We start from the raw sequence: 57,671 nt of genomic DNA on the forward strand, positions 1-57,671 counted from the left end.
TTGTTAGCAAATGAAGTCTTAGAACTTTTAAGTCAAGAAATTTCAAAAAATGAGATGGAAAACTATATATCTCAAATCAAATTCAATGAAAAACTATCAAATAACGAAACTGCTATTTTTACAGCACCAAACGAACTTATGGCTAAATTTATACAAACTAGATATGCTTCTAAGATCGCTCATCTTTTTGAGATAAAAACAGGAAATAAACCAAATATAAGCATCACTACTCAAAAAAATAAACTATCTATCAAAACAAAAGACGTAGATGTAAAACAGATCAGAACTCAAAGTTCGCTTTTAAATCCAAGCTATACTTTTGAAAGCTTCGTCGTAGGCGACTCAAATCAATTCGCATATATTAGTTCAAAACAAGTAGCAGCAAATCCAGGCCTTGTTTATAATCCACTTTTTATATATGGCTCAACTGGACTTGGCAAAACTCACCTTTTACAATCCATCGGAAATTACTGTTTAGAACACGGAAAAACAGTTATATGTGTAACTAGCGAACAATTTATGAGCGATTTTATGAGAAACGTTGAAAATAGAACTATGAATAAATTTAAAGAAAAATATCGTAGTTGTGATGTTTTACTTATAGACGATATCCAATTTTTTCATAAATCAGAAAAAACACAAGAAGAGTTTTTTCATACTTTCAACGAAATTCACGCCAAAAACGGTCAGATCGTTATGACTTCAGATAAACCACCAAAAATGCTAAAAGGTTTTGAAGAAAGATTAAAAAGTCGTTTTGAATGGGGACTTATGGCTGATATCACACCGCCTGAGCTTGATACTAAAATACGCATTATAAAAGCAAAATGTGAGTTTGATGGTATAAATTTAAGCAGTGATATAACAGAATACATAGCTACAAATATGGGTGACAATATCCGCGAGATAGAAAGCGCTATCATAAACATAAACGCATTTGCAAATATTATGCGTCAAGAAATAACTCTTGAATTTGCTAAAAACGTTATTAAAGATCAGATAAAAGAGAAAAAAGAAAATATAAGCCTTGAAAATATCATAGATTGTGTAAGCAAAGAAATGAATATAAAACCAAGCGATATAAAAAGTAAAAGTCGTACAAAAGGCATAGTAGAAGCTAGAAGAATTTGTATATATTTAGCAAAATCTCTTACTCCAAACTCAATGCCTCAACTAGCAACACATTTTGGATTAAAAGATCATAGTGCAGTTAGTCATAACATAAAAAAAATAAATGAGATAATCAATAACGATGAATATTTTAAAGCAAGAGTCGAAGAGCTAAAAAATAAGATAACATCAAAGGAATAATGTGAAAATCTGTGAAAATATCAAAAAAGTTTTTCAACCGTAAAATATCAAATTTAAAGGCGTTTGATGTTGGTTTTCACAAAATCAACATACCAACTAAATAAAAAAATATAATTTAAATTTAAAAGGCAAAAAAATGAAAGTTCTAATCAAAAAAAATGTCCTTGAATCAATAGTAACAAACACAAATCCTTACCTAGAAAAAAAAGACCTTAGTTCCATAACTTCACATATTTTTATATCTGCAAAAGATGGAATTTTAAGTATAAAAGCAACAGATCATGAAATAGGTCTAGCATACAACGTAAAAAATGCTGTAATAAATGATGAAGGAAAAGCTACTGCAAACGGAAAAAAACTTCTTGATATAATCAAAAGCCTAAAAGACGGTGATATAATGCTAGAAACTATACAAAATCACCTTTATATAAAACAAAATAATTCAAAATATAGACTACCTATGCAAAAAGCAGAAGATTTTCCATCATTTCCAAATTTAGAAAATAAAAAGAAATTTGATATAAACGCAGGACTCTTAAGTAAAAGCTTAAGAAAAATATCAAATTCAATTGAAGCAGTAAATTCAAAAATAGAACTAACTGGAGCTTTAATAGATGTAAAAAAAGAATATATAAATTTAGTCGGAACAGATACTAAAAGACTTAGTATATATAAGCTAGAAACAAACTCTGATAATGAAAACTCAAATATAATAATACCAAAAAAAGCTATAACTGAAATTCAAAAACTATTTTTTGAAAATATAGAAATTTACTATGATGAAAATATTCTTATAGCCGTTTCACAAAACTTTGAGTTTTTCACAAAACTCATAAATGGAAAATATCCTGACTATAACAGAGTTATTCCTAATGAAACAAAACAAAATTTAGTCCTAAATAGAGAAAAAATGATAGAAGGTATAAAAACTATATCTATGCTATCAGAATACATAAAAATAACTTTTAACGCTGAAAATATAAGCTTTGAAAGTATAAATGAAGACAATAGTGAAGCAAAAACTCTGATAGAATACAAAAACAATATATCTGAAGAGATAGTAATTGGTATGAAAAATAAATTTATATTAGACTTTTTAACAAGTATAGAAGATAGCGAATTTTCTCTTGGATACAATGATTCAGCACTACCTTTTATACTAAGCTCAGGTGATTTAAAAACTGTGATAATGCCGGTAAATATATAAGGAACAAAATGGAAAATTTAGAAAAAAAAGATTATGGCGCTGGAAATATCAAGGTTTTAAAAGGTCTTGAAGCTGTTAGAAAACGCCCTGGAATGTATATAGGCGATACTAATATAAATGGCCTTCATCATATGATCTATGAAGTAGTAGATAACTCCATAGATGAAGCAATGGCTGGATATTGCGATACTATCGATATTGAGCTTACAAATGAAGGCTCAGCTATAATCACAGATAATGGTAGGGGAATTCCAGTAGATATTCATCCAACTGAGAAAATCTCAGCTGCGACTGTGGTTTTAACCGTTCTTCACGCTGGGGGTAAATTTGATAAAGATACATATAAAGTATCAGGCGGACTTCATGGAGTTGGTGTATCAGTTGTCAATGCTCTATCTAAAAAATTAGTTTTAAACATAAAAAGAGATGGGAAACTTCATCGCCAAGAATTCGCCGAAGGCATACCTCAAAGCGATTTAGAAGTTATCAAAACCACAAATAGAACTGGAACTAGCGTGGAGTTTTGGCCTGATGATACTATCTTTGAAATAACTAAATTTGATAGAGAAATTTTAGCCAAAAGATTTAAAGAATTAGCATATTTAAATCCAAAAATTACTATAAATTTCAAAGACCAAAGAGATGGATTTAAAGAGAGTTATCACTTTGATGGCGGACTTGAGAGCTTTGTCACTGATATGAATAAGAGCAATCCAGTAAGCAAAGCTGTGAGCTTTAGCGGTGGGGAAGATGATGTTATAGTTGATTTTGCTCTTTTATATAATGATACATATAGCGAAAATTTATTAAGCTTTGTAAATAATATTAAAACCCCCGATGGTGGAACTCACGAAGCTGGATTTAGAGCTGGACTTACTAGAGCTATCACAAATTACATAGCAGCAAACGCCGCTGCTCGTGAAAAAGATACCAAAATCACTGGAGATGATATAAGAGAAGGTCTTATAGCAGTAATCAGCGTAAAAGTTCCAGAACCTCAGTTTGAAGGACAAACTAAAGGAAAACTAGGCTCAAGTTATGTAAAACCTATCGTTCAAAAGATGACTTTTGAAGTACTTTGCAAATATTTTGAAGAAAATCCAAACGAAGCAAAAGCCATTATGAATAAAGCTCTAATGGCAGCTCGTGGCAGGGAAGCAGCTAAAAAAGCAAGAGATTTAACACGTAAAAAAGATAGTTTAAATAGCGTCGGAACGCTTCCTGGCAAGTTAGCAGACTGTCAAAGTAAAGATCCAAGCGAGAGTGAAATTTACCTTGTAGAGGGAGATTCTGCTGGAGGTTCTGCAAAACAAGGTCGTGATAGAGCATTTCAAGCGATACTTCCACTTCGCGGTAAGATTTTAAATGTAGAAAAAAGTAGGCTTGATAAAATTCTTAAATCAGAAGAGATAAAAAATATGATAACCGCGTTTGGTTGTGGTATAGGAGAAGAATTTGATCTGGCTAGACTTAGATATCATAAGATCATCATTATGACCGATGCTGATGTCGATGGAAGCCATATCCAGACTCTGCTTCTTACGTTTTTCTTTAGATTTCTTACGCCAATTATCGAAAATGGATATGTTTATCTAGCTCAACCACCACTTTATAGATATAAAAAAGGTAAAAAAGAAATTTATTTAAAAGATGAAAAAGCTTTAAATGAATTCCTTATAGAAACAGGTATCGAGGGAGAGAGTTTTGAAGGTGTCGGAAATAAAGATTTGATCGATTATCTAAAGATAATAGCGGCTTATAGAAGCATACTTATTGAACTTAAAAAACGTTTTAATATCTTAGTTGCTATAAGATATATGATAGAAAATCCAGATATTATAGCAAGAGATTACAACGAACTTTTTGGAGTTATCAAGAAAAAGCTTGAAGATGAAGGATTTAATATCTTAAATTCATACGTCAATGAAGATGAGATAAGGGTTTATGTACAGACTGAAAACGGACTTGAAGAACTTGTTATAAATGATAATCTTTTTGCAAATCCTCTTTATGAAGAAGCCGTTCATATCTTTACAAAAATGAAAGAGCGTGAGATAGATCTAAAAAGAGATCCAGTAGAAGTGCTTGAAGAGATAGAAAAAAATGCTAAAAAAGGTGCTTATATACAACGCTATAAAGGTCTTGGAGAGATGAATCCAAGCCAACTTTGGGATACGACTATGAATCCAGAAAATAGACGTTTGTTAAAAATCGACGTAAAAGATATGGAAGCTGCAAGTGGAGTTTTTGAACTATTTATGGGTGATGAAGTCGAACCTAGACGCGAATATATCCAAGCACACGCAAAAGATGTAAAACATCTGGACGTTTGATGCTTTATAGCCAAACAAAGGAGCGAAGCAACCGCTTTGCTCTTGCACTTCGTATAGCTATTCCATTTATTTTCGTATTGTTTTTTTGGGGTTATACTTTTTTAAAGATTGATCTATTTGCCAAACAAGATCTTGTACTGTTTTTAGCACTTACTTTAGCTTATGTTTATTACACTTTTTTTATGATATATCACGGTTTTAACTCAAGTTTTATAGACCAAAACACTAAAACATTCACAAAAGAAAAGATAAGCGATATCATTAAAAAAAGTATAAAAAAACAAGAAAACAGAAATATCGTGATGATAGGCATAAAAAATTTAAATGAGATAAATCAAAGATATGGTTTTGAGAATTTAGATCAAATTTTAAGGCTTTTTGTCATTGAATTAGAGTATTTTTTAAAGAAAAAAAATCTATATAATATTCCTATAGGAAAGTATTTTGATGGTTATTTTTTGATGCTTTTAGATTCTAAAGAGAGCGCTCTTAGTCATATATTAAAAGAATTTGAGCTTTATATATCTAAAAGAGGCATAAACAATATAGAGATAAACACTGTTTTTAGTATGTTGCCAAATAGTTATGACGTAAATTTAAACAGTACGATTTCAGCACTTTTTTATAAGATATTAGATGATGAAAATAGCAAAAAAATTGATATAAATGATTATGAAAAGATGATTTATGATGCCATACAAAACAGAAATTTCATTTTAAAGTTTCAAACTATAAAAGATAACAAATTTGATAAAGATATGATATATCTCATACAAAAACTTAAATTTAATTCTCAAAATATACCAAAATACAAACTCACAAAAATTATAAATCAAATGGGTTATGAGATAAAATATGATCTTGAAATTATAAAATTATTGTTTGAAGATCTAAATTTCAATAAGATAAAGCATAAACTTTTTATAGAAATTTCGCCCGTTAGTATAAGAAATCACGAGTTTATGACTAAATTCTTTAAATTAGTAAGAGATAAAAATATAGATCCAAAAAAGATTGTATTTGAGTTTTTTGAAGAGAGTTATTTTAAGCAGATAAATAAATTTAAAGAGATAATGAACGAATACAAAAAACAGGGCTTTTGCTTTGCTTTATCTCATTTTGGTGGTCAAAATTCCAGCTTAGAATATCTAAAATATTTAGAAGTTGATTATATAATCTACGATATGGAATTTAGTAAAAATCTAAATGATTCTAAATTTGAAAAGATATTACAAAGCATAGAAATATTATCAAAAAATCTTGGTATAAAAACTATAATAAGATTTATCGATAAAGATGAAATTTACGATAAAGTAAAAAAGAGCGGTATAGATTTTTTACAAGGATTTTGTATAGATAAACCAAAAAATACTTTAGGAGAAATTCAGTGAAATATGGTGAAAAAATAATAAATAAATTTGATATAGAAAAAGATCTTGAAATTTGGTCAAACTCTAGTAAAAACGACTATGCTATACGCATAACTTTACCTGAGTTCGCGTGCTTTTGTCCGCGCTCAGGATATCCTGATTTTGCGACTATATACTTAACTTACGTGCCGCGTGACTTTGTAGTCGAACTAAAAGCGATAAAACTCTATATAAATAGCTTTTTAAACCGCCATATAAGTCACGAAGCAAGTATAAACGAGATCTATGATACTTTAGATAAAAAGTTAAATCCAAAGTATTTACGCGTTGTGGGTGACTTCAACCCACGCGGAAACGTGCATACGGTTATAGAACTAGACTCAAATTTAGTTCGTAAAGAAAAATTTGACGTGAGTTCTATCACTTTAGAAACTACTCGCAAATTTTAAGGCTCAAAAATGATAAACGCTAAACTCATCGATCACATCTTTAAAGCTGCTTCGATTTCACGTTGGAATGACTATCCAAAAATGGTAAATTTAGTCGAGCTTGACAAACAAGCACATAAATTTATAATAGCTTATTTTATCGCAAAGCAAGAATTTGACGTGGATATGAACTATATCATAGAAGGCGGTGTTTTTGAGTTTTTAAGTCGTGTAGTAGTGACTGACATACGCCCTGATGTGTTTCATCAGATCCAAAAATCCAAAAATCAAGAAATACAGAGCTGGATACTGGGCAAACTTGAAAATATGGTTGAAGACATCGACGATGGTAATTTTTTTGAAAGGTTTAAAGCTTATCAAGACGATAAAACTCATAAAAAAGAGCGTCTTATCTTAAAAGCGGCTAGCTATATAGCGACAAAATGGGAGTTTAGCATAGTTTATCAAACTAGCAAGTTTTTAAGTGATATAGAAGAGTTAAAACAAAAAGTAGATGAGGAACTAGAAGATTACTATGAACTTATAGGAGTTCGTAAGATCGCTATGAATCAAAAACTAGCTCGCATCATAGATCTAAGTGGACGTCTTCGCTTCCAAAAGCGTTGGGCACAAACTCAACGAATACCAGAGACTGCGGTATTAGGACATATGCTAGTCGTGGCGATATTTGCTTATTTTTATAGCTTAAAAGTAGGGGCTTGCCCAAAACGACTTGAAAATAACTTTTATTGCGCTTTGTTTCACGACTTACCAGAAAGCCTTACGCGTGACATCATAAGTCCCGTAAAATATGGTATAAGCGGACTAAATGAGATAATAAGCGAATATGAGATGAGGCTTATAGATGAGCGAATTTTACCTTTTGTTCCTGAGAGTTTTAGAGACGAGTTTAGCTACATTTTAGGTGTTAGAAAAGAAGAGGGCATTTTAAAAAAAGATGAGTTTGAAAATCGTATAAAAAAAACAATTCCAGTACATTTTGAAGGCAGTATGAGTAGCGTAAATGATAATGAGTTCAACGCTATAGACGGTAAAGCTCTAAAATGCTGCGACAATCTAGCCGCTTACGTAGAAGCGGGAATTTCCATAAGTTATGGTGTAAAAAGCAAGGATTTAGTCAGCGGATTTAGCAACATACAAGCTAAATTTGATAAAAACCCAAAGATAGAAGGCGTCGATTTTAGTAAAATTTGTGCTGAGATCATAGAGTATTTTGATATAAAACTTTAGAAACCCTTCCCCAGATGACTGCGGCACACACTAAGAAAAAGTGCTCTGCTATGTTCCCATCCTGAAGCGGTTCTTTTTAAAAGCATTGCACAGGTCTAAGGAAAGGCGAAAAAAATTATATCTAAATCATACTTAAATTAGGATTATTTTATGAACGTTAAATTTCATTTGCTATCGGTTTTTAGGGAACTTTTTATCCCACATCATAGATCTTTAGAGTTTCGCGCGAAGATATTTGCCGCGATGATATGTGCCAAAAAAAATATATCTGATAGCGATTTTGAAGACATAAAAGATATCGCGGACGAAATTTATCCAAATGATGTTAAAAGGATAGGCGTCTTGATACAAACTGTAAAAGAGTATGTAAATAAAGTAAAAGTTCTTAACTTTTTAAATTTAGACAACCTTTTACTCGACATAGACGATGAACTAAAAAACATAAAACGCTACGCTAAAAAGATAGATTTTGCTCATCTTAGACGTCTTATGGTTGATAGTGACGAAGAAGACGCACTCATCCAACAAAGAGTTTATGAGTATTTTTTAGAAGAAGTTAAAAGATATAGTTGATAAAATTTAGCTTTATGTTTTTATTTTACACTTTTATATGCAGATCAAATTTATTACCAAACTACCAACTATATCTTATAAAATAGTATAAATTTAGTTATTTTGTATATTTAAATAGACATTTCGTAAAAATTATCCTATACTAAAACATATTTGCATCAAGGATCTACTATGAATACTCATAAATATATCGGAAAAAAAAAAGGGGGGGGGTTAAGCTTTTTTAAATTTTTAAAAGACTATTTACTCTATTTGTTATGTTAGTATTAATCCATACTAACATAACAATTTATTTTTTCATATTTATCGCTTTTTGTATCATCTGATCACTTGTCGTGATAGACTTCGCGCTTGCATCGTACGCTTTTTGCATAATGATAAGATCAGTCAAAGACGTGCCTAGATCGACGTTTGACATCTCAAGTGAGCTATTTTGTATCTTTGCTCCGTATATCACTTCACCGTTTGCATCCGTATAAAATATCGGTCTACCAGAATTTGAAGTCGCAGAGTAAGCATTTTCGCTGACTTTGCTTAGTCCTTGGTCATTTTGGAAATGATAAAGCGCCACTTTAGCTACGGAACTCATCTTTCCGTTGTCAAATATAGCCACTATTTCGCCGTTATCATTCATACTATATTCTTTTAGGAGTCCTTCAGCAGAGCCGTCTTTTGTGATATTTGTCATCACAGACGTATTTGCACTCGTTACTATACCATCATAACCAGAGTTTGGCGTACCTTCAGTATAAAAACTACCGAAGTTTAATTTGACACCGCCTACTTCGGTAATGGTACTTGAAACTAGAGCGCCTTTGCTATTGTACGTAAGTGCGCCTGCAGATGTACTTAAAACTTCGTTTGTAGGTGATGTCATTGTAGCAGTTACGTTCCAGATAGTTTGATCGCCGGTTTGTGGAACTTGTTTTTTATACTCTAGTTTTATAGTATTTTTTGTGCCATCTGCGTTATATACGTCTGTAGTCGAGCTAAATGTATTTGCGGCTTCTTGTTTTACTGTAGCTTCTGCAGTGATAGTTAACTCTCCGTCTAAATTCAGCTTACTGACGTCATAGTTTTTTATCTCAAATTTACCGTCTTTGTCGGCTGTAGCTTTTGCTGTGACTTGTTTCCCATCAATGTCTGTTATCTTTATATAAACTTCTTGATTTTCATTTATGCTTAACACTTCTGGAGTATCTTTTAGATCGCCTTTAAGTGAGATAGTTTTTGCATCTTTATTTAACTGGTCTGTTGTAGAACTCGCACTTATGCTTAGATCTCCGTCTAAATTTAGGTCTTTTACATCGATATTATTTAAACTAAATTTGCCATCAAAATCTGTCTTAGCGCTCACTTCTAAAGTCTTGCCGTCTTTATCTGTGATCTTTAAATTTACGGTTTGATTTTCACCGATGTCTAGTTTGTGTTCAGCTACGTTTAGATCCCCGTTTATGTTTAGTTTTTTAGCTACTTTATCTAAAGTTTGATTTATCTGATCGTTGGTTAAATTTAACTCTTCTTTGGTCGCTGGATTTATGTTTAAATTTAATTTTACGTTGTCTTGGATCAAGCTAGAGTCTAAATTTCCTTTAAATTTAACCTCTGTTGTAGCAGTAGCTGGTATAAAAAGTATGTTTGGTAGATGTATTTTTGTCTGTGCATCGACTGCTCCAAGCTTGATAGAGTTTCCAGTCTCAACCGTAAATGCTTCGCCGTTTGTTCCTGCTCCTAGTTTATCTTGTGCGTTTTGACTAAGACCTATGGGAGATAAATTTGCCATTGTACCTTGCAAGTATCTACCGCTAGCATCTACCATATCTCCATTTGCGTCTCTTATGAAATCGCCGTTTCTAGTAAAATACAGCTCATTGCCTACACTTACGCCGAAAAATCCATCTCCTTCGATAGCCATATCAAACACTTTATCGGTGCTAGTTATGCTACCTTGAGAGAATTTCAAAGAAGTCGCCATACTAGTCGAGCCAAGTCCTATTTGAGAGGTTACTGGAGTAGAGCCTTGCGCAAGAGTCTGATAAAATATGCTTTTAAACTCAGGTGTGCTTGACTTAAAGCCGACATTATTTACGTTTGATATGTTATTTGCAACTACATCGATACCAAATCCTTGAGATTTTACTCCACTGATACCGTTGTAAAAACCTATCATCATGAGTTTGTACCCTCGCTACTACTTTCGCCACTATTTGATACTGTAGTTTTTTTAACAGGTTCGGTAAATTCAGTTACTTTGTCTATAGCAACGTACTCACCTGCTATTTTTACTTGAGCTACGCCATTTACGAATTTAACTGCTTCAACCGGATATGAGCCTATGACTGACTCTTGTTTTTGGTCTGAAGTATCTGTATAGTTTGCTTTTATGAGATATTCACCTGGTAGTGTTTGTAAGCCATTATTATCCGTACCGTCCCAAGTAAATTTATTTATACCTTTATTTAGCTCTTTAAATGGTATGGTTTTTACTACTTTTCCAGTAGAATCATAGATCTCAACGTTACCAAATTTAGCGCTATTATCAAAATACAATTTAAAATCCACGCTACTAGTAGCCGTATCTTTTGAGATAGCATTTGAGAAATTTGCTATCTTTCCAAGTGCACTCATAGCAGTCATTGAAAGACTACCTTGCATCTGGTTGGTGAGTTGTTTCATAACTTTATTTGTATTTTCTTGCATTTCAAGAGTTGCTAACTGACTGGTTTGTTCAAGCATCTTTGCACTATCCATAGGCTCGGTTGGATCTTGATATTGAAGTTCTGTAAGAAGAAGTTTCATAAAGGCATCTTTATTAAGGGTTGCTTTTGGGTTTGTTCCTGTACCTGCTACGTTTTTTTCTTTTTCAGCAGTTTCGGCTGCTGCCCACCGATCTGTCGTAAATGTCGGAGTTGTAGTGTTATTTACTGAACTGATTGCCATTTGAAATCCTTTTAATGCTTTATTGATTTTATTTAAGCAAATTTTATTCCACTTAAATATAACGTGGTAAGACAAGCTCTAAAACGACTTTTTGTTCATCGCTATCTTGCTCATCAAAGTTTTGTTTGTAATTTTTAAATTTGCCACGATCGTTTTGATTTCCGCTTTGTCTTTGGTCGCTAAAATTCATAGAAAGTTCGGTAAAACCCATATTTACAAGGCTATTTTTAAACTCTGCTTGGTTTTGTATAAAAAGCTGCATAGTTTGGTTGTTTGAGTTGAAATTTATATGAAGGTTGTTTCCGCGGTTTATCATAGTGACTTCGACTTCGCCAAGATTTCCGGGGTTTAAAGTCATATGAAATCTTGTAACTGGCGGCTTGTATTCATTGATCTTTTCTTGCAAATCACTAGCAAATGTCTCAAAAGTCTGTTTTATCTGAGTATTTTTAGCTTGTATTTTTGCATTTGCGATGATGTCTTTGACAAGGCTATTTTGGTTGGAATTCGTATTTGACTCACCTGAATTGCTCTCATTTGCGCTGGTTTCTAAGCTCTTGTCTTTTAGCAAATCTTGCAAAGAGATGCTATTTTTATTATCAAATTTACTATTTTGCGTCTCATTTACTTGCTCTTTTATGGCTCTTTTTGTTAAATTTGCAAGGTACTCATCTATGCTAGGATCGGTTTTATGTTTTGTAGTAAGCTCTTTTATATTAGTTGCATTTGTAGTTTGTATTTTTACCTCATTTTTTATATCGTTATTAGATTCAGCTATTTTGTTAGTTAGCTTGTTATCTTTATCTATAGCGGTAGATACGGCTTTTGAAAGTGTTTTATCACCCTCTATTTTTGCTAACGTTACATCGCTTTGTTTGTTTGTTTGTTTTAAATTTAAAGATTTTTCATCTTTTAAAACAGTTTCTTTAGGGGTAACGCTTTGAAGCAGTTTATTTAAATTTATAGTTTCATCTTTTTTTGTAGTTTGTTCCAAAACGTTTTGTACTTTTTTCTTTGTTACCTGGTCTAAAACAACTTCTTTAAAGTCAAAAAAACCGTTTTGTGCAAGTCCTTTAAACTGTTCTTTTAGTGTTGCTATGTCTTCTTTTGTGATTTTTATATTGCTAAGATTTAGGCCAAATTTTTTACTTAAATTTATAAGGTCTTGTAAATTTTTTGCACTTTTTATCTCATTTACGTTTTTTTCTGTTGATAAAAGTTTGGCTAGGTTATTTGAAAGTGTTGGAAAACTACCCAATTTTTCGCCACCATTCAAAGACTCTAAAAGCCCTAAAAGTTGGATAAAATCGGCATTTTCTAAAAGAGTTCCAGTGTCGCCTACGTCTAGCTTTGTGCTATTTGTATCAGATGTTTTTTGGCTTGCTTTTTGGATTATCTCTTTTGCGTCTTTTTCGCTGATGTTTTTATTTTTATTTACGCTATCTAAAACAAATGATAGAAAATCTCCACCTTCGTCGCTTCCTCCACTTAGAGTATCTGTTTTTTTAACTTGTGTCGTAGGCTGAGATACGTTATTTAATAATGAATTTAGACCTTCCATAAAGTATCCTAAAAATATTTTTGAGATATATATGCAAAAAGCATTCCAAAATCTATATTTTTAAATTTATTAAGTGGTTTTTAAATTTATTAAGTTAAGTTTTTCAGATATTTTTTATTGTAAATATTTAGATTAAGTAAAATTTGGATATAATCAGCCACTAAAATTTAAAACGCATGAGGAAAACATTTGGAAAAGATAAGAAATATTGCAGTTATCGCCCACGTTGACCACGGTAAAACCACTATGGTCGATGAGCTCCTAAAACAATCAGGAACTTTTACCGAACATCAAGCAGTAGGTGAAAGGGTGATGGATAGCAATGATATTGAGCGTGAGCGTGGAATCACTATCCTTAGTAAAAATACAGCGATTCGTTATAAAGATCATAAAATAAACATTATAGATACTCCAGGGCACGCCGATTTTGGTGGTGAAGTTGAGCGTGTTTTAAAGATGGTAGATGGTGTTTTGCTTCTTGTAGATGCACAAGAAGGCGTTATGCCACAAACTAAATTCGTCGTAAAAAAAGCTCTTAGCTTAGGTCTTCGTCCGATAGTCGTTATAAACAAAATCGATAAACTAGCAGCAGATCCAGATAGGGTTATAAATGAAATTTTCGATCTATTCGTCGCACTTGACGCTACTGATGAGCAGCTGGAATTTCCTGTAGTTTATGCCGCTGCTAAAAATGGTTATGCAAAGCTTAAGCTTGATGATGAAAACGTAGATATGAAACCGCTTTTTGAGACTATTTTAGCTCACGTTCCAGAGCCGAGCGGAAAAGACGACAATCCTCTTCAACTCCAAGTTTTCACTCTAGATTATGATAATTACGTTGGCAAGATCGGTATAGCTCGTATATTTAACGGTAAAATCAGTAAAAATCAAAACGTTATGCTAGCTAAAGCTGATGGTACAAAAACCACCGGACGTATAAGCAAACTTATCGGATTTTTCGGACTTGATAGAATGGATATAAACGAAGCTGGAACCGGTGATATCGTGGCTATCGCAGGATTTGAGACGCTTGATGTTGGCGATAGTGTTGTTGATCCAAATAATCCTATGCCACTTGACCCACTCCATATTGAAGAGCCGACACTTAGCGTCGTATTTAGTGTAAATGACTCACCACTTGCAGGAACAGAGGGTAAATTTGTCACTTCAAATAAGATAGATGAACGCTTAGAGAGCGAAATGAAGACAAACATTGCTATGAAATATGAAAATATAGGTGAGGGTAAATTTAAAGTAAGCGGTCGTGGCGAATTACAGATCACTATTTTAGCTGAAAATATGCGTAGAGAGGGCTTTGAGTTCTGTCTTGGCAGACCTGAAGTTATCATAAAAGTTATAGACGGCGTAAGATGTGAGCCTTATGAGCTTCTTGTTATCGACTCTCCAGATGATTGTACCGGAACTGTTATCGAAAAACTAGGCAAAAGAAAAGCCGAAATGGTAAGTATGAATCCAACAGGTGATGGACAAACTAGAATCGAGTTTGAGATACCAGCGCGCGGACTTATCGGCTTTAGAAGTCAGTTTTTAACTGATACCAAAGGCGAGGGCGTTATGAACCATAGCTTTTTGGAATTTCGTCCATTAAGCGGTTCAGTCGAGCATAGAAGTAATGGCGCTTTAGTCAGTATGGAAAGTGGCGTGGCTTTGGCATACTCACTATTTAACTTACAAGATCGTGGTGTCCTTTTTTGCGATCCGCAAACTAAAGTTTATGTCGGTATGATTATTGGAGAACATAGCCGTCCAAACGATCTTGACGTAAATCCTATAAAAGGTAAAAATTTGACAAACGTACGTGCAAGTGGAAGTGATGACGCTATAAAACTAGTTCCGCCACGCAAACATAGCTTGGAGCGCGCTCTTGAATGGATAGAAGAAGACGAGCTTGTAGAAGTAACTCCTATAAATATTCGTATTCGCAAACGCTACCTTGATCCAACTATGAGAAAAAGAATGGCAAAATCTAAAGAATAATGAGCCTAAAAGAGCTAGAACTCACTAGAAAAAGGTTGAAAGCTAAGCTTTTGGCCTTGATTTTCACTTCTGCATTTGCAGGTTTTATTCTTGCTGTTTTGCTATTTGCTTTTGATGTTTTTTTAGCTTTGATAGCTGGAGTTTTTACTACTTTATATATTTATTATCACTATAAATTTAAGATCACAAGCGACTTTGAAGCAGGACTAAAAGAGAGAGTTTTAGCAGAATTATTTGACTTTGATAAGCTAACATTACCGCTTGATAAAGTAGAGTTTTTACAAAATGAAAATGACGAAAACGCCATTATAAACTATTATCCACTTTTTGCGGCCAAATTTGATGAGTTTGAAGCTCTGTTTTATGATGTTTGCTTAGAAGATAAGATCACTAAAAATAGGCTATTTTACGGACTTTTTGTTAGTTCTAAATTTAAAAAACATATCCAAAACGAACTCGATATATCAAATTTAAAAGAGACCTTCGGTTTTGATGTCACAGTCAAAATATCAGACGATAAAGTTTTAGTATATATAAATCAAGGCCATGATAGCTTAGCTCTAAATTTAAAAACTCCGTTAGATGAAACTGGACTTGATATCACTAAATTTAAAAAAGAGATAAATGCGATTTTAGAGTTATTTAAAAGGTTATAAAACAAATTTTATGTATAGTTCATCGTTAAAACTGGTTTAAAAATGGCTATAGATTTTTATGTTTTGATCAAAGTGTAACTGCCCATTTCCAAAACGGTACGATCACGCATCTTACGCCTTCAAATGCGCTGTCTGCTTCATTTGCATTACTGATGATGTAAATTTTTTTAATACCTAAATTTTTAAAATGATCTATTTGCTTTTTAAATTTAAGAAAGATGAGTTCTGGTGGTAAAAATGGTTCTATTTTTATGGCTATGTTTTTTTGAGGCAAATAAAAGTCTATTTTATCATCAAAATAGATCTCGCTTTGTAGCTTTAAAAGTTCACAAAAGACCATGTTTGCAACTGTTATTTTTGGATCTTTTTCGTAACTTAATGCATTTTTTAAGCCAAAATCATAAAAATACACTCTTTTAAAACTGCTTTTTTTATCAAGATGTGGTACAAAGCATATCAAATTTATATCTTCAAATTCGTGGGTAGCTTCATAAATTTTGTCTTTGGAAATTTTAGTATGCGTTTTTAACTCTTTGTAAATTTTGTAGGCATTAAAGCTTTGATGGATCTGTGAAGCTAGCTTCGAAAGCATAGTCACTTGAAGCGGTTTAAAAACGGATCTGAGTTTTGTTTGCAAAAACTCGGTTATTTCAAAATCTTGCAAAAATGCTGTTTTTACACTGTTTCCGCGTGCTAAAAAATGGCTAAAAAGTGTCCTTGCTTCGTAGTTTTTACCATAATTCGCGATAAACTCTTCATAATCAAATCCATTAATAAAAAAATCGCTAAACCCCTCAAGCTTTAAAGAGTTAGAGCAAGTTGAAATAATGATATTTTCACATTTAAATTGTAATTTAAAGTCGTTTTTTACTCCATCTATTCCAAGCGCTTTTATACCTTTTGTTTTTATAAAATCATTTAAATTTAGTAAGAAATTTGGTTCGTTTATTCTTGCATCATCTAAGTTTATATATAAAAACTCTCTATCTTTGAAGTTTCGCAGATACTCTGTTAAAATCGTAGTTTTACCGCTATTTAAGCCACCTTTTAAAAGGATCTTGCTTCCGCTTGGTTTTAGTTTTCTATCTATAAATTTACCGTTTTTAGGCGGGTTTTCGTAAAAGTATTCTAAAATATTCATAGACAAACTCCAAATAAAATTTGCTCCAAATCTAGCCTAAATTTAAGTAAAATCAAATAAATTTTTCTCCAAATTTTTCACGCAAAAACTCTTTCTTGTCAAATCATTTGCGCCGTATTTAGCTAAAGCTTCAACGTGAGCCTTCACTCCGTATCCTTTGTGTTTAGCGTAGCCAAAGCTTGGGTAAATCTTATCAAAGCTTCTCATCTGTCTATCACGGCTGACTTTTGCGATGATACTTGCCGCGCTTACTTGAAGTACGCTAGCATCGGCTTTTATAATGGTTTTTATATTTTTGACACCATAATCGCAGTTTCCATCATAGATAAAATCGCACTCTTTAAAATGATTTTTGATAACCTTTAAAGCACGTCTTAGACATTGGCTAAGCCCGATTTCGTCAATTATTGTATTTCTAAAATAAACTACTAGATAATCACTCATTTTTTCTAGTTTTAAAAAGATTTTTTCGCGCCCTTTTTCGCTCAGCTTTTTTGAGTCATTTAGCCCAATAGTTAAGAGCTCATCTATAAATTCAGGTTTAAAAACACATCCTACAACAACTAATTCGCCAGCTAATGCACCTCGTCCAGCTTCATCTATACCGCAAATTTTAACCATTTTTTTACTTTTGCAATTTTCGTTTTTGATAGATCGAGCTTAAAAACGCAACTAAAATAAAGCCAAAGCCGATAGTTCCAGTCACTGCTTCGCTGATCTCGTGAAAAATATTTATAAACATAATGATAGCTAACGCCAAAATAGCGTAATGTGCGCCGTGTTCAAGATAGATAAAGCTCTCAAGCGTCTTTTTATGCACCATAAATAAAGTAAGGCTTCTAACAAACATAGCTCCTATGCCAAGACCTATCATAATGATAAAGATATTTTCACTCATCGCAAACGCTCCTATAACTCCATCAAAGCTAAAGCTAGCATCCAAAACTTCAAGATATAAAAATCCCATTATCCCGCTTTTAACGCCATTAGCACTAAATATCTCATCAAAAAGCGATAATGCCATATAGAGTAAAATAGCACCAAAATATGATAATGCGTAGCTAATATTTTGTGTGAGATATGCCATGATCATACCTACGCAAATAGCTATGAATAGCGGCATATTATCTGTTTTAGTGAGGATATGGATAAGATAATTATCCTCTACTAGTTTTATCCACTTTATATCTTTTTCCTCGAAGAAAAATGATAAAAACACCATAAGCAAAAATGCTCCACCAAAGATATAAATTTGATTTTTATTTGCTGCTAAAGCAGTATTATAGGCGTCAGGATCATTTAAGGCTAGTAAGAAAGTTTCCCACATACCAAGGCTTGTGGCCACTGAAACTATAAGCACTGGAAATAAAAATCTCATACCAAAAACAGCGATAGGTATGCCATAAAGTATAAATCTATCTTGCCAAATTTTACTCATTTTAGATAAAACTTTTGCATTGACAACAGCATTATCAAAGCTAAGACTGACCTCTAAAATACCTAGTAAAAAGCAGATATAAACCGCCAAAAAACCGCCTATTTGATATGCTATCCCAAGTCCTATCAAAGTAACGATAAATGATGAATAAAAGTATTTCATAAGCTCTCCAAAATGCGGTTATTATAACATAGTTTTGAAGTTTTGATAAGTTGATGGGTGGAGTAAATTTATTAAATAAATATAAAATTAGATATAATTCAATCTATACGCGATAAAATAAAATATTTTTATATTTTTAAGGTTAAAATTGTTTAATAGATTAAAGCCAAAATCAGAGTTCAATAAAAACATTTTCACTCTTCTAAGTGGAACTATAATAGCTCAAGCCATACCTATAGCTATAAGCCCTATACTTACTAGAATTTATACGCCTGATGATTTTGGAGTATTTGCTCTATTTTTAGCTATTTCTTCCGTGTTTGGATCTATCTCTACTGCCAAATATGAATTAGCTATAGCGCTACCAAAAAAAGATGAAGACGCTATCAATATACTTGCTTTAGGATTTGTGATAACTTGTTTTATCTCCTTATTTATTTTATGTGGTGTTATTATTTTTGGTAGATATTTTACAAAATTGTTAGGCAATGAAGAGATATATCTTTGGCTATATTTTATTCCATTAACAGTTTTTTTCCTTGGTATTTTTAATCTTCTTAGCTACTTCAATGTCAGAAAGAAAAACTACACGACTTTAAAAAATGCCAATATAATAAAATCAATTATATTTTGCATAGTTCAGCTCGCAGTAGGATTACTAAAGCCAGGAGCATTGGGACTTATTTTAGGTGATTTGGTATCAAAAATGTCGGCAAATTTAAGACTTGCAAAAAATATTTATACAGATAAAACGCTTATGTCTAGCATATCAAAACCAAAAATGTTAGCCATAGCTAAAAGATACAAAGACTTTGCTAAAGTCTATGCATTATCTAGTCTTTTTGATACTTTTTGTAAACAATTGGTTTTTATAATGATACCAAAGATTTTTAGTTTGACTTTTAGTGGATTTTTCTTTTTGCCACATAAAATGATAGAGCTAACTTCTGCTTTGATATCAAACTCGGTATCTCAAGTCTACTTACAAAAAATATCTGAAAATAAAAATAACCGTATAGGAAATTTAGGCATTTTTAAAAGTACATTAAAAAAACTGTTTGTATTTGCTTTGTTTATCGGCGTGGTTGGATATTTTGTTTCTCCTTATATTTTCCCTTTTATTTTTGGTAAGGATTGGGTCGTATCTGGAGTGATTGCACAGTATATTTTTATTATATTTGTAGTCAAATTTTGCGTAGATTCTTTGAAAGTTACTTTGATAACCTATATGGAGCTTAAGAAGCTAGCATTTTGGCAATATTTGTATTTTGGAACTAGTAGTATTTTTTTTGGAATTTGTTTGATTTTAAAAGTAAATTTAAAAATATTTTTGGTATTATTTGCGATCCATGAATATTTATTATACGGGTTATGTCTATTTTTGATATTTAGAACTATTTATAAATTTGACAATATAAAGTAATAGTATATTTTTTGAGTTGGGGGGGGGGCGGCACTTATATGATGTTTTGGACATTTTTTATTTTTCTTATTTTGTTATGTTTTGTCAGATTTAAAAACGGCACTTATCAAAGATTTACTCTTATTTTCGCTCTGTTTTTACTCTTTTTATTTATCGGTTTTAGATATGAAGTCGGCGGAGACTGGGCGGGATATATAGATATCTATAATCAAATAAATTCCAATCCTTTTATGTTAAATAGAGATTTTGGATATTATATTCTAAATATTTTAGCAGCCAAATTTGGCTTTGGTATAGTTTTTGTTAATGTTATATGCGCCTTTATAGTCTGTTTGTTTTTGTATCTTTCACTAAGAAAACTAAATTATCCATTTGCAAGTTTGTTGTATCTGTTTCCATTTGCCATAGTAGTGATCATCATGGGATTTACTAGGCAAGGAGTGGCTTTATCTATCTTACTTTTTGGCTTTGTGCTTTTTGTATATGAGAAAAAACAGTTGGCTTTTTTAGCCTGTGTTTTGCTTGGTGGTTTATTTCACTCATCAGTTTTGCTGATGTTACCTTTTGCTATTTTTGGATTTAGACTTAAGCTTAAATATACCATGCTTTCGTACGTTGTAATTGGTCTCGCATTTATCTCTTTATATTTTTACGGATTGTTTGATAAATTTATATATTATATTACACACAACGATTATCATTCTAAAGGGGCTATTTTTAGAGCCGGTTTGCATTTATTGCCTGTTTTTATTTATATGTTTTATAGAAAACGGATTATTAAATTTGATTTGAATTTTGCGCTATTAGATGCGATGAGTATTTGTATTGCTGTTTTGTTTATTTTATCGTTTTATCTTTCTACGCCGGTGGATAGGATTATGTATTATTTTTATATCTATGATATAGTGATTTTGGATTGTTTGCTTCGTTTGAACGGTGGATTTAAACAGAAAATTATTCTGTTTTTGCTGAGTGGATATACTATTTTATTGTTTGGTATATGGTATTTTTATTCGTATTATGCATTGTATTTTTGGCGTACTGGTTCAAATTTGATCCTGGAGTATATATTTTGAGTAAAATAATTATCATCTCAAATACTTCTTGGAGTATATATAACTTTCGTTTCAATTTGGCTACGGCTCTTATAGATAATGGCTATGAAGTCGCAATAGTCGCACCAAAAGATAGATACACAAGTAAATTAAATCAAAAGTTTAATGTATATAATGTAGATATTGATTCTAATGGTATCAATCCGATAAAAGATATTAAAACTATTTTTGAATTATATAAATTATATAAACAGCTAAAACCAGATATTGTTCTTAACTTTACAATCAAGCCAAATATTTATAGCTCCTTGATTTGTAGATATCTAAAAATTCCTTGTATATCAAATATCACCGGACTAGGAACGATTTTTATAAAACAAAATTTCATTACGAAAATTGCAAAGTTTTTATATAAAATAGCCTTGAATAAAAACAAATCAATATTTTTTCAAAATGATGATGATAAAAAACTATTTCTAAAATATAATTTGATAAGTCAGAAAAATAACATAGATGTTCTTCCTGGAAGTGGAGTGGATCTTGATAAATTTAAGCCAAGCCCAAAAGTAGATAATGATAAATTTATCTTTTTATTTATCGGACGGCTCATAAGAGACAAAGGAATATCTGAGCTTATAGAAGCTAGTATTATGCTTGGTGCGAAGTATGATAATTTTAAAATTTGGTTGCTAGGCGAGCTTGGAGTGCAAAACAATACGGCAATCTCACAAGATGAGTTAAACGGGTGGCTAAAAAACGATTTTATAGAGTATTTGGGTACCACTGATAACGTTGCTGATATAATAGCTAAGAGCGATTGCGTTGTTTTGCCATCATATAGGGAGGGTACGCCAAGAAGTTTGCTAGAAGCTGCTGCTATGGCAAAACCGATCATAACTACAAATACTGTAGGCTGTAGAGATGTAGTGAGCGATGGTATAAATGGACTCTTATGTGAAGTTGCAAATGCAAAAGACCTAGCGGGTAAAATGGAAAAAATGCTAAATTCATCTACTGAACAACAAAGGTTATGGGGGGGGATAGGACGAGAAAAAATCATACAAAAATATGATGAAAAATTTATAATTTATAAGTATTTGCTCCATATAAAAAATATACAAAATTACAATTTGGAAAATTATAAAATGAAAAAAGCAGCTTTTTTAATAAATTCTTTAGAGGGCGGTGGAGCCGAGCGAGTAGTAAGCACGATTTTAAATAATTTTGTAGAAAAATATGAATGCTATTTGATATTGATGCAAAGCGGCATATTTTATGAGCTGGATAAAAGAATAAATATCATATATTTGGATAAATCGGAAAATAGTTTAGGATTGTTTAAATTTCTAAAATTGCCAATTTTGGCTTATAAGTTAGCAAGGATTATTAAAAAATATAAATTTGAACATATAGTTAGTTTTTTATATAGAGCAAATTATATAAATGTATTATCAAATTTGTTTGTTAAACATAAAACTATTATAAACGAATGCTCTATGCCATCTATGAGATGTAAAAACGGAGGAAGACTGAACGGTATGATAAACAAATTTTTGATTAAAATGCTATATCCGAAAGCGGATTGGTGTTTATCAAATTCTTATGTAAATATGATGGATTTAAAAAATAATTTTGATGTAAATAAAATAGGATATATCTATAATCCACTCAACATAGGCATGATTGAAAAATTATCAAAAAATAGTATCCAAATTCATAAAACAAGATTTACGTTTGTTACGGTTGGTAGACTGATCGAAAGTAAAAATCACAAATTGATCATTGAAGCCATAAGAGACTTTAATGCCGATCTGTGGATAATAGGAGATGGCCGTTTAAAACAAGAGCTTCAAAGTTTTATCAAAAGTTGCGATTTAAATGACAAAGTCCATCTACTTGGCAGTAAAGAAAACCCTTTTAGTTTTTTATCAAAAGCAGATTGCTTTATATTTGGCTCAAATTATGAAGGCTTTCCAAATGTTTTAGTTGAAGCTTTGGCTTGTGGTTTGCCTATTATTTCTACTGATTGTCAAAGTGGCCCAAGGGAACTTTTGTCACCAAGTAGCGATGTAAATTTTTACCTAAAAGATAAAATAGAGTTAGCACAGTATGGTATTTTAATCCCTATAAAAAATATAGAAAAAATGAAAGAAGCCATAAAATCAATAATGAATGATGATGTGTTGAGACAAAGCTATAAAGAAAAAGCAAGACAAAGAGCAAATGATTTTAGAGTAGAAAAAAGCATTAAATTATATGAAGAAATAATATTTTTTAATTAGTCGATTCTAGTGGACAATTATTTCAAATCAAGCCTAAAAAGATGATATTTAATATCATTAATTAAATAAATGTATAATACGGCAAATTTTTATAGAGGTTATATGAAAGAACTGCTTAAAATCACGCATCTAAGTAAAAAATTTGGAAATTTGACCGTGCTAGATGATCTGAATTTATCTTTAAATGCTGGAGAAATTCTGACTGTTTTAGGACAAAGCGGCTGTGGAAAATCCACTTTGCTTAGGATAATAGCGAACATAGAAACGCCGACTTGCGGCGATATAGAGATATCTGGGGATATCGTTTGTAAAAACGGAGCTTGTATCAAGGGTCAAAAAGTCGGAATGATGTTCCAAAACTACGCTTTATTTCCTCATCTAAACGTTTCTCAAAATATCGCATTTGCATTGCATCAACTCCCAAAAAATGAGCGACAAAAAAGAGTTACTCAGCTACTAAATAAATTTCATATCGCAGAGCTAAAAGATAAAATGATAGATGAGATCAGCGGGGGACAGGCTCAAAGGGTGGCTTTTGCAAGGGCTGTTGCAAACAAAGAAAATCTTTTACTTCTTGATGAGCCTTTTGCAAATTTAGACTCGCACTTAAAAAACGTGCTTAGAAATGAGCTAAAAATGATGATAAAGCAAAACGGCATAACTGCTATAATGGTAACTCACGATAAATTTGACGCATTTTTGCTCAGCGACAAGATAGCTCTCATCGACGGCGGAAAGATAGTGGCTTTTGGGACGCCAAAGGAGCTGTATTTTAAACCAAAAACCGAGAAGATCGCTAGATTTTTAGGCGATATAAACGTTATAGATAGGTCGTTAGCTAAAGTTTTGCCGACTAAATTTCAAAGCTGGCTAGAGACGAAAAACTTTATGTTTCGCCCAGAAGAGATTGTAGGTGGCGATGAGTTTGAAGCAAAGGTGACAAACTCACAGTTTCTGGGTGCAAATTATCGTTTAGAGCTTGATTTTATGGGGATTGAATTTCATACATTTGTGAGTTCTACTTTGAACGTTAATGATAATTTCAAATTTAGCTTGGTGTGAGATTATAATTTTGGATTATTTTTGTATGTTAAATTTGATAAGCTTATCAGGAATTCGCTTGTATTTATAGTGTAAAGTTTATTTAACTTTGTATTTGATACAATATTGTCCAAATTTAGGATTAGTAAATTAAGTAGTTTAATACAAATTTTATCTAATTCAATAAGTAAATTAATTTATTCTGAAAGCAATAAATATAATCGATTCTAAACAAATATATTATTACTATGATTGTCTATTTAGAGTAAATTTGCGTTATTAATATCTTTGTATTTTTATTGATTTTTGTAAATAGGAAAATATAAATTTAAAAGGTTAAAAATGAATAATTCAAAAAATGTGTTGCGATATATGTTTGGAAGCGGTGCAATTTCAAATTTATCAACCATATTAAATAATATTGAGTCAGATTCAGAGTATGTAATCTATTATATAGATGAATATTTTAAAAATAGTAGCGTATTAGATTTTTTACCTATTAAAAATATTGATGAGATATTTTTTGTACAAACCCAAAGTGAGCCAGAGACATCAAATATAGATCATTTTAGAGATATTTTAATAAGTAAAAATAAAAATAAGCCTAAAGCAATTATTGCCATCGGCGGTGGTTGTACATTGGATACGGGTAAAGCTATAGCAAATTTATTAACAAATAGTGGAAATGCCGAAGATTATCAAGGATGGGATTTAGTTAAAAATCCTGGAATTTATAAGATTGGTATTCCTACTATTTCAGGAACTGGTGCGGAAGCCAGTAGAACTTGTGTTATGATTAATCCAAAAAATGGTTTAAAATTAGGTATGAATAGCGATTTTACGATATATGATCAGCTTATACTAGATCCGAATTTGACAAAAAGCGTTCCTAGAAATCAGTATTTTTATACAGGAATGGATACCTATCTGCATTGTATAGAATCATTAAATGGTAGTTATAGAAATTCTATAGGAGATGCATTTTCTCATCAAGCTATCTCGCTTTGTCGAGAAGTTTTTTTAAGCGATGATGATATGATGAGTGATAAAAATAGAGAGAAGCTTATGGTTGCATCATATCTTGGTGGTTGCGCGATAGCAAATAGTTTTGTAGGTATAGTTCATCCGTTTTCTGCTGGACTTAGCGTAGTTTTTGGTACTCATCATTGCGTAGGGAATTGTATAACAATGAATGCCATGGAAGAATTTTATCCTCAAGAATTTAAAGAATTTATATTAATGGGAAAAAAACAAGGAATAGAAATACCGCAAGGTATAGCTATGGATCTAGATGAAAGTTTTTATAAAAAACTATATGATTCAACTATTATTCATGAAAAACCGCTTTCAAATGCGCTTGGTGCAAATTTTAAAAATATACTGACCTACGAGAAAGTAAAAGAGATCTTTAAAAAAATGTAAAATATGAGGAGTAAATTATGATGAATGAAGTGATGTGTCCGCGGACAATAAAAGATTGTTTTATTATGGATGAGCATGAGCTAAATCCAACTCCTAAGAATTTATTTTCTAAAATCTATGCTCTAATGATAAGTAGTAGATACTCTATGCCTGTATATATGAGACTGTCGCAGTATTTTTATAAAAGAAGAGAAAATAGCACTTTTTTTATTTCTAGAAAATTTTTTGCATTATTACAATCATACTTTACAAGAAAAAATCAAATAAACAATAATTTTGAAGTTAGTCCTAATTGTATGATAATGGGGGGGGGGGTAGTTTTTCATCATTCCGGGGTTTGCATTACAACAAATACTGTCATTGAAAAAGGTGTGCATATTTATAGAAATGTTACTTTTGGAGCAAAGAATGGTAAGGCTCCATATATTAAACAAGGAGCAAAAATAGCTAGTCATTCTATTGTTTTAGGTGGAGTTATAATAGGAGAGCATAGCATTGTAGCACCTGGGAGCGTTGTTATAAATGATGTGCCTGATGGTAAGGTTGTAGCTGGAATACCGGCTAAAATATTGTGCGATGTAACTGAGATTAACTATTGTTTTTAGCTTTTTTATTTTATAAATTTACTTGGAAGGATGAAAATGGCAAAATATCATAAATATGTATTTGATTTAGAAAATAGAAAATTTATCGGTGATTTTGAAACAATGTATCAAAATGAATTTAAAGAAAACTTTGATTCGTGGCATCAAGATGATACTAGGCAACTTCAGAGAAAAATAGATTTGGCAATTTTAGAAGATTATTGTTTTGATAAAATAGTAGATATAGGTTGTGGAAAAGGTAGCCTTACCCATATTCTAAAGAAGAAAAATAATTATGTTTTGGGTGTTGATATTTCTAAAACCGCTATAAATATTGCGCAAGAAAAATTTCCAGATATTGATTTTATATGTACTGATGTAAATGAAATTCAAAATTTTGCTGCTTTAATTGAAAAAATGGGGGGGGTAGTAGATCTTGTTTTTACAAGTGAAGTATTTTCATATATTGCGAATTGGAAAGAATTGCTTAAATTAATTTCTAATATTAGTGAATATTTTATGATAAGCCTTTATATACCAGAAAATCCAATTGGATTTATAAAAGATGAAAAAGAGTTAGTAGAAGAAATTGCGAATAATTTTGAAATTATAGAATATATTAGTTTGAAAAAAACAAATTTTGTCATAGTTTTTGCAAAAAATAAAAATAAACCCATGGAAGGAATTTATGAATGAAAAAAGTAGAATTTTGGATTAGTGATGAAGAAAGAAATAATTTATATAGTTCTCAATATTGGAATAATATAGAAGAAGAAAAGAAAAAAGCTTTTTGGATAGACGATCCAAAAAGTTGTAAAGTTGAACAGTATTTGATAAAAATGAAATTAAAGCAAGAATTTGAAACAGCTTTAAAACAAGTAGAAATTTCAGGTAGAATTTTAGATGTAGCAGCTGGCGTTTGTTGGACATCTGCTTTATTGTCAAAATATGAAGCTGTAAAAGAAATAGATGCAATAGATTTTTCGCTACATAGAATAGATAAGTTGGCACCACTTGTAGTGGAATCGTTGAATGGCAATAAAAATAAAATTAATAGAATTATTGGAAATTTTTACAATATACATAAAAATAACGAACATTATGATATGATTATTTTATCACAAGCTTATCATCATGCCCAATATCCACTAAAATTATTTCATGAATGCGATAGAGTTTTGAAACGGGGGGGGGTTATTGTGATTATTGGAGAACATATAATAACCAAACAAAGAATACTTCGTAGAATTGTTAAAAATCTACTTAATTTTAAAATCAAATTTGATTTATTTAAAGAATTCTACAGTCATGATGACCCGCTTGGCGATCATTATTACACATTAAATGATTATAAATTTACATTTTATTCATATGGTTATGACTATGAAATGCCAAAAGCAGAAATTAAGAATTCATCAATATTTATTGCGAGGAAAATATAGAAATGGAATTTAAAATAAATTTTAGCGGAACAGGACATAGATATACAAAAGAAGAAATTGATACAGTAGTAGAAGCTATGCAAAATGCAGATCCACTTACTCAGGGGTACTATAGAAATGAATTTGAAAGTGCGTTTTGTAAATATAATGGCAACAAATTTGCATTTAGTGTTTGTAATGCTACGGCCGCTCTTGAGCTTGCTGCTCAATTATGCTTGTTTAAAGAAAATGATGAGATTATTGCTCCTGCGCATACATTTACATCAAGCGTGTATCCATTTTTAAAAAAAGGTGCCAAAGTTATTTGGGCTGATATAGATTTGGATTCTAGAGTTGTTACATTGGAAAATATAAAAAAATGTATTACTAAAAATACAAAAGCCATAATTGTTGTCCATCTATATGGGTTTATTGCCCCAGATATCAAACGAATTTCTGATTTTGCTAGAGAGAATAATATTTTATTAATAGAAGATGTGGCTCAAGCTATGGGAACCCAAATGGATGGAGCAAAAGCCGGTAGTTTTGGTGATTTTGGTATATTTTCATTTCATTCGCATAAAAATATTTCCACTCTTGGAGAAGGTGGAATGCTGACTGTAAAAGAAAAAAAATATGCAGATATTATTCCTATGTTACGCCATAATGGACATTGTGATTTTAAATATGCAAGAGAGCATTATTGGCAACCTGCTATGGGCGATATTGATTTGCCAAATTTGGGCGGTATAAATTTAATGCCGAATAATTATTGCCTTGGCGAAGTTGAATGCGCATTAGGAATTAAACTTCTTGATAGAATTGATGAGATGAATAAACAAAAAAGAGATAGAGCTATCAAATTTATTGATGAATTAAAATCATACAAAGATCTAGTATTTCACAGAATAAATGACGAAAGACATAATTATCATTTGTTGGTTGCTTATGTAAAGAATTCAAAAAGAGATGAGATAATGAAGAAACTTGTTTATGATAAAAAGATTAAATGCGTCGTTCAATATTATCCGTTAAATAGATATCCTCTTTATAAAAAATTAGGTTTTGGTAGAGCTGACTGCCCAAATACCGATGAGTTTTTTGATAATATGATTTCATTTCCATTTCAGCATTGGATGAGCGATGAAGACTTTAATTATATGATTAGGTCTATAAAAGAAGTTATGGAAGAGATGTATTAATGGATAATTTATTAATAGTAATACCAGCTATTAAAAAAAATGCAGTTATTCCAGACCAGTTAATCAAAAAGCTAGATGGGATAACTTTGATACAAAGAGCAATAAATACTGCTCTGGATATGGTTAATAATAAAAATATTTTTATTATCACTGATTCGCAAGAGATATCTTTAATTTCCGAAAGAAATGGCATAGAATACTATTTGGATCCAAACTTAAAATTAAATTCCGGAAATATATTGGAATTAACGTTAAACACAACTAAAAAATTCTCCCATACGAATATATTATTATATAGAGCAAATACACCATTAGTTGGTAGTGATATATTGCTAAATGCGTATAATGAATTTAAAAAAGATATTAGCTATATGCTGGTATCTATGAAAATTAATGAAAAAAAATTATTAAAATTGGATAATGGTTTTCTTCATAGTGTTGATGATGGTATATATTTTAATGAATTAAAATCATTTAATATTTTCAATAAATATAATTTAGACGTAAAAAAAAGTAAACCATTTATAATAAAACAAGAAAAATCGATAGAGATATTAAGCTATCAAGATTGGTGGGTTTGTGAAAAAATTTTGAAAAGAAAAAAAATTATTTTCAATGTTATAGGCAATATAGAAATAGGTATGGGTCACATTTACCATTCTCTTGCTTTAGCCCACGAAATAACAGATCATGAAATTATTTTTGTTTGTGATGAAAAATATAAGATAGCTGTTGATAAGTTAGCTTCATCTGATTATAAGGTTATATCTACACCAAATATTTTAAATACTATTATCCAAATAAAGCCAAATTTAGTTATCAATGATATATTAAATACAGAATATAAATATATAAGATGCTTAAAAAATTGTGGTATAAAAGTAGTAAATTTTGAAGATTTAGGAGATGGGTCTCATTTTGCAGATATAGTTTTTAATGAATTATATGATAAACCGATATTTAATGATAAAAATTTTAGATGGGGTTATAACTATTTAGCATTAAGAGATGAATTTTATGAAGCTGTACCACATGATATATTAGAAGATATTAGAGAAGTTTTAATTACATTTGGTGGAGCTGATCAAAATAATTTAACTCTAATTGCATTAAAATCAATAATAAACAAGTGTAAAAAATTAAATATAAAGATTAATATTGTGTGTGGCGAAGCATATAGATTTAAAAATGAATTACATGATTATATTTCAAAGGTTAGTTATAAAAATATATATTTAACCTATGCTAGTGAAGTAATATCTAAGATAATGGAAAAATCACAACTAGCAATTTCATCAAACGGTAGAACAGTTTATGAGCTTGCAGATATGAATATACCGTCTATTGTTATTTCTCATCATGAAAGAGAAAACACTCATTCTTTTGCTAGACCTGAAAGAGGTTTTATAAATTTAGGGGTTATTAATGAGAGTATAGAAAAAAAGATTAAAGACAAATTTGATAAATTAGTTGATGACATTGATTATAGAAAGCTATTATTTTTAAATATTAAAGAGTATAATTTTAGAGATAATAAGCAAAAAGTGGTAAAAGAAATTCTATCATTGATATAAAGGGTAAATTTGAAAGTAGCGGCTGTTATACAAGCAAGAATCGGTTCAACTAGATTGCCGTATAAGATGATGCTGACTTTACATGATATGCCAATTATTGATTGGGTCATGAGAAGAGTTTGCAGATCTAAAAGGATAGATGAAGTTATAGTTGCAATTCCAAGTGGTAAAAATGATGACGTGCTATTTAAACATATTAGTAAATTGAATTTAAAAGTAAAAATATTTAGAGGAAATCAAAATAATGTGTTAAATCGTTTTTATGAAGCTACTAAAAATAAAGATATTACCCATATAGTAAGAGTTTGTGCCGATAATCCTTTGATTGATTGGCAAGAGATAGATAATCTGATTGATTTTTATAAAAACAATAATTGCGATTATGCTTACAATCATATCCCAAAAAACAATCTTTATGCAGATGGATTTGGTGCCGAAATAATTTCATTTGATTTATTGGAAAATTTAAATCATACGGTAATTTTAGATAAACACAAGGAGCATCTGACATCATATATTTGGGATAATCTAGATAAATTTTCGATTAAAACATTTGACCCTATAGATAAAGAACTCCACCATCCGGAGCTTAAATTTGATATAGATACATTTGAAGATTATTATAAATTAGCTATGAAAGATTTTGATATATTCGATACTTCAAAAACACTTATTAATATTTTTAAGGATAAAAAATGAAATTGGTAGATTTATTTACAAATATAAATCCGTATGAAAAAAAAATACATAGACCATATATAATAGCAGAAGCCGGAGTTAATCATGAATGCAATATGGACATTGCAAAAAGATTAATAGATGAAGCTAAATTTGGTGGGGCAGATGCTATTAAATTCCAAACATATAAGGCAAATACTATTGCTTCAAAAAATTCTCCGGCATATTGGGATACCGCAAAAGAACCTACAAAAACTCAATACGAGCTTTTTATAAAGCATGATAAATTTTGGAAAAATGAGATGGTTGAGCTAAAAAAATATTGCGATAAAGCTGAAATAGAATTTTTAAGCACACCTTTTGATGTAGAGTCGGCTAAGTTTTTAAACGAATTAATGGATGTTTTTAAAATTTCTTCAAGTGACATCACAAACAAACCATTTATAGAATATATGTGTGGTTTTAAAAAACCTATAATATTGTCAACTGGTGCTAGCGATATAAGTGAGATATTTGAAGCTGTTGGGTGGATAGAGAAGCATGAAAATCCACTTGCTTTACTTCATTGCGTACTTAACTACCCAACTAGAGATGAAGATGCTAATTTAGGTATGATAATAGACTTGAAAAATAAATTTCCAGATAAACTCATAGGCTACAGTGATCATACATTGCCAAAAGATATGAAAGTGTGCGAGATGGCAGTTATATTAGGTAGCGTAATAATAGAAAAACATTTTACTCACGATAAGACACTACTTGGAAATGACCATTATCATGCTATGGATAAGAATGATCTACAAAATTTTAGATCCAATCTCGATAAAACATTTGAAATTTTGGGTGAATTTAAAGTTAAATCTCTTGATAATGAAAATATTGCTAGGAAAAATGCAAGAAGAAGTTTGGTTGCAAATAGAAATATAAAGAAAGGGGATATTATAAGCTATGATTGTTTGACATTCAAAAGACCAGCTTATGGTATAAGTCCTAAATTTATAGATGATGTGATTGGTAAGATGGCTATCGCTGATATAAAAAATGATACTGTACTAGAGTGGAGTATGCTAAAATGATTGATTATACACAAAAGTTAGATAGCTATCTTAAAAAATTATTTCCATTAAATAGAAGTATAACCGGCGACGCAAATAGGCAAACTCTTAAAATTTTACAAGATATTGTTCCCCTTAACATTTTGGAATATAAATCAGGAGAAAGGGCATATGATTGGGTTATACCAGATGAATGGAATGTTAGGGAAGCTTGGATTAAAAATAGTAAGGGTGAAAAAGTTATAGATTTTAAAAAATCAAATTTGCATTTAGTGGGCTATTCTATACCATTGCATAAGAAAAATATGAAGCTAAACGAATTCAAATCAAATTTGCATTTTTTGCAAAATCTACCTAATGCAATTCCATATCGCACTAGTTATTATAATAAAAATTGGGGATTTTGTTTAAGCTATAATGATTTTACAAAATATTTTAATGATAATGAAGAATATGAAATTTTTATAAATACTGAGTTTAAAAAAGGCTCTTTATCTGTTGGAGAGCTGCTTATACCAGGAAAGACTAAACAGGAATATCTCATTTCTTGCTATATCTGCCATCCTTCAATGGCAAATGATAGTTTGAGTGGTGTTTTAGTTTCTGCATTTTTAGCAAAAGAGTTATTAAAAAATCAATCAAAATTAGAACATAGCTATCGATTTATTTTTGTTCCTGAAACTATCGGTGCCATTACTTATTGTGCTAAAAATGAAGCTTCAATGAAACGTATAAAAAATGCACTCGTTATTACCACTTGCGGGGGGGGGTACGGAGACTGGGGCTATAAGCAGTCTTGGCAAAAAGAAAATTGCATAAATGATATGGTTGAAGATGTTTTTAAAGAAAATAATATAAATTTTATAACATATCCATTTGATATACATGGAAGCGATGAGAGACAATACTCATCACAAGGTTTTAGGATAAATTGTGTTAGTATAACTAAAGATAAGTATTATGAATATAAAGAATACCATACTAGTCTCGATAATCTTGATTTTGTAAAAGCCAAAAATTTAAATACAGCATTAAATTTATATCTACAACTAATCAATAAAATGGATAAAAATTTAGTTTATAAAAATCTTTATCCAAATTGCGAGGTAATGCTTAGCAAATATAACTTGTATCCAAAAACTGGTGGTGCTCAGTTGCCAGGTATGAATGTATCTGCATTAGATATCATACTTTATAGTCTATTCTATATGGATGGAAATACTAGCCTTTATGAAATTAGTAAAAAATTAGGTATCGGTATCGAGATTTTATTTGCCAATATAAAGGATTTGATATATAAACAAATTATAAAGGTTGTGGATGGAAAAATTTAATATACAAGAAGTTAGTGATTTTAAACTATGGGATGATATTATTGAAAAGACACCGCAATATACTATATTTGCTAGTTCGTCATATCTCTCATATACAAATAACAAATTTAAGCTATTTTTTGTAAATAAAGGCATTGTTACAAGAGCCGGAATTTGTATCTTGCTTTCAGATGATGAAAAAGATGTTGTTTTAAATGATTTGGTAATTTATGGTGGTATATTTTTTGTTCCTCAATATGAGCAAAAGGAAGTAAAAGCTAAAAGTGAAAGATTTGAAATAACTGATTTTTTGATTAAATTTTTAGTTAATAAATTTAGAAATATTAGCTTAGCTTTATCCACTAAATTTGAAGATTTACGGGCATTTTTATGGCATAATTATCATTTGGAGAGCCAATTTAAATTTACTTTTGATTTACGATATACAAGTATTTTAGATATTTCATCATTATCTAAGTTTAATGATGAAGAAGAGACATTGGCTTTTAAAAATTTAGAGATATTAAGACAAAGGAATATAAGAAAAGCAAGAAGAGAAAACGTTATAACTGCGATAGAAAATAGCAATGATACTATAGATATATTTTTAAAATATTATGAAATACTTATAAAATCCCAAGGTGAAGATGTTCTGCAAAGTAAATTACAAAATATGAGAAATATTATAATAAATATATTAGATAATAAAAAAGGAGTGATGTTTGTAACTAGAAATTCTAAAGGAGAAATACTTTATATTACTATCTTTATTTTTGATAAATATAGAGCATATTATCTTTTTGGTGCAGGAAATCCGCAGGCGGTTGAAATTTATAAAGGTGCAATTTGTTTTTGGGACGCTTTTATAAAATTAGCACAGATTTTTGATATTAAAGAATTAGATTTAGAAGGTATTAATTCTCCGCAAAGAGGTTGGTATAAATTAAGTTTTGGTGGTAATATTACGCCATATTATGAAATAAATTATAAAGGATAGTTATGGGTGAAAAATATATTCCAATAAACAAAGGACATTTTAACTTAGATACAGAAGATAGAGTTAAAGAATTTAGCAAAAAGATGGCAGTTGGATGGGAAGAAAACGAGTACTTAACCTATAGAAAAGAATGGGAAGATTTCCCGAAACAAAAAATAATACGCGAGTATCCATTACAAGTCGATTTAGAACTTTCATCTGCTTGTACATTGAGATGCCCCATGTGTTATACAATAACAGATGAATTTAAAAAAAATGTTAAAAAAAGTTTTATGGATTTTGATTTATTTAAAAAAATAGTTGATGAGATTGCTGGAAAGGTATATGCTTTAAGGCTTAGTTGGAGAGGTGAAAGTTCTCTTCATCCAAAATTTATAGAAGCTATAGCTTATGCAAAAGATAAAGGTATTAAAGAGGTATCCTTTTTGACAAGTGGTATAAAGTTAAATTTAGATTTTTTTAAACAGATTGTTGAGGCAAAAGCAGATTGGATAACGGTTTCCATAGATGGTGTTAATGAGATATACAATAGTGTTAGAAAACCACTTAAATTTGAAGAGACTTTGCAGAAAATAAAAGATATATATAATTATAAAAGAGAGCGATGTATTATAAAACCAACCATAAAAATACAAACCATTTGGCCTGCAATCAGAAATAATCCAGAAGAATACTATAATACATTTAAGGACATTACAGATCTTATATCATTTAATCCTATTATTGATTATTTAGGAAAAGATGAAGATATTATTTATGAAGAAAATTTTTCATGTCCGCAACTTTACGAAAGAGTTTTTGTAGCTTCAAATGGATTGGTTCATATGTGCAATAGTGATGAATTCGGTAAATTGCCAATCGGAGATGCCTATAAAGAAAGTATCTATGATATATGGCATGGAGAAAAACTAAATAAAATAAGAAAACTACATAGCAAACAAGATGGTTTTAAAAATTTAGAAATGTGTAAAAAATGTTTCTATCCGCGCAAAATGCAAGTTAATGAAGAGGCATATGTAAATAATAGGAGAATTTTAATAGAAAACTATATTAATAGAAAACAAAAAATAGGAGAATAAAATGAAGGTATTATCAATATATTGGGGTATATGTGCAAGTGCATCTATTTTTATAGATGGTAAAGTAGTGGCGGCAACTCATGAGGAGAGATATACTAGAATAAAGAATGATGACTCTTTTCCAGAGAACGCTATTAATTATTGTTTGAGCGAAGCTGGTATAAGTGCTAGTGAGCTAGATCTTGCTGTCATAGCATCCAATATTCAAGAATTTAATTACCAAGTCACACGACATGCTAAATGGAGCGTAGAAGATTATTTAAAAGAACAAATTAACTATTGGAAGCCTATGCTTTATGACAAAAAAAAATTAGATTATTTAGAAGTTTTTGATTACCTTAAAGACTATGAACAATATCCTAAAGATTATTGGAAAGCTAATGAGAACAACAGGTCTAAATTTTATATGGATAGAACAAAAATTTTAGCACAATATTTGGGTATAAATCCTAATAAGTGTATATGTATAGAACATCATAGGTGCCATGCTGCTTATGCATATTATGTATCACCTTTTAGAGGTGAAGAAGTTTTGGCTTTTACAATAGATGGTAGTGGCGATGGATTAAATGCTACTATAGGAATTTATGATAAAAATGGTCATTATACTAGAGTATATGAGACAGATCAGTGCTTTATAGGGCGTATATATAGATATATAACTCTTTTACTTGGTATGAAACCAAATGAGCATGAATTTAAAGTTATGGGATTAGCACCTTACGGAAAAGCAAAATATGCTAAAAAAGCTTATGAGGTTTTTGCTAGTACCTTATATGTGGATGGTATAGAGTTTAAATGGAAACAAAAGCCTACTGATAGCTATTTTTGGTTTAAAGAAAGACTTGAAGGTATCAGATTTGATAATATTGCTTGGGGATTGCAAAAGTGGGTAGAAGATCTGCTTACAGAGTGGATAAGAAATGCTATAAATAAATTTAAAATTTCGAAAATTATTATAGCGGGGGGGGTGTCTATGAATATAAAAGCAATGGGTAAGATATCTTATTTGCCAGAAGTTCAAGATATATTTATAGGCGGTAGTGCTAGCGATGAATCTATGGCTATAAGTGCTGGTATATGCGCAGTAGAAGATAAAGATGTTGAGTTTAATCCCATTAAAATGTATCCAATACAAAATTTATATTTGGGTCAAGAGGCAAGTTTGTATGAAGAACAAGTTGCTATAGAAAATTTAGATAGTTCATATACCATAATTGATAAATTTAACGCTAAAGATATAGCTACACTTTTGGCTAATAGTGCTATTTTAGCAAGGTGTGCTGGTAGAATGGAATTTGGACAAAGGGCACTTGGTAATAGATCCATTTTGGCAGATCCATCAAATTTGCGAGTAAGAGATACTATAAATGACATGATAAAAAACAGAGATTTTTGGATGCCTTTTGCCCCTATAGTTATGGATAAATATATGGATATATATTTACAAAACCCAAAGAAAATTTTTAGCCCATATATGACTATAGGTTTTGATACAACTAGTATAGGATATGAGGCTATGATAGCAGCTTGTCATCCGGCAGACAAAAGTGCAAGACCGCAAATGTTAACAAAAGATCTGAACCAGAATCTATATATGATATTAGAAGAATTCGAAAAAATAAGAGGTATAGGGGCTTTGCTAAATACTAGTTTTAATCTGCATGGTTATCCAATAGTCAACACTCCAAGTCAAGCAATATATGTTTTAAAAAATAGTGGACTAGACGGTTTAATATTGAATAATTTTATTGTTTTAAAAAAATAAAGAAAGGTAAAATATGAGTATTCTAACTACAAATTATTCTAAACATTCAGTGGGAATAGATGAGTATATCAAAGTTCATCATAAGTCCCCTGATCAATATGCAAACTACAGAAGGATGTGGGATCAAAATATGGTGGCGGGGGGGGGTAGCAACTTGCTATTTCTGCTTTTAGAAAGCACTTCAAAATGCAATCTAAAGTGTCCTATGTGTTCGCATTATGACGGATATCCGCAAACTGCTGATATGAATGAGGAGATATTTAAAAAAGCCTTAAAAGGCATAAAAGATATGCAAATTCCGTCTGTATGTATGAATCTAACAAATGAGCCTTTGTTAGATAAAGGTATATTTGATAAAATAAAAGCAGTATCTGATATAGATAGTGTATTTGATATACATATGAATACAAATGCAACTTTACTAGACGAAAAAGCAGCTACTAAATTGCTCTCTAGTGGTCTTACAAGACTTTTGATAGGTTTTGATGGGTTTTCTAAAGAGACTTATGAAAGTGTAAGAAATAAAGCTAAGTATGAAATAGTATTAAATAACATTTTAAATTTTATCAAACTAAAAGAAGAAAGTAAAAAAGTCTTTCCTGTAGTGAGATTATCTTTTGTAAAAACTTCAATGAATGAAAATGAGATAGAACAATGGGTTGATTTTTGGAAAGATAAGGTTGATTATCTCATTATCCAAGAGTATCTATCAACTGTAGCAGATAATTCCAAGGATTATCTTAAACCGCAAAATAGTTTAAGAAAAGGTATTTCAAAAGACAATATTTTTTGCAATCAACCTTTTGAAAGATTGGCTATCAGGGGTAATGGTGATGTTTTGCCGTGCTGTTCGCATCTAATGGCTGGAAATGGTGGAGCTGTTGGAAATTTGTTGTATAATTCTTTAGATGAAATTTGGAATAATGATAAAATGCAATCCATAAGAAATGCATTTTTAAATTCTACTTGGGATAATCATCCTATTTGTTCTAAATGCTTGAGTACAACTTATAAATTGGAGTGATAAATTTGGTATTTTTAGCAACTACTGCATTAGATGAGTTTTGGGATAAAAAAGCAGATAAAATTATTTTTTTGGGTGAATGGTGTAAGACAAACTCAGATATAAAATATTTGAAAGCATATGAAACAATGCCATTTTTATGGAGTAATGAGCAAGTAGTTAAAGCAGCATTTAAAGAATGTTGGAATATTTACGATGAAATAATGCCTATTTTATCCAATTATTTAAATAACGTACATGGTATTGATAAAAGTAGCAGATATTGGAAGATAATAATAGGGAATTGGCTATGGAGTTTTATTCAAATAGTATATGATAGATACAGATGCATTGAAGAATTTATAAAAGCTTATTCTAAATTTGATACCTTTGTTTTACATAAAGACAATTATATTACACCTGTAGAATATAAAGACTTCATAGCAAATATTTCTAGTGATGCATATAATCTACAGTTGTATTCACAGATATTTGAGTATTTGGGATATAAATTTAGGACAAAGCGATATGAGATAGGTCAAGCTTATACTTATAGTCAACAAAACTCAAAGATAAGAGAGATATCGTATAGATTACTAAATATTTTTTTTGCAAAAAAACCAAGTGTAGTTATTAGCAACGGATATTTTTCAAATAAATTTTCTACTTTAAATTTGGCTTTTAAGTCAAAAGGCAAAATATTTTTTGACCATTTTTATGATAGTTTCTCTGTAAGTGTGGATAAAAATGTAGCTTTACGAGAAGAGTTATCTGAGTATTATGACGGAGATAATAAATTTATAAAATTACTTTTTGCATTATTTGAGCAAAATTTTCCATTACTTTTTCTGGAAGGTTTTAGTGATATGAGAAAAGTTGCTTTAAATAAAAAATCAACTAAAGCAAAAGTATATGTTACGGCTAATTATTTACATTATAATTATCTATATAAATTTTTTATAGCTGAACATATAGATAAAATTTCTCTTGTAGGCATTCAGCATGGTGGTTCGTATGGTGTTGACAATTTTTGCAATGCAGAAATGTATGAAAGAGATATTTTGGATTATTTTATTACTTTTGGATGGGAAGATGATTATCATACAAAGGCATGCACGAGTGAAAAATTAAATCAAAAAATCAAATCTAAAAAAAATGGTTATATTTTATTTGTTATGAATGATATGCTTAAGTATCTTTATCAAATGAATTTGTTTTATCCAAGTTCGGCTATAAAATTAGCCTATCTGCCAAAAACATTATCATTTTTTAATAGCATAGGTAGCATTGATAGATTTTTAGTTAGAACATATCCAGTAGATAACGGTTTTAAGATCAAACAGACTATTAGAAATACTTTTCCAAATATAAAATTAGATGACCATTCTAAAACATTTCATTGTAGATTGAAAAATGCTAGGCTTTTTGTATCAGATCATATGAATACAACATATCTTGAAACTTTAGCTATGAATTTTCCAACGGTTATTTTTATAGATAAAAATTACTATTCATTTAGAAAACCTGAAATTATTCAATTGCTTATTGATGCAAAAATACTTTTTTATGATGAAATAGAAGCAGCACATCATATAAATTCTATATATGACAATATTGATGATTGGTGGTTGTCTGATGAGGTTCAAAAAGCAAGACGTGAATTTTGCTATCATTACGCAAGAACATCTGAAGATTGGGCGAGAGAATACATAAAAGTATTTAATAATATTTTGGAAAAAAATGCAAGAAACTAGCTTAAAAAAACGTTATTCAGTAAAACTTTTTACAAATATCATACTTGGAGTCGTTAACGCGATTTTAATATCAATTGTGCCAAAAGCATTAGGTCCAGTAGCGTATGGCCAGTTTATTTATTTGCAAGAGTTTTTTACGCAAGCCATAGGGCTGCTTGATATGGGCAGCTCTATGGCTTTTTTTACTAAACTTAGTGCTAGGAATGAGAGAAAAGAATTGATAACTTTTTATTTCCTTTACTCATTTTTCATTTTGTGTTTAATAGTTGGATTTGTTTATGTAAATCATATTTTAGGTTTTATAAACTACTTTGTTCCCGGTATACCCATTGAGTACATATATATGGGATTGGTATTTAGTTTTTTTACATGGTTTACCCAGATATTTATTAAGATATCTGATGCTTATGCTTTGACTGTATCTGTTGAGCTTATAAAGATAGGGCATAAGATAATTTCTCTCTTGATACTTTTATTTTTTATTTATCAATTAACTTTTGATATAGAGCTTTATTATTATTTTAATTATATATCCTTAGTATCTTTTTTATTTATTACGTCTTGGCTTTTTATTAAAAAAGATATATTTAAGAATATTCTCAGCATTAAACTACCAATTATGAATTTAATAAAAGAATTTGTTTTATATTGTCATCCATTGCTAATCTATAGTATTGTTTTGCTAATATCTGGATTCTTCGATATATGGTTATTGCAAAGACAAGCAGGTAGCGAACAAACTGGTTTTTATGGACTATCATATAGCATAGTTGCCGTATGCTTTCTATTTGCAAATTCTATGACATCTCTTATTATAAGAGAATTTAGCAAATCATACGAACAAAGAAATTTAGAAAATATGCGAAAACTTTTTTGTAAATATACTCCTATGCTTTATAGCATTTCTGCTTATTTCGCCGTGTTTATATCTTTTCAAAGTGAAAATGTGCTAATGATATTTGTTGATGAAAATTTTCAAGGTGCATTTATAGTGCTTGTAATAATGGCATTTTACCCTATACATCAAACATACGGGCAATTAGGCGGAAGTATATTTTATGCAACTGGAAATACTAATCTTCTAAAAAATATTGTACTTTTTATAACACCTATAAGCATCATATTGACATTTGTTTTTATATATATTCTTAATTTGGGCGCTTTAGGATTGGCATCTAAAATGATTATAATACAATTTCTAGGAGTAAATGTTCAATTATATTTTAATGCTAAGATTTTAAAATTTAATATCGCATATTTTATATGGCATCAAATCTATTCACTATTATTTTTTATATGCCTAGCTTTTATATCTAGTTTTTTATTTAATGATATATTTTATTTAAGATTACCATTACTGGAGTTTTTATTATCAGGTTTGTTTTATACAGTATTAGTTATAATTTTTACATATATATTTCCACAAATTTTTGCAACTTCTAGAGATGAAATAAGAGCAAATTTAACTAAGGTAAGACGTTATGTCATTAAAAAATAAACTAAAAAATAGTCAACTAACCATCGGTAGTTGGATAATGATAGGTAATCCTATCAGTATAGAAGTTATGTCTTTGGCTGGATTTGAATGGCTTGTGGTGGATATGGAGCATACCTCTATAGAGCTAGATACTGCTCAGACTTTGATTGCGACTATTCAAGCAAATGGTATGAAAGCACTTGTTAGAGTGAGTAAGAATGAAGAGGTGGTTATAAAAAAAGTTTTGGATATGGGAGCCGATGGTATTATAGTTCCGATGGTGTGTTCTAGAGATGATGCGATTCAAGCAGTAAATTATGCTAAATATCCACCAGTTGGTAAAAGAGGAGTAGGTCTATATAGAGCCAGCAAGTATGGTGTAAATTTTGAAGCTTACAAGAAATGGGTTAACGAAGAGCTTGTTATAATTGCTCAGATTGAGCATATTGATGCAGTACGTAATATCGACGAGATATTGCAGGTAGAAGGAATAGATGCTACTATTATCGGGCCATATGATTTGTCTGGCAGTATGGGATATCCTGGAGAATTTGAAAGAGAAGATGTCAAGGCTGCTGTTCAAAAAACTTTAGATAAATGCAAACAATATAACATTCCATCTGGATTTCATGTTGTAGATACGGATCCAAAAAAACTGCAACAAAAAATTGATCAGGGTTGCGTATTTTTAGCGTATGGAATAGATTATTTTTTTATGAGAGATGCTGCAATTAATGGAATGAATAAGATAAGAAATCAAAATACAAAATAAAAGATATTGCAAGTAAATATCTGATAAAATTGCTATGTTATAAATGATAGATAGAATTTAGAAGGAAAATGATGAGAAGTAGTAATGCTAAATTGAATATAATCTCGATTATACCAGCAAGAATGGGATCTAGTAGATTTCCAGGCAAACCTATGGCCGACATACTTGGAATGCCCATGATAGGTCATGTTTATAAAAGAGTTAAAATGAGCAGAGCTCTAAGTGAAGTATATGTGGCTACTTGCGATCAAGAGATATATGATTATATAGAGTCTATAGGCGGAAAAGCTATAATGACAAGTAATTGCCATGAAAGATGTAGTGATAGATGTGCAGAAGCTATGCTAAAAATAGAACAAGAAAGCAATCAAAAATGTGATATCATGGTTATGGTTCAAGGCGATGAGCCGCTAACTCACCCAGGTATGATAGATGAGGCTGTGGCTCCTATGGTAGTTGATAAGTCTATACTTATTACCAATCTTATGGCCGATTTAGACTCAGTTGCTTCATTTGAAAATCCAAATGAAGTAAAAGTAGTAACGGATAAATTTAATAACGCTTTATATTTTAGCAGAGAACCTATACCGAGTAGAAAAAAAGGCGTCCTTGATGTGCCTATGAAAAAGCAAGTATGTGTTATACCATTCACCAGGGATTTTTTATTGCAATATAATCAAATGAAATCAACTCCTCTTGAAATAATAGAATCAGTAGATATGATGAGAATACTAGAAAATGGTTTAAGCGTTAAGATGATTAATACGAAATATACAACTAAAGCCGTTGACACAAAAGAGGATTTGGAACAAGTAAAAGAAATGATGATAAAAGATAAATTATACAAGGAGTACAAATGTCTATAAAAAAATGTATTTTTGATTTTGTAAAAAATACCTACGTAAATATTCCAAAAATTCTGCCTGGATATTTGAGTAAAAGGTTTTGTTCTGAAAGCGCAGAGTCTTTGGCTGTTGTGGATAAAATATTTACTAAGTATGGTGTTTTAAAATATTTTTGTATCGGACGTATACCTCTTTGGAGATCACAAACACTTTTTACTAAAGAGCCAGAAATAATAACTTGGCTGGATAAAATGAGTAAAAATTCCGTATTTTGGGATATAGGGGCAAATATAGGCTTGTATTCTATGTATGCCGGTATAAAAGGATTAAAAGTGTATTCTTTTGAACCATCTGCACTTAATACAGCATTGCTTTCAAAAAATATAGAAATTAATAATCTAAAAGATAATGTTACAATGTTTCCGATGGCAATTTCAGATGTTCATGAATTTGGTTATTTAAATATGAGCAATACTAGCTGGGGGGGGGCATTTAACGAATTTAATATAAAAGGATTAGAAACTACTGGCAATAGTGATTATAAAGCTGATATTGTTTTTAAGCAGGGTATGTTTTCATATTCTATTGATGAATTGATAGGGAAATATAATTTTGATATCCCTAACTATATTAAAATAGATGTTGATAATATAGAGCATAAGATCATATATGGAGCAAATAAAACATTGGATAGTAACGCCGTAAAAAGCATATTCGTCGAACTAGATGAAAAAGAAGAAAATACTTCAAAAGTAATTAATTTTTTAAGTAAGAAAGGGTTTGCACTGGTTGAAAAATCCCATTCGGATATGATTGAGAATGGAAATTATAAAACCCAGTTTAATTATATATTTGCTAGATAGGTTTAATTTTTTGATATAAATTTGTTATGTAGATAAATTTATGAAAAGAATATTTAGAATATTTAGAAGGTTATTTTTCGATTCTTATATATATTTGTTATCAATAATCCCAACTGATTTTGGGGTTATAATAAGATATGTTGGATATAAATTTTTATTTAAAAGTACTAACGGGTTTTTTAGGATATCTACAGGTGTGACGATACTTGGTTTCGAAAATATAACATTGGGCTCTAATATATCTTTTGCTAAAAATAGCTATATTTATAGTAATGATTGCGGAGAATTGGTAATCGGTAATAATTTTTCTATGAATACTAATTCCCAATTAGGGGCTTCTTGCGGTAAAATAGTTATAGGAAATAACTGTGCAATAGCGCCTAATTGTGTGCTAAGAGCATCTAACCATACTTTTGATAATCTTGATTTGCCGATTATAGAACAAGGTCATACTTACGGCGAAATAATTATTGAAGATGATGTTTGGATAGCTTCTAATTGTGTGGTAACCGCAAATACAAGGATAGGAAGAAGTTCTATTATAGCTGCTGGAAGTGTAGTTACAAAAGATGTTGAGCCATACTCAATAGTTGGTGGAGTTCCAGCAAAATTGATTAGAAAAAGGAAATAGTTTGAAATATTTAGTAACTGGCGGTGCTGGATTTATCGGTAGTGCTATCGCAAAAAAATTACTTGATAGAGGCGATAGTGTTCTTATAATTGATAATTTAAGTACTGGGTATATAGAAAACATACCAGAAAACGCAGATTTTATTAAGGGTGATTTTAGTAAAGATGATACTATTTTAAAACTTGATAATCAAAAATTCGATGGAATATTTCATATTGGAGGACAAAGTTCTGGCGAAATAAGTTTTGAAAATCCAGAATATGATTTAAATACAAATACATTATCAACTATAAAATTATTACAGTATGCCGCTAAAACAGATTGTAAAAAATTTGTTTATGCTAGTACAATGTCTATATATGGAGAAAATACAGTTCAAGAGTGGTTTAGCGAATCTGACAATCCGGCACCAAAATCATTTTATGCCGTTGGTAAATTGGCTAGTGAAAAGTATATGGATATTTTTTATAGACAATTTGGTATAAATTATACATCTTTAAGATACTTTAATGTGTATGGACCAGGACAAAATTTAAATAACTTAAAGCAAGGGATGGTTAGTATATATTTAAAACAATTTATAGACAATAGCTTTAATGAAGTTATTGTAAAAGGTAGTTTGGAACGTTTTAGGGATTTGATTTATATTGATGATGTAGTTGATATCACAATAAATTCAATTGATAATCCAAATTTTAATAATCAGATTGTTAATGTAGGTACTGGTAAAAAAACAACCGTTGCAAATATAATAAATTTAATTAAACAATATACCGGTATAAATAAAAAAATTATCTTATCAGATGGTACTCCTGGTGATCAGTTTGGTATATATGCAGATAACTCCAAACTTATTTCTTTATATCCATATCCATTAATTGACTTTAAAGGCGTTAATGGTGGATTAAATCGTATGATAAAATGGGCTTATACAAAAGTATGCAAGGAAATATTATGAAAATATTATCGGCGTTATCAAGTATTTTCATTGAATTAATTTCATATGTACCGACTGCATTGGGTGTTAAGTTGAGATATCATATTTATAAATATTTATTTAAAAAAACTGATGGATTTTTTAGCATAGGTTTTGGTTGTACAATCACTGGATTTAGACATATTTCATTAGGTAAAAATGTATCAATATCAAAAAATAGTTTTTTATATGCCTCATATGGTCATGAAGTGGGGGGGGTAACAATAGGTGATAATTTTTTTATGGGAACAAATTCTGCATTGTGCGGCAATAGAGGTAATATAACAATAGGAAATAATGTAATGATAGCATCAAATTGTGTTATATTAAAATATGTGGTGCTAAAAAAAGGAAGTGTAGTGGCAGCTGGGGCTGTAGTAAATAAAACTTTTGACGAATATAGCGTAATAGGCGGCGTTCCTGCCAAATTAATTAAAAAGAGAAAATAGTGAATTTTATAGACAATAAAGTAAATATCGCAGATACTGCCGTTGTGTTAAATTCGACCCTAAAAATGTATACAAGGATAAAAGCATATGCTGAAGTTAGAGATAGTATCTTAGGTGAGTATAGTTATATATCTCAGCAAAGCATAATAAATAAAACAAATATAGGTAAATTTTGCTCCATTTCTAGCGGCTGTTATGTTGGATTATGGGAGCATAACACACAGGTGAGTACACATTCATTTTATCTTTATGAGCATAGCGGTGAATTTGTAAAAGGATATAGAAATTATGATAAAGACTATATAGAAACAAATATCGCGAATGATGTTTGGATTGGTGCTAACGCTCTTGTATTAAAAGGTGTTAGCATTGGCAATGGAGCCATCATCGGTGGCGGTGCAGTTGTTACTAAAGACGTTCCTGATTATGCAGTTGTTGTTGGGAATCCAGCAAAAATATTAAAATTTAGATATTCGAAGGAGGATATAGAGTTTATGCTTAGAGTAAAGTGGTGGAATTTTGATAGGCAAAAATTGCAAAAGCTGATTGATCAAAATGCGTTTGATAGTTTTGATAAATTTAAAAAAATAATTGTTGCAAATAGGTGGGGGGGGGGTATACTAATAATCTACACAATATCTATGTTGCAAGGGTTGCATAGATGTTTTGTAGATTATGTGGAACAAATAAAGGACAGAGAATTAGGTCTAAATATGTTTTTGGCGGTACACAAGAACATAAATTTTATGAGTGCAAAAAATGTGGTGTAATATATTTGTATCCATATCTAACTGAAGAAGAGGAAACGCGCTTTTATAAAATGGAATTTGAAAAGTTTATGGCAACAAGAGTTGGAGATCATAGAGATTGGAGTAATGCGCAGAAGCATATTGCAACAAATCAAGATCAAGTCCAAAGGCGAATGAAATATCTGCAAAATTATATAGATGCTAAAATTGGTGGCAATTTATTAGAAATCGGATGTTCATCTGGTTTTATGTTAGAGGCTTTTAGACAAAAAGGTTTTAAATGTTTTGGTGTAGAGCCTAGCGGAGAATTTTTAGAATTTCTACATAAAAATAATTTCAATGCTTATGAAAATTTAGATGATTTAATCTCTAATAATTTGGAACTTAAATTTGATGTTATAACACATTTTTTTGTTTTTGAACATATAGCAGATCCTTATGTATTTTTAACCAAAACCTATTCTTTGCTAAAAGATGATGGTATAATTATTGCTGAGATTCCGTCGTCAACTGACGCTTTGACTTCACTTTACAATATACATGCATTTGAGAAATTTTATTGGTCTATAGCGCATCATTACTATTATAACCCTATTTCAATTGCGTATTTAATGGATAGGCTTGGATTTAAATACGAGATTATCCCAGAGCAAAGATATGATTTATCTAACCATATAACTTGGCTTATGGATGGTAAACCAGGCGGACAAAGTAGATTTTGTGAGTTTTCTAAACAAACTATCAAAAGTTATGCCGATGATTTAAAAAAATCTTGGAAATGTGATACTTTAATACTTGTTATATATAAAGGAAAAAATAAATGCCAAAAATAGCTGTCACTTCACCATCTTTTTCAACAAATAATTTTTTACAAAATGAAATTTATAAGCATTTTACAAATGTAAAATTAAATTTAAATAAAATAAGATTTCAAAGAGATAATCTAATTGATTATATCAAAGATGCGGATGGCATAATTGTGGGTCTTGAAATCATTGATGACTATGTTTTATCTAAATGCCCAAATTTAAAAATCATAGCAAAATATGGTGTTGGATTAAATAATATAGATCTAGAAGCTTGCAAGAGAAGAAATATTGCAGTAGGCTGGACTGGTGGCGTAAATAAGTTATCCGTAGCAGAAATGACGCTTGGCTATATGCTTATGCTTTGTAGAAATTTATTTATTACATCAAATGAGCTCAAAAACGGTATTTGGAATAAATCAGGTGGATTTCAGTTGAGCGGTAAAAGTATAGGCATTATAGGCGTTGGTTGTATTGGTAGAGAGCTTGTAAGGCTTTTAAAACCGTTCAATTGTAAAATATATGCGAATGATATTATTGAACAAGATAAATATTATATAGAAAATAATCTAATAAATGCATCTAAAGATGATATTTTTAAAAAATGCGATATCGTAACTATCCATACTCCTTATGATGAGACTACAAAAAATATGGTAAATTTAAACACATTAAAAATGATGAAAAATACAAGTTTTATAATAAATAGTGCAAGGGGTGGTATAATAAATGAAGAAGATTTAAAATATGCACTTAAAAATCATATTATTGCAGGAGCTGCCATTGATACTTATATGGAAGAACCACCATCGGATGTTGAGTTATTAAATTTACCAAATTTAATTTGCACTCCGCATATAGGTGGTAACTCCAAAGAAGCTGTAGAGTCTATGGGTATATCTGCTATCAATCATTTGATAAGTTTTTTTAAATAAATGTGGAGAATAAAAGTTGAAAAAAGTTGTAGTTTTTGGAGGTAGCGGTTTTTTAGGTAGTTATGTTTGCGATGAGCTTACTAGGCGCGGCTATTTTGTTACTATAGCAGATATAAATCGTTCTATGTATTTAAAAGAAAATCAAGTTTTTGTTAAAGCAGATATTTCAGATATTGATAATATAAAAAACATCATAGTAGATGCAGATATAGTATATAATTTTGTTGCTATAGCAAATTTAGAAGATGCTATAAATAGCCCAGTTCAAACTTTCAATATAAATGTTATGGGAAATTTAAATATATTAGAAGCTTGTAGACAAAATTCTAATATACAAAGATTTGTTTATGCTAGTAGTGCATATTCTTTAAGTTTAGATGGTTCATTTTATGGTATAAGTAAGCACTCTTCTGAGAAATTAATAGAAGAATATTATAGAAGATATGGACTAAAATATACTATCATAAGATATGGATCATTATATGGTGAAAGGGCTAGTCATAATAATTATATATATAATTTACTATATAAAGCAATACATTCAGGAGAGCTAACCTATAAAGGAGATGGTGAAGATTTACGTGAGTATATACATGCTGCAGATGCTGCTAAATTATCTGTTGATATACTAGATGATGCACAGTATGAAAATGAGCATATTATACTAACTGGGATAGAAAAACTTAAGCGTATAGATTTATTGGTAATGATTAATGAAATTATGCAAAATAAGTTATCTATAAAACAAATTAGTGATACAAATATGGGGCATTATAAAATTACTCCTTATGCTTTTCAGCCTTCAGTGGCAAAAAAGTTAGTAGCAAATCCATATATAGATTTAGGTCAAGGATTACTAGAGTGTATACAAAAAATTCATCAAGATATGGAAATTTAAAATGACTAAATTTTTATCTTATATTTTAGATGAGAATACACCAACTTATGGAAATAGAGATAAAATTTTATTAAAAAAAAGAAGTAGTATTTTAAATGGCGATATTGCTAATAATACGTCTATATCTACTACATTACATATTGGAACTCATATAGATATGCCATATCATTTTTATGAAAATGGGCAAACTATAGTTGATTTTGATGCTAGTTTTTGGATATTTGACAATGTTTTATTTATTGATGTGCAACCACGCAATTTGGTTATAGAAAATGAATTATTAAGCAGATTAGATGATATAGAAGATATAGGGTACGATATACTTATAGTAAAAACTGGGATATGTGATCTTAGAGATAAAGATATATTTTGGAGTCAAAATTATGGGTTTGGTCCAAAAATATATAACTATTTATCTAATAGATTTCCAAATATAAGAGTATTCGGATTTGACTCTATATCTGTATCTAGTTTTTCAAATAGGGCACTTGGTAGAGAATCACATAAGGCTTTTTTAAACTCAAATAAGCCGATATTGCTTTTAGAAGATATGGATCTAAGAAGTGTTGGCGAGTACACTAAATTTAAAGAGATAATAATCTCTCCGCTTAGGGTAGCAAAATGCGATGGATTGCCTTGTACAGTTTTGGGTAAAATTTATGATTAAAAATATTTTATGGGATTTTGACGGTGTAATACTAGATAGCATGCCGATAAAAGACTATGGATTTGCTAAGGTTTTTGAAAATTTTAATAAAAATTTAGTAGATAAATTCTTAGATTATCATAGATTAAATGGAGGAATAAGTAGGTATATAAAAATTAGATATTTTTATAATACTATTTTAAATCAAGATATAAGTGATGAAAAAATACAAGAAATAGCAAATGAATTCTCAGTAATTATGAAAAATGAGCTTACAAATAAAAAATATCTTATATCTCAGACTGTTGATTTTATAGAAAAAAACTATAAAAACTATAATTTTCATATAGTCTCAGGATCTGATGAAAAAGAGTTAAAGTATTTGTGCAAAAAATTAGATTTGAGTAAATATTTTATAACTATAAATGGTTCGCCAATCCATAAAAGTTATTTAGTAAAAAAAATATTAGAAACATATAATTACAGTCCAAAGGAAACAATTTTGATAGGCGATAGCATAAACGATTATGAATCGGCAAAGATAAATGCAATTAAATTCTATGGATTTAATAATACAAAATTAAAAGAATTAGGCGAGTATATTCATGGCTTTAATGGATTTGTAATATGAATGCAAAACAATTAGAGCAATTATATCATGATAGAAAAAAAATATTTCATCGATATATAGAGAATATAAAACAAAATTGCAAATGGGATATTTATAATATAGTAAATCCTACTTTAATAACAAATCCGTATGCTAGCGAATTTCCGAAAAAGTTTTTTAATAATCAAAAAGTTATAAAAAATAAACAGATATTGTTTTTAAAAAATAGTTTTAAATATTATTTGAAGAATTTTTATTATTTTATTTCATATTTTATAGCTTTTATTTTATTTAAAATTTATTATCGCAAGCGAAGAAAAAATAATATTACAAATATTATAGATATATTTGCACTGATTGACAATATTAACAAAAGAGGAACATTTGAAGAAAATTATTTAAAAGATCTATATGATGTATTAGAAAAATATAATGTTAATTATACAATACTTTTAAGACCATATTTGGTGGAAAAAAACCCATTTAAATTAATAAATTTTTTTAGGATAATAAATAAAGATCATAGAGATTTTATATTTGAATATGAATTTTTGGGATTTAAAGACTTTATAGAGCTACTACTTTTAATTTTTATATATCCGTTTAAAGCACTAAGATTATTACAAAATGAAGCTAACGATATAGATATTATATTTAATAATTGTTTATTGCATGATATAAGTTATGCAAATTTTGCTGGATTTACAAGGTATATCTTAGGTAAAAATTTAGCAAATATTCAAAATATCAAAAAAATATATTCTTGGAGCGAATTTCAAGTAATAGAAAGAAGCTTTAACTATGGAATAAGAAAAAATACAGACAAAATAGAATTAATTGCAATGCAGTTTTATCTCAATTATGAGATATATTTTAATTCATATGTTAGTGATCTAGACTATGAAATTTTATCATCTCCACATAGAGTGCTTGTAAATGGAAGATACTATTTGCAAGATAGAAAAAAAGTAAAATATAGTGTTGGAGTTTCTTTTAGATATAAATATATATTTAGTTTTTCTGGCATAAAAGAAGAAAAAAATATTTTGCTGCTTGGCTCATATTTAGAAAATGATACAAAATATATGATAGATAATATGGATAAATTTAATAATGTAATTTTTAAAAATCATCCTGCGGTCAATATAAAAAATCTTGGTAAATTACCTAAAAATATAGTGATCACTGAGAAAAATATTTATCAACTTTTTGAAACTACAAAACTTGTAATAGGTACTGCATCAGGTACAAGTGTAGAGGCTGTAGCTTGTGGAATATCTGTGATTATAATAGCTAGTCAAGATAATCTTACAGCAAATCCTTTGGTGGAATACGGGAAAGGCAAGATTTGGGATATGGCTTTTAGTAAAGATGAAATAATTTTTTTGTATAATAGACTTCTTGATTATAGAAAAAATAATAAAGAAGAGATAAAAAAGATATCAAATTGGTATAAAGATAATTTTTTTGTAGAACCTATAGAGCAAAATATAATAAAAATTTTTGAAATAAATTGAGGAAGAAATAATTACTATGAAAGTGCTATTACTAGCAGGTGGATTTGGAACAAGGCTCAGTGAAGAAACAGATATAAGACCAAAACCAATGGTGGAAATAGGCAGTAGACCTATACTTTGGCATATAATGAAAATATATTCTCATTATGGTTTTAATGATTTTGTCGTATTGCTTGGCTATAAGGGATACTATATAAAAGAGTATTTTGCAAACTATTTTTTGCATAGAAGTGACGTAACTATAGATTTATGCAACAATAAAATGGAAATTCTAAATAATTCTAGTGAACCATGGAAAGTAACACTTTTAGACACTGGCTTAAATTCTATGACTGGTGCTAGGATCAAAAAAGCACATAAATTTATTGGGAATGAGCCATTTATGCTTACTTATGGTGATGGTGTGAGCGATATAGATATAAATAAACTTATAGAGTTTCACAGATCTCACGGTAAGTCTGTGACCATGACTTCTGCTCAGCCTGATGGTAGATTTGGGGCTTTGAATCTAGCTGGTAATAATCAAGTACTGGAATTTAAAGAAAAGCCTAAGGGTGATGGTAGTTGGATAAATGCAGGATTTTTCGTATGCGAACCAAGAGTTTTTGAGTATATAGGAGATGGAGATGATATTGTGTTTGAACAAGCCCCTTTGATGAATTTGGCAAAAGATGGAGAGATATATACATATAAACACAATGGATTTTGGATGCCCATGGATACTCTTAGGGATAAAATTAAATTAAATGAAATGTGGAATAATAAAAACGCTCCTTGGAAAGTTTGGTAATGTTTGGTAATGTTTATAAAGATAAAAAGGTGTTGATAACAGGCAACACTGGATTCAAGGGAAGTTGGCTTACAATTTGGCTCTTAAAACTCGGTGCAAAGGTTGTTGGGTTGTCAAAAGATATACCAACTGAGCCATCTATGTTTGATAGGCTAAATCTAAAAGATAAAATTAAATTTTATCAAGAAGATATTAGAAATTTAGATAAAATGATCGAAATAGTGTCTTTTGAAAAACCTGATTTTATATTTCATTTAGCTGCGCAACCTATAGTGTCTTTATCATATGAAAACCCAATAGAAACTATATCATCAAATGCTATGGGAACTGCAAATCTACTAGAAGCTTTAAGGTTATTAGATCATATATGTACAGCTATAATAATAACTAGCGATAAGGCCTATGATAATGTAGAGCAGGTTTGGGGATATAAAGAAGATGATAAAATGGGCGGAAAAGATGTTTATAGTGGTTCAAAAGGAGCTGCCGAACTAATTATAAAATCATATTTTAATTCATTTTTTAAAAATCATAAAAAAATCAAATTAGCTATTGCTAGAGCAGGAAATGTCATAGGTGGCGGAGACTGGGCAAAGGATAGAATAGTAGTGGATTGTATGCTTTCTTGGAGTAATGCTAAGCCAGTTGAGATCAGATCTCCTAGGTCAACTAGACCTTGGCAGCATGTATTGGAGCCGCTTAGTGGTTATTTAAATTTAGGTCAAGCGCTATACAATGATGGCTATTTGAATGGAGAAGCTTTTAACTTTGGCCCTAGAGCAGAACAAAACCATAATGTAGAAGAGTTATTAAAAGATCTAAGCAAATATTGGCATTTTAAAAGCCCAAGTGATGCATATAGGATTACTGATAATATTAAATTTCATGAAGCTGGATTATTAAAATTGAATTGCGATAAAGCACTATTTTATCTAAAATGGCAAGCAAATTTGGACTATAAAGAAACTATCAAATTTACGAGTGAATGGTATTACGATTTTTATAATAAAAACTGTAATATGCTAGATTTTACGCTATCACAAATTTGTGAATATGAGAAATCAGCGGTTGTAAAGGGCTTGAAATGGACGGAGTAATTTTAACGCCATTAAAGCAAATTTATAATCCCAAAGGCAACATATTTCATGCTATGAAAAACAGTGATATTGGATATTTAGGGTTTGGTGAGGCTTATTTTTCTACTATCGATCAAAATAAAATAAAAGGCTGGAAAAAGCACACAAAAATGACTTTAAATTTGATTGTACCAATCGGTGAGATCGAATTTATTATTTATAATGAGAAAAATAAAGATTTTTTTAGTGTAAAGCTATCTAAAAATAACTATCAAAGACTAACCGTATCACCAAATTTATGGATGGCTTTTAGGGGTATTGGAGAGTATAATATGCTACTTAATTTGGCGAGTATAGAGCATGATCCAAATGAGGCCGTAAATGTAGATTTGGATAAGATAAAATATGAGTGGTAAAGTACTAATCACTGGCGGACTCGGTAATTTAGGTAGTTGGATAACTGCTAATTTAGCAAATCAAGGATATGAAATATATATTTTAACAAGATATGTAAAATACCAAATACCAAATACCAAATACCAAATAATTGAATGTGATATTGCAGATAAATCTAGCTTAAAAGACAAGCTAGATTTGATAAATTTTGATTATTGCATACATTGCGCTAGTTTTAATGAACATTTTTTAGAAGATTATCCGCAAGCAGCCTTACAAATAAATACGCTAGGAACTAGAAATATTCTTGAAGTATTGGCTCAAAAAAATATTAAACATTTTATTTATTTTAGTACCTTTCATGTTTATGGCTGTTTGAGTGGTGTGATAACAGAAGAAACTGAGCCAAAACCAAAAAATGATTATGCTGCAACCCATTTATTTGGCGAGTATTATGTTAAACAGTTTTTTTATAACCACAGCATACCTTATACTATTTTAAGACTTACAAATAGTTACGGAGTGCCTATGGATAAAAATACCAATAAATGGTATTTGGTTCTTAATAACTTAGTTTTAAATGCATTTAAAGAACAAAAAATTATTTTGAACACAAATGGTATGGTTAAAAGAGATTTTATTTATATGGGCGATGTGTGTGATACTGTTTTGAAACTACTGAAAATAAATCCTACAAATGAAATTTATAATTTATCTTCAGCACAAAATGGTGTGTATACGGTTATTGAATTAGCCAATATTGTTAAATTTATTTACGAAAATAGATATAGTAAAAAAATAGATATTATAAAAAACAGTAATGATAAAGCTATTTATGGTGATATTTCTGTAAAAAATGATAAAATTAAAAAAGTAATCAACTTTCAGACCAATGATAGGATTAATGAAACTATCAATAAAATATTTGATTTATTGGAGATTTAATGCAATTTTCGGTTATAATACCTACTTATAATAGACAAAAAGAAATTGATATTTCAATTAAATCCGTTTTGGCTCAAACTTTTAATGATTTTGAACTTATAGTAGTAGATAATGGTTCTACGGACAATACTAAATCCGTTGTTGAAAAATATATAAATATAGATTCAAGAGTTAAATATATATGGCAAGAAAATACCGGATCGCCAGCTGGTAGTAGGAATACTGGTATAAAAAATGCCATCGGGCAATGGGTGGCTTTTTTGGATTCTGATGATTATTGGTATGGTAATAAATTAGAAAGTGTCTTTAATATCATTAAAAAACATCAAGATATAATAGCAGTTAGTCATTACGAAGATAAAATGATAGATGGCAAACATAATTCAATACTTTATCATGGCGATGATTTGGACAATAATAATATGTATTATCAATTATTGTTTAAAGGAAATAATCTTTCCACATCTGCTATGGTCGTCAGAAAAGATAAATTAATTGAAGTTGGATGTTTTGATGAAAGGATGGATTATTTTGCCGTAGAAGATTATGATTTATGGATGAGACTTTCAAAATTAGGCAAATTTTATTTCATTAAAGAAATTCTTGGTGCTTTTTGTATTTCTAGTAATAACATGTCTGGACATATAGAATTAATAAATAATAATTTAAAAACGTTGGTTTTAAATCACATAGATGAATTGGATATTTTAAATAAGCAAAAGTTAAAAAAGAAGCATGCGGCTAGGATAGATTATTATAAAGGTAGGGCATATCAGATATCAGGCAACAGGAAAAAGGCCATAAAATTTTTGTTTAATTCTATAAAAGATTATCCTTTTAGTTTAAAGAAATATATATCTTTGTTGTTTGCAATTTTTAACATAAGGAAATAATTTGAACGCTTTTTCAAAAATAGCTCACGCTAAAGAACATTTAGGTTACAAGAGTGGTAATATATATTCTCATACCATTGATAAAGATAATGCAAAAAACTTTGTGAATGGATATCAAAAAATCCTTAATTTTTATAAATTTCATCTACCTGCTCAAAACAAATGTATAGATTTAGGGTGCGGTGCTGGGTATTTGACAAATGAATTCAAAAATCACGGCTTTGATATAACCGGCTTAGAATATAGCAATGATGCACTTGATGTGGCTAAAAAACACAATCCTCATTTAAATATCATTCAAGGTGATATGAGTAAATTTAATAAACCAAATAGTTATGATTTTATATTTTCTAGAGAAGTTTATATTATAACTAGAGTAAATGCATTTACAGATCAGAAAAATATCATTTCAAATATAGTACATAGTCTTAAACGGGGGGGGGTATTTATGCTTGTAGGAAGTGATGTTTCTTATCCAGACTGTATGAACTATGATCTAATAAGAAAAGTCATAAAAAATCAGGGTGATATTTTGGTTAGTCAAAAATATTATGAATTTATTCTTAGGAAATTTAATAAATTTATTTTTGGAAAGATTAGCTATAAGATACTTGAAATTTTACTATATCCATTAATTGCCTATAAATCTAGAAAAGGTTGGGCTAAGATATATATAATATTATTTAAAAAGAAGTAAAATGTCTATATTTAAATTGCAAAAATCAGGTAGAGTAAATTTAAATGAAATTTATAAAGATTTTAAAATTTATCTCTACCCTTATGCAAGATATGCATTTTTAGAAACCTTAAAAACATTGAATATTAAAAGTATATATATCCCATCTTTTATATGCCGAGATATGTTAGCTCCTATCAATACTTTAGGTATTAAATATTATTTTTATGATTTAGATATCAAACTAAATCCTATTTTAAAAGATATAAGATGCGATGCTATTTTAATGGTTAATTATTTTGGCTTTGCGGCAAATTTGTCTATATTTGAAAAATACAAATCAGTGTTCAATTCTATTATAATAGAAGATAATGCTCATGGATTTTTAAGCAGGGACGAGAATGAACGGCTGCTTGGCACAAGGGGGGATATAGGATTGCTAAGTATTCGTAAAACAATATTTTTACCAAATGGAGGAGCTGTATTAATAAACAATCCAAAATTTAAAGATTTAAATTTTCAAAGTGCAATATGTAAAACAAGTAGCGAAGATTTAAAATATAATAATAAATGCAAACTAAAAAAATGTCTTATATTGAGTTCTTTTGGTATTTTTATAGTTTTATTAAGACGGTTTATCAGATATTTGAAATCAGGAAATGCTATACCATTACCAGATTTGAAGAGTGAAGAAAATATGC

Annotated in this window: 54 protein-coding genes and 1 other RNA gene (1 of these 55 running past the window's edge); 48 read left to right on the forward strand and 7 right to left on the reverse strand. The window is 30.0% G+C overall.

The annotated features are described in order from the left end of the window. From dnaA to CHHT_RS00030, 6 genes are all read left to right on the forward strand, one after another. A complete protein-coding gene (dnaA, locus tag CHHT_RS00005) occupies positions 1-1,311 on the forward strand; it encodes a chromosomal replication initiator protein DnaA (RefSeq protein WP_034962925.1) in 1,311 nt (436 codons plus the stop codon). A 136-nt stretch (positions 1,312-1,447) separates the two neighbouring features. Continuing rightward, a complete protein-coding gene (gene dnaN / locus CHHT_RS00010) occupies positions 1,448-2,518 on the forward strand; it encodes a DNA polymerase III subunit beta (protein WP_034962927.1) in 1,071 nt (356 codons plus the stop codon). A gap of 8 nt (positions 2,519-2,526) precedes the next feature. Then, positions 2,527-4,851 carry a DNA topoisomerase (ATP-hydrolyzing) subunit B gene (gene gyrB / locus CHHT_RS00015; RefSeq protein WP_034962929.1) on the forward strand — a complete coding sequence of 775 codons (2,325 nt, stop codon included), beginning with the start codon at positions 2,527-2,529 and terminating at the stop codon, positions 4,849-4,851. Continuing rightward, on the forward strand, positions 4,851-6,242 hold the full coding sequence (locus tag CHHT_RS00020; RefSeq protein WP_034962931.1) for an EAL domain-containing protein: 1,392 nt from the start codon (positions 4,851-4,853) through the stop codon (positions 6,240-6,242). The genes gyrB and CHHT_RS00020 overlap by 1 nt, the downstream gene beginning before the upstream one ends. Then, the gene (gene queF, locus CHHT_RS00025) at positions 6,239-6,670 is read left to right on the forward strand and encodes a preQ(1) synthase (RefSeq protein WP_034962933.1); all 432 of its coding nucleotides are present in this window, start codon (positions 6,239-6,241) and stop codon (positions 6,668-6,670) included. The genes CHHT_RS00020 and queF overlap by 4 nt, the downstream gene beginning before the upstream one ends. Before the next feature lie 9 nt (positions 6,671-6,679). Further along, on the forward strand, positions 6,680-7,900 hold the full coding sequence (locus tag CHHT_RS00030) for an HD domain-containing protein (protein WP_034962936.1): 1,221 nt from the start codon (positions 6,680-6,682) through the stop codon (positions 7,898-7,900). 4 nt (positions 7,901-7,904) lie between these two features. Here CHHT_RS00030 and ffs read toward each other — a convergent pair. After that, positions 7,905-8,002: signal recognition particle sRNA small type (gene ffs / locus CHHT_RS00035), an RNA gene on the reverse strand. A gap of 48 nt (positions 8,003-8,050) precedes the next feature. Here ffs and CHHT_RS00040 point away from each other — a divergent pair. Next, positions 8,051-8,473 carry a hypothetical protein gene (locus tag CHHT_RS00040; protein ID WP_034962939.1) on the forward strand — a complete coding sequence of 141 codons (423 nt, stop codon included), beginning with the start codon at positions 8,051-8,053 and terminating at the stop codon, positions 8,471-8,473. A 289-nt stretch (positions 8,474-8,762) separates the two neighbouring features. Here CHHT_RS00040 and CHHT_RS00045 read toward each other — a convergent pair whose 3' ends face one another. From CHHT_RS00045 to CHHT_RS00055, 3 genes are read right to left on the reverse strand one after another with little or no spacing between them, the layout of a single operon-like run. Next, complete coding sequence (locus tag CHHT_RS00045) at positions 8,763-10,646, reverse strand: flagellar hook-basal body complex protein (RefSeq protein ID WP_034962942.1); 1,884 nt, start codon at positions 10,644-10,646, stop codon at positions 8,763-8,765. Next, positions 10,643-11,413: a flagellar basal body rod modification protein gene (locus tag CHHT_RS00050; protein WP_034962944.1), complete on the reverse strand. Its 771-nt coding sequence runs from the start codon at positions 11,411-11,413 to the stop codon at positions 10,643-10,645. Before CHHT_RS00050 ends, CHHT_RS00045 begins: the two co-directional genes overlap by 4 nt. 52 nt (positions 11,414-11,465) lie before the next feature. Then, entirely contained in the window at positions 11,466-12,974 is a 1,509-nt protein-coding gene (locus CHHT_RS00055) for a flagellar hook-length control protein FliK (protein ID WP_051663766.1), read from the reverse strand. Between the two features lie 189 nt (positions 12,975-13,163). On the opposite strand from CHHT_RS00055, the gene typA reads away from it, so the two are divergent. Continuing rightward, positions 13,164-14,972: a translational GTPase TypA gene (typA, locus tag CHHT_RS00060; RefSeq protein ID WP_034962946.1), complete on the forward strand. Its 1,809-nt coding sequence runs from the start codon at positions 13,164-13,166 to the stop codon at positions 14,970-14,972. After that, the gene (locus tag CHHT_RS00065; protein WP_034962948.1) at positions 14,972-15,628 is read left to right on the forward strand and encodes a hypothetical protein; all 657 of its coding nucleotides are present in this window, start codon (positions 14,972-14,974) and stop codon (positions 15,626-15,628) included. Before typA ends, CHHT_RS00065 begins: the two co-directional genes overlap by 1 nt. Positions 15,629-15,695: 67 nt before the next feature. On the opposite strand, the gene CHHT_RS00070 is transcribed toward CHHT_RS00065, so the two are convergent. From CHHT_RS00070 to CHHT_RS00080, 3 genes are read right to left on the reverse strand one after another with little or no spacing between them, the layout of a single operon-like run. Further along, on the reverse strand, positions 15,696-16,769 hold the full coding sequence (locus CHHT_RS00070; protein ID WP_034962950.1) for an ATP-binding protein: 1,074 nt from the start codon (positions 16,767-16,769) through the stop codon (positions 15,696-15,698). A 42-nt stretch (positions 16,770-16,811) separates the two neighbouring features. Further along, positions 16,812-17,390: a ribonuclease HII gene (gene rnhB, locus CHHT_RS00075; protein WP_034962953.1), complete on the reverse strand. Its 579-nt coding sequence runs from the start codon at positions 17,388-17,390 to the stop codon at positions 16,812-16,814. A gap of 4 nt (positions 17,391-17,394) precedes the next feature. Beyond that, positions 17,395-18,369: a DUF475 domain-containing protein gene (locus CHHT_RS00080; protein WP_074898810.1), complete on the reverse strand. Its 975-nt coding sequence runs from the start codon at positions 18,367-18,369 to the stop codon at positions 17,395-17,397. A 148-nt stretch (positions 18,370-18,517) separates the two neighbouring features. Between CHHT_RS00080 and CHHT_RS00085 the strand changes: the two genes are divergently transcribed. From CHHT_RS00085 to CHHT_RS00280, 39 genes are all read left to right on the forward strand, one after another. Further along, entirely contained in the window at positions 18,518-19,792 is a 1,275-nt protein-coding gene (locus CHHT_RS00085) for a lipopolysaccharide biosynthesis protein (protein WP_034962956.1), read from the forward strand. Positions 19,793-19,803: 11 nt separating this feature from the next. Then, a complete protein-coding gene (locus CHHT_RS00090) occupies positions 19,804-20,868 on the forward strand; it encodes an EpsG family protein (protein ID WP_141079410.1) in 1,065 nt (354 codons plus the stop codon). Next, positions 20,865-23,129, forward strand: a complete 2,265-nt coding sequence (locus tag CHHT_RS09075) for a glycosyltransferase (RefSeq protein ID WP_234945126.1) — start codon at positions 20,865-20,867, stop codon at positions 23,127-23,129. The genes CHHT_RS00090 and CHHT_RS09075 overlap by 4 nt, the downstream gene beginning before the upstream one ends. Positions 23,130-23,240: 111 nt before the next feature. Then, entirely contained in the window at positions 23,241-24,191 is a 951-nt protein-coding gene (locus CHHT_RS00105) for an ABC transporter ATP-binding protein (RefSeq protein ID WP_305954511.1), read from the forward strand. A gap of 321 nt (positions 24,192-24,512) precedes the next feature. After that, positions 24,513-25,592, forward strand: a complete 1,080-nt coding sequence (locus CHHT_RS00110) for an iron-containing alcohol dehydrogenase family protein (RefSeq protein WP_034962960.1) — start codon at positions 24,513-24,515, stop codon at positions 25,590-25,592. A 17-nt stretch (positions 25,593-25,609) separates the two neighbouring features. Further along, positions 25,610-26,197 carry a serine O-acetyltransferase gene (locus tag CHHT_RS00115; RefSeq protein ID WP_176318061.1) on the forward strand — a complete coding sequence of 196 codons (588 nt, stop codon included), beginning with the start codon at positions 25,610-25,612 and terminating at the stop codon, positions 26,195-26,197. Between the two features lie 36 nt (positions 26,198-26,233). Next, positions 26,234-26,872, forward strand: a complete 639-nt coding sequence (locus CHHT_RS00120) for a class I SAM-dependent DNA methyltransferase (RefSeq protein ID WP_176318062.1) — start codon at positions 26,234-26,236, stop codon at positions 26,870-26,872. Further along, a complete protein-coding gene (locus tag CHHT_RS00125) occupies positions 26,869-27,618 on the forward strand; it encodes a class I SAM-dependent methyltransferase (RefSeq protein ID WP_034962967.1) in 750 nt (249 codons plus the stop codon). Before CHHT_RS00120 ends, CHHT_RS00125 begins: the two co-directional genes overlap by 4 nt. Before the next feature lie 2 nt (positions 27,619-27,620). Further along, on the forward strand, positions 27,621-28,799 hold the full coding sequence (locus tag CHHT_RS00130) for a DegT/DnrJ/EryC1/StrS family aminotransferase (RefSeq protein WP_034962969.1): 1,179 nt from the start codon (positions 27,621-27,623) through the stop codon (positions 28,797-28,799). Then, a complete protein-coding gene (locus CHHT_RS00135) occupies positions 28,799-30,373 on the forward strand; it encodes a hypothetical protein (protein WP_034962971.1) in 1,575 nt (524 codons plus the stop codon). Before CHHT_RS00130 ends, CHHT_RS00135 begins: the two co-directional genes overlap by 1 nt. Before the next feature lie 9 nt (positions 30,374-30,382). Further along, the gene (locus tag CHHT_RS00140) at positions 30,383-31,072 is read left to right on the forward strand and encodes a cytidylyltransferase domain-containing protein (protein ID WP_034962973.1); all 690 of its coding nucleotides are present in this window, start codon (positions 30,383-30,385) and stop codon (positions 31,070-31,072) included. Continuing rightward, the gene (locus CHHT_RS00145) at positions 31,069-32,127 is read left to right on the forward strand and encodes an N-acetylneuraminate synthase family protein (protein WP_034962976.1); all 1,059 of its coding nucleotides are present in this window, start codon (positions 31,069-31,071) and stop codon (positions 32,125-32,127) included. The genes CHHT_RS00140 and CHHT_RS00145 overlap by 4 nt, the downstream gene beginning before the upstream one ends. Beyond that, positions 32,109-33,440 (forward strand): DUF4910 domain-containing protein, encoded by a 1,332-nt coding sequence (locus CHHT_RS00150; protein ID WP_234945127.1) that lies wholly within the window; start codon positions 32,109-32,111, stop codon positions 33,438-33,440. Before CHHT_RS00145 ends, CHHT_RS00150 begins: the two co-directional genes overlap by 19 nt. Then, positions 33,427-34,416, forward strand: a complete 990-nt coding sequence (locus tag CHHT_RS00155) for a GNAT family N-acetyltransferase (protein ID WP_059426498.1) — start codon at positions 33,427-33,429, stop codon at positions 34,414-34,416. The genes CHHT_RS00150 and CHHT_RS00155 overlap by 14 nt, the downstream gene beginning before the upstream one ends. 2 nt (positions 34,417-34,418) lie before the next feature. Then, positions 34,419-35,495: a radical SAM/SPASM domain-containing protein gene (locus tag CHHT_RS00160; protein WP_034962981.1), complete on the forward strand. Its 1,077-nt coding sequence runs from the start codon at positions 34,419-34,421 to the stop codon at positions 35,493-35,495. Position 35,496: 1 nt separating this feature from the next. Next, complete coding sequence (locus tag CHHT_RS00165; protein WP_034962984.1) at positions 35,497-37,263, forward strand: carbamoyltransferase C-terminal domain-containing protein; 1,767 nt, start codon at positions 35,497-35,499, stop codon at positions 37,261-37,263. A gap of 13 nt (positions 37,264-37,276) precedes the next feature. Continuing rightward, positions 37,277-38,287 carry a radical SAM protein gene (locus CHHT_RS00170; RefSeq protein WP_034962986.1) on the forward strand — a complete coding sequence of 337 codons (1,011 nt, stop codon included), beginning with the start codon at positions 37,277-37,279 and terminating at the stop codon, positions 38,285-38,287. Positions 38,288-38,292: 5 nt separating this feature from the next. Continuing rightward, positions 38,293-40,020: an LIC12162 family transferase gene (locus CHHT_RS00175; RefSeq protein WP_034962988.1), complete on the forward strand. Its 1,728-nt coding sequence runs from the start codon at positions 38,293-38,295 to the stop codon at positions 40,018-40,020. Further along, the gene (locus tag CHHT_RS00180) at positions 40,007-41,518 is read left to right on the forward strand and encodes a lipopolysaccharide biosynthesis protein (protein WP_034962990.1); all 1,512 of its coding nucleotides are present in this window, start codon (positions 40,007-40,009) and stop codon (positions 41,516-41,518) included. Before CHHT_RS00175 ends, CHHT_RS00180 begins: the two co-directional genes overlap by 14 nt. Further along, positions 41,502-42,269 carry an HpcH/HpaI aldolase family protein gene (locus CHHT_RS00185; RefSeq protein ID WP_034962992.1) on the forward strand — a complete coding sequence of 256 codons (768 nt, stop codon included), beginning with the start codon at positions 41,502-41,504 and terminating at the stop codon, positions 42,267-42,269. Before CHHT_RS00180 ends, CHHT_RS00185 begins: the two co-directional genes overlap by 17 nt. 71 nt (positions 42,270-42,340) lie before the next feature. Further along, entirely contained in the window at positions 42,341-43,135 is a 795-nt protein-coding gene (locus CHHT_RS00190) for a 3-deoxy-manno-octulosonate cytidylyltransferase (protein ID WP_232051090.1), read from the forward strand. Beyond that, positions 43,126-43,977 carry an FkbM family methyltransferase gene (locus CHHT_RS00195; protein WP_034962994.1) on the forward strand — a complete coding sequence of 284 codons (852 nt, stop codon included), beginning with the start codon at positions 43,126-43,128 and terminating at the stop codon, positions 43,975-43,977. The genes CHHT_RS00190 and CHHT_RS00195 overlap by 10 nt, the downstream gene beginning before the upstream one ends. 40 nt (positions 43,978-44,017) lie before the next feature. Beyond that, positions 44,018-44,608: an acyltransferase gene (locus CHHT_RS00200; protein ID WP_034962996.1), complete on the forward strand. Its 591-nt coding sequence runs from the start codon at positions 44,018-44,020 to the stop codon at positions 44,606-44,608. A gap of 1 nt (position 44,609) precedes the next feature. Further along, the gene (locus CHHT_RS00205) at positions 44,610-45,566 is read left to right on the forward strand and encodes an NAD-dependent epimerase/dehydratase family protein (RefSeq protein ID WP_034963001.1); all 957 of its coding nucleotides are present in this window, start codon (positions 44,610-44,612) and stop codon (positions 45,564-45,566) included. Beyond that, a complete protein-coding gene (locus tag CHHT_RS00210; protein ID WP_176318063.1) occupies positions 45,563-46,033 on the forward strand; it encodes an acyltransferase in 471 nt (156 codons plus the stop codon). Before CHHT_RS00205 ends, CHHT_RS00210 begins: the two co-directional genes overlap by 4 nt. Next, positions 46,033-46,803, forward strand: coding sequence for a xenobiotic acyltransferase family protein (locus CHHT_RS00215; protein WP_176318064.1), 771 nt, complete (start codon positions 46,033-46,035; stop codon positions 46,801-46,803). The genes CHHT_RS00210 and CHHT_RS00215 overlap by 1 nt, the downstream gene beginning before the upstream one ends. After that, on the forward strand, positions 46,695-47,615 hold the full coding sequence (locus tag CHHT_RS00220; RefSeq protein ID WP_051663771.1) for a methyltransferase domain-containing protein: 921 nt from the start codon (positions 46,695-46,697) through the stop codon (positions 47,613-47,615). The genes CHHT_RS00215 and CHHT_RS00220 overlap by 109 nt, the downstream gene beginning before the upstream one ends. Continuing rightward, positions 47,603-48,523: a phosphoglycerate dehydrogenase gene (locus CHHT_RS00225; RefSeq protein ID WP_034963003.1), complete on the forward strand. Its 921-nt coding sequence runs from the start codon at positions 47,603-47,605 to the stop codon at positions 48,521-48,523. The genes CHHT_RS00220 and CHHT_RS00225 overlap by 13 nt, the downstream gene beginning before the upstream one ends. A 16-nt stretch (positions 48,524-48,539) precedes the next feature. After that, positions 48,540-49,421 (forward strand): NAD-dependent epimerase/dehydratase family protein, encoded by an 882-nt coding sequence (locus CHHT_RS00230; protein ID WP_034963005.1) that lies wholly within the window; start codon positions 48,540-48,542, stop codon positions 49,419-49,421. Position 49,422: 1 nt separating this feature from the next. Beyond that, on the forward strand, positions 49,423-50,088 hold the full coding sequence (locus CHHT_RS00235) for a cyclase family protein (protein ID WP_034963007.1): 666 nt from the start codon (positions 49,423-49,425) through the stop codon (positions 50,086-50,088). Beyond that, positions 50,081-50,698, forward strand: a complete 618-nt coding sequence (locus CHHT_RS00240; RefSeq protein WP_034963201.1) for an HAD family hydrolase — start codon at positions 50,081-50,083, stop codon at positions 50,696-50,698. Before CHHT_RS00235 ends, CHHT_RS00240 begins: the two co-directional genes overlap by 8 nt. Further along, the gene (locus CHHT_RS00245; RefSeq protein ID WP_034963009.1) at positions 50,695-52,194 is read left to right on the forward strand and encodes a hypothetical protein; all 1,500 of its coding nucleotides are present in this window, start codon (positions 50,695-50,697) and stop codon (positions 52,192-52,194) included. The genes CHHT_RS00240 and CHHT_RS00245 overlap by 4 nt, the downstream gene beginning before the upstream one ends. Positions 52,195-52,210: 16 nt before the next feature. Next, positions 52,211-52,984, forward strand: a complete 774-nt coding sequence (gene rfbF / locus CHHT_RS00250) for a glucose-1-phosphate cytidylyltransferase (protein ID WP_034963011.1) — start codon at positions 52,211-52,213, stop codon at positions 52,982-52,984. After that, entirely contained in the window at positions 52,984-54,081 is a 1,098-nt protein-coding gene (gene rfbG, locus CHHT_RS00255; RefSeq protein ID WP_034963012.1) for a CDP-glucose 4,6-dehydratase, read from the forward strand. The genes rfbF and rfbG overlap by 1 nt, the downstream gene beginning before the upstream one ends. Continuing rightward, positions 54,069-54,476, forward strand: coding sequence for a WxcM-like domain-containing protein (locus tag CHHT_RS00260; protein ID WP_034963014.1), 408 nt, complete (start codon positions 54,069-54,071; stop codon positions 54,474-54,476). Before rfbG ends, CHHT_RS00260 begins: the two co-directional genes overlap by 13 nt. Continuing rightward, positions 54,466-55,401, forward strand: coding sequence for an NAD-dependent epimerase/dehydratase family protein (locus CHHT_RS00265; RefSeq protein ID WP_034963016.1), 936 nt, complete (start codon positions 54,466-54,468; stop codon positions 55,399-55,401). Before CHHT_RS00260 ends, CHHT_RS00265 begins: the two co-directional genes overlap by 11 nt. Continuing rightward, positions 55,401-56,294: a glycosyltransferase family 2 protein gene (locus CHHT_RS00270; RefSeq protein ID WP_051663772.1), complete on the forward strand. Its 894-nt coding sequence runs from the start codon at positions 55,401-55,403 to the stop codon at positions 56,292-56,294. Before CHHT_RS00265 ends, CHHT_RS00270 begins: the two co-directional genes overlap by 1 nt. A 1-nt stretch (position 56,295) precedes the next feature. Further along, positions 56,296-56,991: a class I SAM-dependent methyltransferase gene (locus tag CHHT_RS00275; RefSeq protein ID WP_064019575.1), complete on the forward strand. Its 696-nt coding sequence runs from the start codon at positions 56,296-56,298 to the stop codon at positions 56,989-56,991. 1 nt (position 56,992) lies between these two features. After that, positions 56,993-57,671, forward strand: partial view of a DegT/DnrJ/EryC1/StrS family aminotransferase gene (locus CHHT_RS00280; protein ID WP_034963021.1) — the 5' portion only. 323 nt of this gene lie beyond the right edge of the window; 679 of the gene's 1,002 nt are visible here — the first part of the coding sequence; the start codon lies at positions 56,993-56,995; the stop codon falls past the right edge of the window.

This window comes from Campylobacter hyointestinalis subsp. hyointestinalis, from assembly GCF_013372145.1.
Classification (GTDB): domain Bacteria; phylum Campylobacterota; class Campylobacteria; order Campylobacterales; family Campylobacteraceae; genus Campylobacter; species Campylobacter hyointestinalis.

Bases quoted from the DNA above. Each gene is read 5' to 3' on its own strand.
- CHHT_RS00070 (WP_034962950.1), bottom strand. From the start codon at position 16,769: ATGAATATTTTAGAATACTTTTACGAAAACCCGCCTAAAAACGGTAAA.
- CHHT_RS00200 (WP_034962996.1), top strand. From the start codon at position 44,018: ATGAAAAGAATATTTAGAATATTTAGAAGGTTATTTTTCGATTCTTAT.
- CHHT_RS00040 (WP_034962939.1), top strand. From the start codon at position 8,051: ATGAACGTTAAATTTCATTTGCTATCGGTTTTTAGGGAACTTTTTATC.
- CHHT_RS00115 (WP_176318061.1), top strand. From the start codon at position 25,610: ATGATGAATGAAGTGATGTGTCCGCGGACAATAAAAGATTGTTTTATT.
- CHHT_RS00065 (WP_034962948.1), top strand. From the start codon at position 14,972: ATGAGCCTAAAAGAGCTAGAACTCACTAGAAAAAGGTTGAAAGCTAAG.
- CHHT_RS00270 (WP_051663772.1), top strand. From the start codon at position 55,401: ATGCAATTTTCGGTTATAATACCTACTTATAATAGACAAAAAGAAATT.
- CHHT_RS00160 (WP_034962981.1), top strand. From the start codon at position 34,419: ATGGGTGAAAAATATATTCCAATAAACAAAGGACATTTTAACTTAGAT.
- CHHT_RS00050 (WP_034962944.1), bottom strand. From the start codon at position 11,413: ATGGCAATCAGTTCAGTAAATAACACTACAACTCCGACATTTACGACA.
- CHHT_RS00030 (WP_034962936.1), top strand. From the start codon at position 6,680: ATGATAAACGCTAAACTCATCGATCACATCTTTAAAGCTGCTTCGATT.
- CHHT_RS00265 (WP_034963016.1), top strand. From the start codon at position 54,466: ATGAGTGGTAAAGTACTAATCACTGGCGGACTCGGTAATTTAGGTAGT.
- rfbF (WP_034963011.1), top strand. From the start codon at position 52,211: ATGAAAGTGCTATTACTAGCAGGTGGATTTGGAACAAGGCTCAGTGAA.
- CHHT_RS00165 (WP_034962984.1), top strand. From the start codon at position 35,497: ATGAAGGTATTATCAATATATTGGGGTATATGTGCAAGTGCATCTATT.
- CHHT_RS00130 (WP_034962969.1), top strand. From the start codon at position 27,621: ATGGAATTTAAAATAAATTTTAGCGGAACAGGACATAGATATACAAAA.
- CHHT_RS00080 (WP_074898810.1), bottom strand. From the start codon at position 18,369: ATGAAATACTTTTATTCATCATTTATCGTTACTTTGATAGGACTTGGG.
- CHHT_RS00155 (WP_059426498.1), top strand. From the start codon at position 33,427: ATGGAAAAATTTAATATACAAGAAGTTAGTGATTTTAAACTATGGGAT.
- CHHT_RS00135 (WP_034962971.1), top strand. From the start codon at position 28,799: ATGGATAATTTATTAATAGTAATACCAGCTATTAAAAAAAATGCAGTT.
- rnhB (WP_034962953.1), bottom strand. From the start codon at position 17,390: ATGGTTAAAATTTGCGGTATAGATGAAGCTGGACGAGGTGCATTAGCT.
- CHHT_RS00045 (WP_034962942.1), bottom strand. From the start codon at position 10,646: ATGATGATAGGTTTTTACAACGGTATCAGTGGAGTAAAATCTCAAGGA.
- CHHT_RS00125 (WP_034962967.1), top strand. From the start codon at position 26,869: ATGAAAAAAGTAGAATTTTGGATTAGTGATGAAGAAAGAAATAATTTA.
- dnaN (WP_034962927.1), top strand. From the start codon at position 1,448: ATGAAAGTTCTAATCAAAAAAAATGTCCTTGAATCAATAGTAACAAAC.
- CHHT_RS00180 (WP_034962990.1), top strand. From the start codon at position 40,007: ATGCAAGAAACTAGCTTAAAAAAACGTTATTCAGTAAAACTTTTTACA.
- CHHT_RS00020 (WP_034962931.1), top strand. From the start codon at position 4,851: ATGCTTTATAGCCAAACAAAGGAGCGAAGCAACCGCTTTGCTCTTGCA.
- CHHT_RS00185 (WP_034962992.1), top strand. From the start codon at position 41,502: ATGTCATTAAAAAATAAACTAAAAAATAGTCAACTAACCATCGGTAGT.
- CHHT_RS00240 (WP_034963201.1), top strand. From the start codon at position 50,081: ATGATTAAAAATATTTTATGGGATTTTGACGGTGTAATACTAGATAGC.
- CHHT_RS00260 (WP_034963014.1), top strand. From the start codon at position 54,069: ATGGACGGAGTAATTTTAACGCCATTAAAGCAAATTTATAATCCCAAA.
- gyrB (WP_034962929.1), top strand. From the start codon at position 2,527: ATGGAAAATTTAGAAAAAAAAGATTATGGCGCTGGAAATATCAAGGTT.
- CHHT_RS00225 (WP_034963003.1), top strand. From the start codon at position 47,603: ATGCCAAAAATAGCTGTCACTTCACCATCTTTTTCAACAAATAATTTT.
- CHHT_RS00145 (WP_034962976.1), top strand. From the start codon at position 31,069: ATGAAATTGGTAGATTTATTTACAAATATAAATCCGTATGAAAAAAAA.
- CHHT_RS00120 (WP_176318062.1), top strand. From the start codon at position 26,234: ATGGCAAAATATCATAAATATGTATTTGATTTAGAAAATAGAAAATTT.
- CHHT_RS00170 (WP_034962986.1), top strand. From the start codon at position 37,277: ATGAGTATTCTAACTACAAATTATTCTAAACATTCAGTGGGAATAGAT.
- rfbG (WP_034963012.1), top strand. From the start codon at position 52,984: ATGTTTGGTAATGTTTATAAAGATAAAAAGGTGTTGATAACAGGCAAC.
- CHHT_RS00190 (WP_232051090.1), top strand. From the start codon at position 42,341: ATGAGAAGTAGTAATGCTAAATTGAATATAATCTCGATTATACCAGCA.
- CHHT_RS00210 (WP_176318063.1), top strand. From the start codon at position 45,563: ATGAAAATATTATCGGCGTTATCAAGTATTTTCATTGAATTAATTTCA.
- CHHT_RS00235 (WP_034963007.1), top strand. From the start codon at position 49,423: ATGACTAAATTTTTATCTTATATTTTAGATGAGAATACACCAACTTAT.
- CHHT_RS00195 (WP_034962994.1), top strand. From the start codon at position 43,126: ATGTCTATAAAAAAATGTATTTTTGATTTTGTAAAAAATACCTACGTA.
- CHHT_RS00055 (WP_051663766.1), bottom strand. From the start codon at position 12,974: ATGGAAGGTCTAAATTCATTATTAAATAACGTATCTCAGCCTACGACA.
- CHHT_RS00110 (WP_034962960.1), top strand. From the start codon at position 24,513: ATGAATAATTCAAAAAATGTGTTGCGATATATGTTTGGAAGCGGTGCA.
- CHHT_RS00220 (WP_051663771.1), top strand. From the start codon at position 46,695: ATGTTTTGTAGATTATGTGGAACAAATAAAGGACAGAGAATTAGGTCT.
- CHHT_RS00245 (WP_034963009.1), top strand. From the start codon at position 50,695: ATGAATGCAAAACAATTAGAGCAATTATATCATGATAGAAAAAAAATA.